The sequence below is a fragment of the Streptomyces sp. NPDC033180 genome (assembly GCF_055577645.1).
The window spans coordinates 324,619-380,690 of record NZ_JBVIPU010000005.1; the positions used below are offsets into that span (position 1 = coordinate 324,619).

Consider the following 56,072-nt stretch of genomic DNA (forward strand, 5'->3'; position numbering starts at 1 on the left):
GCCCCGCCCATTGAATGATCCGCTCGGCTCGCTCTATGACCCCGAGCCCGCAGAACTCCACGAAGCCCTTGACCTTGCCGTCACGTGACACGGCACGGAACAGCAACAGCGGGGCCGCGCCGGCACGGTCCTCGGGCGTCGGGGCCTGATGCTCGGCGAAAGCATCGAGCAGAGCAGCGTTTCCGGTGGTCGTCCCAGGAGTCTTTGAGACCCCTACCTTGTGATCACCGAAGTACCGCACATGCCCGTTGTCCAAGTCGAACACGTCGTGCCACGGGGTCTGTTCGCTACCGGCCTTCCATGGGCTCGAGCGGATCAGGATCGCTGGCCGTCGCAACCGTCCACTCGCCGAGACCCTGGCCATCCCATTGATGCCTGCCTCGAGCATGCCTTCTTGTGACCGGGAGCATCGGTCACATAGTGGAAGTTCGGAAACCCGCCGAGCACAGGGTCAGTTGGGTCTTTGGCACTCGCATAGCGCAGCACCTGTCCGACACGCAGCTTCTCTCCCATGGAACCCCTCCCCGGGTCTTGCGAGGGAGTGATCCTTTCACGAGGAGGAGATGAGCGCTGAGAAGGCGCTCACGGGACCCAGTCAGACCCGGCGGCCGTTACTGGTCGTTGGCTCTCGCCTCGCAGAGCACTTCGTCCTCCACGGCAGCCGTTCTCTACGGGGGCTCCGGCCGCGTGCTCGGTATCTCGCTTGATGTTTGGACGTCGGCGTTTACCTGGCTACCCAAAGCCATCACCCGTCGTACCACTTCTGGTATCGAGACAGCCTGGTGTCAACATAGCCCTGAGCCGTGTTACCGGCTGGGAGATAGCGGGGGGGGGGGAGCCTCGATTGGCTGATCGTCGTCCGTCCCTGGCATGCGTGGAAGCACATCGGCGGCGGAGAGCGCGGTCAACCCCGCAGGCCAACTACCCCAGCCACGACGGGTTTCCCACAACTCGCGGTGGCATTTCCCGTGGCCGGGTTAACCGGGGTCGGCCTCGACTCCGAGGTCATGTCGCAGCGTGATACGCCGTCAGACAGGGGGCCACTGAACCATGTATCGGCCCGCTGGTATGCCCCGTCGAGGTCGGGGCTGCCGGACAGATGCTTGACGACCGCATACCCGATCCCAAGAGACCTGTTGAGTGCCGAGGCGACGTCCAGGACATCCTTGGCCAGTGCCATCTGTGCCTGGGAGTACTCGTCCGCCCAAGCCTCCTTCGCGCTTTCGAGCAGAGCCGGGTCGACGCTCTCGCCGCGCTTCGCCGCCAAGACGGCGTCCCGGGCGGCGACTCGGCAAGCGCGGGCGGTGGTGTTCAGACGGGCATAGAGATCTCGGCGGGCTTGTATCGCCTGCTCGTGGCGCTCCTGCTCTCGTTCTCGGTCGACCCGCTCGTTCTGCTCCCGGTTGGCGCGCGGGCTGAGCACCGCCCCACCGAGGGTTCCCCCCAACGTCCCTCCGACGGTGATGAGCGCGACGGCAAGCGTGGTCACATCCACGAGATCCTCCAACTCGTCCAGTCGTCTGACTTCAGCCGGCGGCTGATGGCCGTGGCGCCGGATCACCTCCGCCAGGCTCGCGCCCACCTGCAGGGTGGTCGTGGGGGAGCATGGCGTAACAAGGAGTGGAGGCTGCTCGACTCCGCCATGCGGCATCACCTGCGGGTCGCTCCAAGATCCCGTCCACGCCTCGTCCACAGGCCTCGACATGCGGCGCATCGGGCTGCATCTGCCTGCACATACGCGAAGACCCCGGCCTCAGTGTTTCCGCTGGTGACGGGGTCTTGGGCACCTTCTTCAAGGTGCCCCCGGCAGGATTCGAACCTGCGCACACGGCTCCGGAGCCCAGATGAGGCGCTGATCGCGTTGCGGCCCTGACCTGCGAGGGAGCGTCTGGGACGGGGCTCGCTGAGCAAGGTCATTACGCCCCCATTACGTGGGCGGTCTGTCGAGCCGTGGGTGTGCGCCGTAAGGTCGGAGACATGATCTCGGGCAGCGGTGAGGGCCAGGGCGGCGGTACGGAGTTCACGGCGGGGGGCGTCGAGATCGTTCTCCGCGAGGCGTGTGAGAAGGCCGAACTGGACCTGACAGGCGCTGAGTTGCTGCGCTTGGGCTCGAACGCTGTCTACCGCTTGGCGTCGTCGCCGCTCATCGTCCGCGTAGCCCGCGACCCGGCGGTTCTGGCGGAGATGGAACGGGTGGTAGAGGTGGCTCGATGGCTGGAGAGGGAGAACTTCCCGGCCACGCGAGTGCCAGCCCGGATTGAGCAGCCGCTGACCGTAGGCGGCCGGGTGGTGACCTTCTGGGAGAGTGCGCAGGAGCGGGAGGAGTACGCGACGGTTGGCGAGCTTGCTGATCTGCTGCGTCGCCTGCATTGGCTCGAGGAGCCTGAAACGCTGGGCCTGCCGTACTTCGATCCGCTGGCAAAGCTGCGGGCCTCGTTCGAGGGCCTGGACGGGGTCACGGCGGAAGACCACACGTTCCTCTGGGATCGGGCCGGGAAGCTCGCGAAAAAATACGACCGGCTGGACTTCGTCCTCCCCTTCGGGATGATCCACGGTGACGCGAACATCGGGAATGTACTCCGCCACCGTGACGGTCACGCCGTGTTGATCGACCTCGATGGCTTCGCGCTCGCCCCTCGTGAGTGGGATCTGGTCCTGACCGCGATGTACTACGAGCGGTATGGCTGGCACACGAAAGCGGAGTACGCCGAGTTCGTCCACCGCTACGGCTTCGACCTGATGAACTGGCCGGGATACGAGATCCTGGCAGACCTGCGCGAGTTGATGATGGTGGTCTGGGTCGGGCACCAGGCGGCTACGAACGAACGATCTGCCGAGGAGTTCGCCCGACGAGTGCAGTCACTGCGTACCGGCCGGGGCCGTGACCAGTGGCAGCCCTTCTGAACTCGCGGTCAGGGGCCAGCCTCTGCGCCGGCGGCAACCCACAGCCTGTGTTCGCGGGCTTGGTCATGGAGGTCGCGTACGGTCGCGCCGCCGTCGACTCGCGCAAGATCGCGTCGGAACTCTGCCAGGTAGCTCACGCACCGGGCTGACTTGAGCTGTTCGCCGAGGTAGAGCGCGTCCAGGGCTACGCGGCAGGCTTCCTCAACATCCCCGGCTCGTAAGTGGGCATCCGCGAGGACCATGGTCGCGAAGAAATCGCTGCGCACATGGCTGCCACTCATCGCGTTCTCGGCGTGCGCGACGGCCTGGCGGGCGCTGTTGACGTCGCGGAAGCAGTGAGCGGCCTCAGCGGCGAGCTCGGCTTCGTCGAAGTAGCTGATCCACTCTGGCTCGTCGTCGTGGTTTCGGCTCTCCAGCGCCTTCGTCGCGGCAGTGAGCGCGGCCTCGCAGGCGCGGACATCGCCGGTTCGTGCCAGCGCGCGAGCCTCCATGGCGTGGAACTGGGCGCGAAGCGTCGGCGTGGCGACGGGGGAGATGCCCATGAGGGCAGCGCGGGCAAGGGTCGCGGCCTGAGTGAAGCGACCAAGGAACGTGGCCTGGTGGCTCATGGCCGACAGGATGCTCCCGGCGAGCCGACGGTCATTGGCATCTTGCGCCAGACGCAGGGCCTGGAGGAAGTACCGCTGTGCGAGGCCGTGATGGCATGCGTCGTAAGACATCCAACCGGCGAGGAGTGTGGCCTCGGCGACGGTGGAGAACAAGGATCGGCCGACGGGTTCGGTGTACTGGCCGCGCAGGAGCGGAGCTACTTCATGGCTGAGGTACTGCACGACCGCATGTCTCGCGTGATCCCCACCAAAGCGGTCGTCAAGCTGAGCGAACATGTCTGCGGTGGTCTTGATGGCGGCAACGTCGCCCAGACCGACCCGCACACTGTCCCGTGGTTGCTGGGCAGTCGATGGCTCAGAGGCCACCAGCCACCGCAAGGACGCTTCACTCCACGCAGGCTCGGAAGGTTCGGCCTGGAGCAGAGGTTCGTAGCCGTTGAGATCGGCCCGCCATAACTGCCCGACGGCCGTGATCGCCGCATCGGGACTGGCTGGGTAGCTCGCGTCCAGGAGAGCCGCGTCGTGGCTAAGGCGTGTCCGTCAAATGCGAGCCCAGACCAGCACGGCGCCGAGGACCGCGGCCGAGCGGTAGACAATCGCGAGCTTGTCGAACCTCGTGGCCAGGCCCCGCCACTGCTTGAGCGGGGCGAAGGACCGCTCGACCACGTTGCGGTTCTTGTAAGCCACCGGATCGAACTTCGACGGACGCCCGCCTGCTGAACTGCGGCGGCGACGGTGCTCCTGTTGGTCACGCCGTTCAGGAATGACCGCAGTGATCCCGCGGGCCTTGAGCGCCGCTCGGATCGCGCGGGAGGAGTAGGCCTTGTCCCCGAGCAACATGGCCGGAGTTGTGCGCGGGCGACCTGCTCCGGTCCTGGGGACACGCAGGTCGGCCGGCAGCAACGGCAGGCACTGACCGTCGTGCGCCTGCCCGGGCGTCACGACGACGGCCAGCGGTCGGCCCTGACCGTCCACGGCGTGGTGGATCTTCGTGGTCAGCCCGCCGCGGGAACGGCCGATCGCGTGCCCGGCGGGCTCTCGGTGGGCGTCGAGGCCCTGCCCTCGGGCTGCGGCCCGGCACTTCTCGGGGCGGCGGATGTTGGTGGCGTGCTGGTGGGCCCGGGTGATGGTGGAGTCCACCGCCACCCGCCAGTCGATCAGCCCATCATCGTCTGCGCGGGCGAGCAGGACGCCGAGCACACGGTCCCAGGTCCCGTCGGCCGCCCAGCGGCGGTGGCGGGCCCACACGGTCTTCCAGGGTCCGAACCCGGCTGGGAGGTCTCGCCAAGGAACACCGGTGCGGTACCGGTAGACGATCGCCTCCACAATGCGGCGGTGCTCGGCCCACGGCCTGCCACGACGACCGGAACTGGAGGGCAGCAGAGGCCGGATGCGTTCCCACTGCCGGTCGGTCAAACGCGCGTGACGAGGCATCAGGACCAGACCGCAGAGGTGCCGCGCACCCGGGCCAGCAGCCCGGCCGGGCTCAGTCAATCGTCTTGATCACCTGGGCGGGCACTCCCGCGACCACGGTGCCTGCAGGAACATCACGAGTGACCACCGCACCGGCAGCGACCACCGCACCGGCACCGATGGTCACCCCCTGCGTGATCAAGGCAGCTGCCCCGATCCAGACGTCGTCCTCGATGACGATCGGGGCGAAAGAGAGGTACTCGCGGCGCTCGGCCAGGGGCAGTGGATGGCCTCCTGTGATGAGGCTGACCTTCGGGGCGATCATGACGCCATTGCCGATACGGATGCCTCCCTTGTCCATGAAGGTGCATCCCTGGTTGACGAAGACGTTCTCCCCGAACGTCGTGTTCAGCCCGCACTCGGTAAAGAACGGCGGGTAGATCACCACCAACTCCGACAGCGGGCCGCCGAACACAACGGAAAGTAGTTCCGAACGACGTTCGCCGTCGCTGAACGGAAGGACGTTCAGTCGAGACGTCGCATCGGTCACCTCGACGATTCGCTCAGCATGACGTGTGAACTCAGGCGTCTGGACATACATGACCTGCTCTGTGCGGGTAGACATGCGCTGATCCCACCACCGCGCAGAGCACTCGATCAAACAACCCTGCGCCACTCCGGGCACAACCAATGGTTGTGACGGTAAAGTGGAAGCGTGGATGTTGAAGCGCTGCGGACGTTCGTGATCGTCGCCGAGACCGGCCAGTTCCAGGCTGCGGCCGACGAGTTGGGGGTCAGCCAGCAGGCGGCCTCCAAGCGAATCGCGGCCCTGGAGAGGCACCTCGCGGTCATGCTCTTGGTGCGGACCTCCCGAGGCTCCCGGCTGAGCCCGGACGGGCAGGTCTTCCTTCCGCACGCCAAGAAGGTAGTGGCGGCCATCGAGCAGGCCGAGCAGGCCGTGCGCCCCGGAAGCCGTCCTTTGCGCGTCGATGTCCTCAACCGGCGCATCTTCCCGGCCCAGGCCGTCTACCGGTTTTACCGCTCCCACCCCGAGACGGACCTGGACGCGGTCACGCTGAGCGCGGAGAACGCCCCCCAGGCCGCCCGGGCGGTGCTCGAAGGGACCGTCGACGCCTCCTTCCGTGCCCTGCCGGCAGACCAGGTCCCGACCGGGATCAGCGTCGAACGACTCCTGGACGCACCCCTGGAGCTCCTGGTCGGACCCGGCCACCCGCTGGCTGACGCGCCCTGGGTTAGTCCTGCGGACCTGGCCGGCCACCGCATCTGGATCCCCGGGATCATGCCGGGCACGGAGTGGGCGGCGTTCTACCAGGCGCTGTCCGAGGAATTCGGCCTGAGCATCGACGCGCTCGGCCCCAACTTCGGTGACGAGGCCCTGATGGACACGCTGGCGGACTCGGCCTCGCTGGCCACCCTTGTCGGCAGCGGAGACCGGTACCTGTGGCCCCAGACCCACGACCTACGGCGCATCCCATTGCACGACCCGACCCCGGTCTACCCGCACGTGCTGCTGTTCCGCAGCGGAGACCAACACCCCGTGCTGACCGCGCTACGCGACTATCTGCGCACCGCAGGCCCGCGAACCCCCCACGACGTGTGGGTGCCGGACTGGGTAGACCGCTGACCACACGACCGAATTAGCGGACACACCCTAGTTCCGTGGTTGAGCCCGAGCTCCGCAGCGCTCATACCGTAGGCGTCGCACAGCAGAGGCCCATAAAACTCGTCCGGCGAGCTGTGCCCGTTCTCCCCGCTGGCGATGCGCCGCTTCACGCTGGCGTCAGAGGGGAGTTGGTGGCCTCGGCGCGTGGCTGCCTGGCGTATCTCGCGCACCAGCCGCGGCTGACTCCAACCCAGTTTGGCCCGTGCCTCACCCAGGCGGATGCCGGTCGACTGCATCGATGACGTGGCCGTTCCCTCCCCGCGCGTGCGCCGGTACGACAACTTAGGCTCACCACCGAATTTACGCGCAGGTAGTCCCCTCGCGCTGGAAGTGGCAGGAGATCCTTTCCGCTTTGGGGACGACAGGGGGTGACGGTCCGGCGCATCCCTCGTCATCCCCCGTCCCCTCTCGTCATCTGTCCTGGTCAGGGCCCTGGCCAGGAGTCTGGACGCACGGCAGCACCGAAGCTGCTGATCCAGTCAGACCGAGGTGAGATGACGTGCAGAGGATGACCAGGAGGGGCGTCGAGTGGCTCTCCGCCGCTGCCGACGATCCGGTGATGTGCCGGGCGGTCTGGGAGGACGACCCGCGCACCCCGTGCCTGCTGCCGACCGGTCGTCTCTTCGACGTGGTGACGATAGAGCAGAACACGGGCCTGGAGACTTTCGACCAACTCTTGCGCCGGGGGATGCCGTTCGGCCCTGTCATCGCCGACCACAAGGCCCGACGCGTAGGCTTTCTGCTCAACTCCCGTAGCGAAGATGCCTTCGCACAATTTCCTAGCACGGGAGACCCAGACGCCGCCCAACTACCGCTACTTGAGCCTCGGTTCCGGAGTCGTGGTCCCCGGTCCTATGCCCCTGTCGGGTGATCGCTACCAGTGGCTTCGCGCACCGGTACGCCGCCCTGAGGCCAATCCGCTACGTCCGGTCGCTCTGGCAATCATGCTCGTCGCCGCATCCGAACTGCTGGCACGGGTCGACCGGTACGGCGAGAAGTACCCCTCGCCGGCTGCCGTGCACATGGCCACTCCCGAGAGGTCGGCGACCGATGCGGGATGAACCACGCGACCACCAGGACGCTGCCCAGCGGTCGCCCTTGGACAGCGACGGCTGGTACGCAGCCCGAAACGCGACGAGTGCTCTGCGGGACATCCTGACGGCTGCGGGCATGGAAAAGGACTTCCCGTACCTTCAACCTGACCTCAACGCCTTCGGCCACGGCCTGATCGAACTCGGGAGAGTGTCACCGGCAACGGCTGAACGCCTGGCTGAACTCCTCCGACTTGCACTGGCGAGCGGGAGGAGCAGCAACAGCGAAGTCGACGAAAGCACCGAACAGCGGATGCGAGAGGACTGACGCTATGACCGACCGGCGAGGAGTCGTTGCTAGGCGTGCCGAGGACTTGATGCCAGGTATTCCCTACGTCCGCGGCTGGACGCAGGCCAGGCACAGCGCCGACCTGCTGGCTTCACAACTCACGGCCCTGGGACTCGAGTCCGACTTCCCTGGTCTCACGGCCGACGTGAACATCTTCGGCGACGGCCTGGTACGCCTGGGCCGGATACGGCCGGAGGCTGCGCTACTTCTGGGTGAGCTGATCGCGACAGGCCTTGCCGCGGAGATGGCCAACTCGGCGTCTACGGCCTGTTCAACCGACCCCCACCAACGGGCCGAAGCCGCGTGACGAAACCGCGCTCCGCGTGTTGCGGTCGGAGAGTGCTCCCGTGACTGGTCGCTCTTGGCCCCGTACAGCACCGCTTCTCGGCGGACTGCCGTACGGGGCCACTGTTCTGCATAGCGCTTACGCAGCGGTTGGCTCTGCCGCCCGGCCGGGACCGGCGCCCCAGCGCCGCAGCCCGGACGGTGGGCAGAACCAACCGGGTAGGCTGGATGAGCTGCATGTCAGAAGACAGGTGACCGCCGCTTTAGGAATTCGATCCGCGCTCGGTCTGGCCGCAGGGTCCTGCGGTGACGTTGTCCACCCCGGGGCGTGCAAGTGCGCTGGCGTCCGGCGCCGTTGATGTCACACGGGGATGTCAGCCTGGGCTAGCGCTTCTTGCGTATCTTGCGTTTTTTCGCCTTGGCTTCCTTCTCTTTGCGCTGGGCCACGCCGTACGCCGACCAAGGCCCCTGATGCACTGCGCAGCGGGAGGTGCCTGACACCACCTGCCGCTGACACCGACCGCCTGTTTTGTTGGGCGCACCACACCTCGCCATTCGGTCTCCCCCTAGCTTGATGCTCAGTCCCAAGCTCTAGGCACGGTGGCGCGGTTCCTTCCATCCGTGAAGGCGCGAAGCTGGTAGGGCAGGAGTGCGCGGGCGCACGCTTCCGAACCTCAGCTTGGGAAGCTTGGCTCTTCCTCGCGCGATTGTTGGGCTGAACTGTGGCGGAGTGATGTTGGAGTCCTGGTTGTACCTGTGGTCAGTCTCCACTGTTCCCCGTGGTCTCCCGCAGGATGTGGCACGCGAGTGGCACGATCCCTCCTCCGAGCTGCCGGGGATGAGGCTCGACCTTGGAACGTGCTGGCACTGTCCATGTGTATTCCGCAGTCCGGCAAGAGTTGCAGGCCTCGGATACCACAGAGAGCGGAGCATTTGAGCCCCGCGAGGCAGTGAAGCGTGATGGTCAGGGTCGGGTGATGAGGCGCCGGGCTCAGGCTCGGGAAAGGCCGTCGCACGACGGCTGACGATCGGGACAGCACGGTTATTGGATCTCCTCGAAGGGCAGACTAGGCGTAAAGCAGGGGGTGGGGAAGATCGCGAATCAGAGGCAGGGACAGGATTGGGCACGGCCAGGGAATCTTGGCTATGGAGGGGCATCGGACGCCGCTACTTTTGTCGCTGCTCCTCTTCTCGCCGGAGCGGCAATAGCTCTTATTGGTCTAGTCTCTTCTGATCGTGAAAAATTCCGGTGGCCGGATCAGTCTGCATTTGTGTTAACGATAGCGTCACTCGTTCTCGTGCTGTGCATACAACAGAGTTTCTCGGCCCGGCAGTTCCTCTATTCGGCTGCCGATGCAAGGGACTGGTGGGACAGCGACTTGGATGGTGTAGAAGCCCACATTCAGAGGCAGCAGCGCGAGGCCTTGCGAGTCTGGAATCGGAGATCTTGGCGAATTGGGATCTCTTACAACTTTGGTGTTGCATTTCTGTCTTTAGGTCTATCCCTGGTCTTGGCTCCACCCGAAATCCTTACCACTGGTGCACCCGTTCAAGAGGGTTGGCGCTGGGCTGCTTCATGTATTGCTTTTCTCGGTTCCGTCATTGATGTCATTTGGACAACTGTACAACGAGTGCCGGAATTTATGATCTATAGAGCCCGGCGGCAGTTGCTTCGACGGGCCCGGTCAGAAGGGGGATCGTAATGCCACCAGGACAGCCGCCAGATTCTCTCACCTGCCCTGCGTGCGGTGCATCACGATGGTCATACGTCACAGGTCGAACAGACGACGATGAGCACTATGGTGCGTGCCAATTTCAGGACATTCGATTGGAATATGTCGCCGGATGCTCACTCGGCGAGGCTGAGGCGATCGCGCGAGTAGTGCGCAGGGATCGAGAGCGCACCACAGGCGAGCCGTAAGGGGCAATTGCTGTCATGACGGTGAGTGCACCCTGGATCTCGGGCTTGCCATGCCGTGGACGGCTTTAAACGGGGGATGGAAGACGAGGCGACCCACCATTAGTCGGGCCGCCTCGTCGAGCGCAACCTTCTGATCCGTAGCTCTATGTGGATAGGTCACTAGCGGTCATACCGGCTGCATCAGGTTCTAGATGGACAGTGCGGTCCTTTGATGATTGCTGTCGTTGCTGTACTTCGCTGCTGTACACCACCCAACAGAAATCATCACGGCCATGGCTGATGCGTCTACATAGGCGCTCACAGCCTGTGCGGTCGGGGACCAGATCATCAGCACGAAGACGATCACGACGATCCATGATCCTCGACGATGGTTTGACAGATGCGTTGGTGGCAGGGCCACACTCATTCTTGAGCCTCCGGGTTCGCGGCCCATCCCTTCTCGCGCTTGCAGCATGAGAACGATCTGCAACGCCGAAACGATCACCAGGAGCGTCAAGCGGCGAGGGAAGCGAAAGCAGCTCAAGCAGACAAGCGTCGGCAACGCGTAAAGGCGCTGCGCGAGGAGCTCAACACCGTTATTCGCATGAGCGACCCCCAGCGACGCGGAACTGCCTTGGAAGCCCTGCTAAACAAGATCTTCGCTGCTGAGGGGCTGTCTATACGTGAGGCATTTGCACTGCGGGATGAGGGCGGGCAAGTAACCGAGCAGATCGACGGTGTTGTCGAGCTGGACAGGGCTCCATACCTCGTTGAAGTCAAGTACTGGGCGGACGTGCTCGGAAAGGGGCCTGTTGCTGAGCACCTCGTGCGGGTCTACAGCAGAGCCGAGGTGCGGGGCCTGATGATCTCAGCCTCGGGCTCACGCAGCCTGCCGTTGATGAGTGCCGCCGAGCTCTGGCCCATCGCGTCGTCGTTCTTGGGGAGCTCCGCGAACTCGTGTTGGTGATGGAACAAGAGCAGCCTCTGGATGAGTGGCTCCGGGAGAAGGTGCGGAGAGCCATGGTGCCATGGTCGATCGCGAACCACTCGCTATCTACGGTGTCCACTTCTGACGCGGCGGCCACCCAGTGGGCTACGCCGCTGGGCGGGCTCCAAAGCCTGCCTGAGCTGGGGTGTAGTCCACCAAGATCATTACGTCGCCATTACGTGATCACTGGCAAATAGCTGCTCTCGGCGACATCTGCCTGCACATACGCGAAGACCCCGGCCTCAGCGTTTCCGCTGGTGACGGGGTCTTGGGCACCTTCTTCAAGGTGCCCCCGGCAGGATTCGAACCTGCGCACACGGCTCCGGAGGCCGTTGCTCTATCCCCTGAGCTACGGGGGCGTGTCGGCGCGGTTTGCGCGGCGACGTGTAGAACCCTACCAGCTCCGAACGGCTCCCTATGAACAGGTATTTCCGCACTCCGTGGGCGTGGGGGCGGGCGCATGTGCACCTCGCGTCCCAGAGGTTGCCCTTGGCTTCCCGCACGATCCCCCGCACGGGGTGGAAGTGGGGAAAACCCGGACGCGGTGGCGGGCGCGGACCTACTCTCGAGTTGTGTCAGGCGTGTCAGGCCGCGTGCTTGTTGTCGACGACAACAAGGTCATCCGGCAGCTGATCAGGGTCAATCTCGAGCTGGAGGGCTTCGAGGTCGTGACCGCGGCCGACGGTGCCGAATGCCTGGATGTGGTGGACCAGGTCAGACCCGATGTGGTCACACTCGACGTGGTGATGCCCCGCCTCGACGGGCTGCGTACCGCCGCTCGGCTGCGTTCCGATCCGCGGACCCGGAATCTGCCCATCGTCATTGTCAGTGCCTGCACCCAGTACGAGGTGGCGAGCGGGCTTGAGGTCGGGGTGGACGCCTTCCTGGCCAAGCCCTTCGAGCCTGCCGAACTGCTCGGGGTCGTACGGCAGTTGATGGAACACGGTAGTGGCAGTGACGGTGGCAGCGGTGGTGGTGATGGTGACGGCGAGCATGGCGCCCTCAGTGGTGAGTGCGGGGCCGCCGGAGAAACCGAGCGCGCCGGCCGCCCCAGCGGCTGACCCCGGCCCCGGCCCCGGACCTTGCCCTCGTTCCAGCGGCTGACCCCGGCCCCGGACCTTGCCCTCGTTCCAGCGGCTGACCCCGGCCCCGGACCTTGCCCTCGTTCCAGCGGCTGACCTCAGCCCCGGACCTTGCCCTCGACCCAGCGGCTGACCCCACCCCCGGGTCCTCGCCTCCGTGCAGCGGCGACCCCGGCCCCCGCCCGCCGCCCCCGGGTCCTCGCCTCCGTCCAGCGGCGACCCCGGCTCCCGGCCCCCACCCCCGGGCCCTGGCCTCCATCCAGCGGCTGACGCCGGCCCCGATCCCGCCCCCCCCGGGTCCCGGCCCCGATCCCGCCCCCGGGTCCCGCCCCCGTCATCCCGGCAGCCCACCCAGCACCCGCCGAAGCCGCCGCCTCAGCCGCCGAAGCCGCCGCCCCACCGGCCGAAGCCGCCGCCCCAGCCGCCGCCCCACCGGCCGAAGCCGCCGCCAAAGCCGCCGCCGACCCACCCGCCGAAGCCGCCGCCGCCGAAGCCCCCGCCGCCCCAGCCCCTGACCCACCCGCCGAAGCCGCCGCCCCCGTCCGCACCCCGCCGTCCACATCCCGGACCATCGGGGAAACCAGGTCGCGTCCCCACCCCCTTCCTCCCATACGCTTGTCCCGTGACCCCCGTCGAGCTCTCCCGCACCGTGCTGCGCGCCATGCGTCGTGCCGTCGATGACGGGGAGCTCAGTGGCCTTGGGGATGTGGGTGTGGGTGTGGGCGCGGCAGGGCGGGTTGTCGTTGAGCGGCCTCGGCCCGGCGGGTGTGGGGACTACGCCACGAACGTCGCCCTGCAGGTCGCCCGCGCCGCCGGGCGCTCGCCGCGGCAGGTCGCCGAAGTGCTCTCCCCGCGGCTCGCCCGGGAGCCCGGCATCGCTGCCATCGACATCACCGGGCCCGGTTTTCTGAACATCACCCTCGAAGGGTGCGGCCCCCAGTACACAGGCAGCGCGTCCGCCGACCTCGTACGTGATGTCCTCGCCCGCGGCGCCTCGTACGGGCACATCCATCCCGGCCCGGAGGACGGCTCCGCCGAAACCCACCAGCTCCACTTCCCCCGCGAAGTCCGCGCCGCCGTCCTCGCCGACTCACTCCGCCGCATCCTCCTCTCCCGGGGTGCCCACGTGCGGAACATCTGCGAGGGGGCCGCAGACACCAACTGGGCGGCGGCCACCCTCGGCGTACACATCGACGCGTACGGGAACCCTCCTGCCGCCCCCACCCCCCTGCGGCCCGTCCCGGCCTCCGCCGACCCCGCCCCCCTCGGCCCCGACGCCGCCCGCTGGGCGCTCCTGTACCCCGCCGCCCGCGACCGGCCCCGCATCAGTGACGAGCACCTCGTCCAGCGTGCGAGCAATCCCCTCTTCCGTGTGCGGTACGCCTGCTCCCGCACCCGCGCCCTCACCAGGAACGCCGCCGCCCTCGGCTTCACCTCCGAGCCCGCGGACATAGCGGGAGCCGGAGCGCAGGGGCTCCTCGACGCCCTCGCCGACTACCCCCGCATCCTGGCCGCAGCCGCCCGGCACCGTGCGCCCGACCGGCTTGCCCGGCATCTTGTCGTCATCGCCGATGCCTTCCTCGCCTTTCAGCCCGGCGTGCTGCCGCTCGGTGACGAGAAACCCTCGGCCGCCCACCGTGCCCGGCTCGCGCTCGCCGAAGCCGCCGGGACGGTGCTCGCAGGCGGCCTGTCCCTGCTCGGCATCAGCGCCCCCGAGTACTTGTGACACGTGAAGACAGACGTGAATGAAGTGAGAGAGACGAACGCGACATGAGCCGTTCCGCACACCCCGCCGGGCCTCGCCACGCCGACGTACTGCCCGAAGGGCACTACACCGCCCCGGCCGATGACCTGAACTCCCTCGATCCGAAGGTCTGGTCGCAGACCGTCGGGCGTGACGCGGACGGTGTCGTCACCGTCGGCGGAATCCCGGTGACGCGGCTCGCCGAGGAGTTCGGTACCCCCGCCTACTTCCTCGACGAGGCCGACTTCCGCGCCCGCTGCCACGCCTGGCGCGGTGCCTTCGGGGCCGACGCCGACGTGTTCTACGCCGGCAAGGCCTTCCTCTCGCGGGCGATCGTCAGGTGGCTGCACGAGGAAGGGCTGAACCTCGACGTGTGCAGCGGTGGCGAGCTCGCCACCGCCCTCGCCGCCGGCATGCCCGCCGACCGCATCGCCTTCCACGGCAACAACAAGACCGAGGAGGAGATCGAGCGGGCGATCGAAACCGGTGTCGGGCGCATCGTGCTCGACTCCTTTCAGGAGATCGTGCGCGTCGCCCACATCGCCGACCGGCTCGGCACCCGCCAGCGCGTGCAGATCCGCGTGACCGTCGGCGTCGAGGCCCACACCCACGAGTTCATCGCCACCGCACACGAGGACCAGAAGTTCGGCATCGCGCTGGCCGGGGGCCAGGCCGCCGAGGCCGTGCGGCGGGCGCTCCAGCTCGATGGCCTCGAGCTCATCGGCGTGCACTCGCACATCGGGTCGCAGATCTTCGACATGGCCGGGTTCGAGGTCTCCGCCCGGCGCGTCGTCCAGTTGCTCGCCGAGGTGCGGGACGAGCACGGTGTCGAGCTTCCCGAGATCGACCTCGGCGGCGGGCTCGGCATCGCCTACACCTCCGAGGACGACCCCCGCGAGCCGCACGAGATCGCCAAGGCGCTCGGCGAGATCGTCACGCGCGAGTGCGAGGCCGCGAATCTGCGGACGCCGCGCATCTCCGTCGAGCCCGGGCGTGCCATCGTCGGGCCCACCGCCTTCACCCTCTACGAGGTCGGCACCGTCAAGCCGCTCGAAGGCCTGCGTACCTACGTCTCCGTCGACGGCGGCATGTCCGACAACATCCGTACGGCTCTCTACGACGCCGAGTACAGCGTCGCCCTCGTCTCGCGGGAGTCCGACGCGCAGCCCATGCTGGTCCGCGTGGTCGGCAAGCACTGCGAGAGCGGGGACATCGTGGTGAAGGACGCGTTCCTGCCCGCCGACATCGCACCCGGTGATCTGATCGCCGTGCCCGCGACCGGCGCGTACTGCCGTTCCATGGCGAGCAACTACAACCACGCTCTCCGTCCGCCGGTCGTCGCCGTGCGGGATGGTGATGCGCGGGTCATCGTCCGGCGCGAGACGGAGGAAGACCTCCTGCGACTTGACGTCGGCTGAGGAAGTACCGGCCCGGAGACAGCGATCGATGAAGTATCGGTCTGTGAAATAGTCGTCTCACCATCCGGACAGGGCATAGGAACTGCCAGCGGGTGGGTGAGACTGGTCCCATCGTAGATGTATGAGAAGTGAGGTCGGATGATGCGTACGCGTCCGCTGAAGGTGGCGCTGCTGGGCTGTGGGGTTGTCGGCTCAGAGGTGGCGCGCATCATGACGACGCACGCCGACGACCTCACGGCCCGGATCGGTGCCCCGGTGGAGCTCGCCGGGGTGGCCGTGCGCCGTCCGTCGAAGGTGCGGGACGGAATCGACCCCTCACTGGTCACCACGGACGCGACCGCGCTGGTCAAACGCGGTGACATTGATGTCGTCGTCGAGGTCATCGGGGGCATCGAGCCCGCCAGGACCCTCATCACCACCGCCTTCGCGCATGGTGCGTCCGTCGTCTCCGCCAACAAGGCGCTCATCGCGCAGGACGGCGCCGCGCTGCACGCCGCCGCCGAGGAGCACGGGCGGGATCTCTACTACGAGGCTGCCGTCGCCGGTGCGATTCCGCTGATCCGGCCGCTGCGCGAGTCCCTCGTCGGCGACAAGGTCAACCGGGTTCTCGGAATCGTGAACGGTACGACCAACTTCATCCTCGATGCCATGGACACCACCGGCGCCGGTTATCAGGAAGCCCTCGACGAGGCCACCGCCCTCGGATACGCGGAAGCCGACCCGACCGCCGACGTCGAAGGCTTCGACGCCGCCGCCAAGGCCGCGATCCTCGCCGGTATCGCGTTCCACACGCGCGTGCGTCTCGACGACGTCTACCGCGAGGGCATGACCGAGGTGACCGCCGCCGACTTCGCGTCCGCGAAGCGCATGGGCTGCACCATCAAGCTGCTCGCCATCTGTGAGCGGGCCGCCCACGGCGGGTCCGTCACCGCGCGCGTGCACCCCGCGATGATTCCGCTCAGTCATCCGCTGGCGTCGGTCCGCGAGGCGTACAACGCCGTCTTCGTGGAGGCCGAGGCCGCCGGCCAGCTCATGTTCTACGGTCCCGGCGCCGGTGGTTCTCCCACCGCGTCGGCCGTGCTCGGCGACCTCGTCGCCGTCTGCCGCAACAAGCTCGGCGAAGCCACCGGGCCCGGCGAATCCGCGTACACCCAGCTGCCCGTGAGTTCCATGGGCGAGGTCGTCACGCGCTACCACATCAGCCTCGACGTAGCCGACAAGCCGGGTGTTCTCGCCCAGGTCGCGACGGTCTTCGCCGAGCACGGCGTATCGATCGATACGGTCCGTCAGACGGGCAAGGACGGCGAGGCCTCTCTCGTCGTCGTCACCCACCGCGCGCCCGACGCCGCCCTCACCGGCACCGTCGAGGCACTGCGGAATCTCGACACCGTGCGTGGTGTCGCCAGCATCATGCGGGTTGAAGGGGAGTAGTCAGTAATGAGCCACCAATGGCGCGGAATCATCGAGGAGTACCGGGACCGTCTTCCCGTCTCCGCCACGACGCCCGTCGTGACGCTCCGCGAGGGCGGCACGCCGCTCGTGCCCGCGCAGGTGCTCACCGAGCGCACGGGCTGCGAGGTCCATCTCAAGGTCGAGGGCGCCAACCCGACCGGGTCCTTCAAGGACCGCGGCATGACGATGGCGATCACGAAGGCCAAGGAGGAGGGCGCCAAGGCCGTCATCTGCGCCTCCACCGGCAACACCTCGGCCTCGGCCGCCGCCTATGCCGTACGCGCCGGGATGGTCTGCGCGGTCCTCGTGCCGCAGGGCAAGATCGCGCTCGGCAAGATGGGCCAGGCGCTCGTCTACGGCTCGAAGATCCTGCAGGTCGACGGCAACTTCGACGACTGCCTGAACCTCGCACGCGCCCTCTCCGAGAACTACCCGGTGGCGCTGGTCAATTCGGTCAACCCGTTCCGCATCGAGGGCCAGAAGACCGCATCGTTCGAGATCGTCGACGCGCTCGGCGACGCCCCCGACATCCACGTCCTGCCGGTGGGCAACGCGGGCAACATCACGGCCTATTGGAAGGGCTACAAGGAGTACGCCGCCGACTCGGTCTCGTCGCGCACTCCCCGCATGTGGGGCTTCCAGGCTTCCGGTTCCGCGCCCATCGTGCGCGGCGAGATCGTCAAGGACCCGTCGACCATCGCCACCGCGATTCGCATCGGCAACCCCGCGTCGTGGCAGTACGCACTCGACGCCCGCGACGAGTCGGACGGCTTCATCGACGAGGTGACGGACCGTGAGATCCTGCGCGCCTACAAGCTGTTGGCGTCCCAGGAGGGTGTATTCGTCGAGCCGGCGTCGGCCGCTTCCGTCGCGGGGCTGCTGAAGGCGGCCGAGCAGGGCAAGGTCGACAAGGGGCAGCGCATCGTCTGCACCGTCACCGGAAACGGCCTCAAGGACCCGGACTGGGCCGTCGCGGGCGCACCGCAGCCGGTCACGGTTCCGGTCGACTCGGCCGCCGCGGCCGAGCGTCTGGGCCTGGCATAACCGTTTCCGGCATGGCATAGCCATGCCGGTCCGGGATACAGGCAGCAGTACGGCGGGCATAACCGCCTGGAAAACCCGCAACTCCGCATAGGGGGTGCACAGGGGGCTTACGACACGCATCGTGCGCCTCCTGTGCGCCCTATGTCGCCACAGAACCTTCCTTCGATAGGCTGTACCGAACCCGCCCCGCCGCATATGCCGCGGTGCTGCCGCAGAGCGGCCTTCGGGTAGTGCCTCATCACGTGGCAAGTCCTCAAAAGATCGCAGCTCAAGGAGAGTCATCGAGCGATGGCCGGTCCCGCGTTCCGCGCCGCCGCCGTCCGGGTGCGCGTCCCCGCCACCAGCGCCAACCTCGGCCCGGGCTTCGACGCCCTCGGCCTGTCGCTGGGTCTGTACGACGACGTCGTCGTGCGGGTGGCCGACACCGGACTGAACATCGACATCGCAGGTGAGGGCGGCGAGACGCTCCCACGCGACGAGTCGCATCTGCTCGTACGTTCCCTGCGCACCGCCTTCGACCTGCTCGGCGGACAGCCGCGCGGGCTCGAAATCGTCTGTGCCAACCGCATTCCGCACGGCAGGGGCCTCGGCTCCTCGTCCGCCGCCATCTGCGCGGGCATCGTCGCCGCGCGCGCCGTGACGATAGGCGGGGACGCCCGTCTGGACGACAACGCCCTGCTCGAGCTCGCCACCGAGATCGAGGGGCACCCGGACAACGTCGCCGCCTGTCTGCTCGGCGGCTTCACGCTCTCCTGGATGGACGGGGGAGCGGCGCGGGCGATCAGGATGGAACCCGCCGATTCCATCGTTCCGGTGGTCTTCGTACCGGCCAGGCCCGTGCTCACCGAGACCGCGCGCGGACTGCTCCCGCGCACCGTCCCGCACGTCGACGCGGCCGCCAACGCGGGCCGGGCCGCGCTGCTCGTCGAGGCCCTGACCAGGCGCCCCGAGCTGCTGCTCCCCGCAACCGAGGACCGGCTCCACCAGGAGTACCGCGCGCCCGCCATGCCCGAGAGCGCCGCCTTGGTGGAGCGCCTGCGCGCGGACGGTGTCCCGGCGATGATCTCCGGCGCGGGGCCCACGGTCCTCGCGCTGGCCGATGAGAGTGCGGCGGACAAGGTCGCACGCCTTGCGGGAGAGGGCTGGGCGGCCAATCGCCTGGCGCTCGACGCGACCGGCGCGAGCGTGTTGCCGCTTGCTCCTTGACACCTGTTAGCCGGATTGGAGAGGGGGAATGTTTGTTGGATCCGGTAGTGTTAACCTCAAGTCTGCACCCGACCCCACCATGGCGAGGTGCTTCGTGTCCCCGTCCGGGACATCCATCCTTCCGGGAGCCTCCCAAACTGCTCTGTGCCCCGCACTGAGCGGTGCCGAGCACGCTCCGGAACCGGCGTGACCGAGCCGAGTGACACCGCACATCAGTGGCACCTCACCGGGACTCGCCATCACCAGTGAATTCTTCCGCCGCGCGTTGGCGGACCACCGCCCCGGCACGGTCCACACACCAAAGGACCTCCGGACAGCACAACCGGTCGCCGAGCCAGACAGGCCGACGTCCGCTCCAGGGAAGGACCCTTCGTGAGCGACACCACCGATCTGATGGGCGTGACTGCCGACACGCCCGCCACGGACGCCTCTGCGGCGCCTGCCACCGGTGCTTCGGCCGGGTCCCGGCGGCGCCGCGGCACCGGCCTCGATGGCATGGTGCTGGCGGAACTGCAGCAGGTCGCATCCGGCCTCGGTATCAAGGGCACTGCGCGGATGCGCAAGAGCCAGCTGATCGAGGTCATCAAGGAGGCGCAGGCCGGGGGCGGTGCCCCCGCGAAGAGCGCCGCGCCGGCCTCGGACGCCGAGACCAAGCCCAAGCGCCGCGCGACCTCGAAGGCCCGGACGGGCGAGGACACCGCGGCGAGCTCGACGGGCGCCGACAAGGCCGCCAAGGCGAGCAAGGCCGACAAGGCCGAGCAGCCGGCCGGCGCCAAGGCCGATGACGCCGCCCAGCAGCAGATCGACATCCCGGGCCAGCCCGCGGGTGCCGACAAGGGCGAGCGCCGCCGTCGCCGTGCCACCGCCGACGCGGGCAGCCCCGAGACGGTCACCGCCGAGGCGAAGAGCGAGCCGAAGAGCGACGCCAAGAACGACAAGAACGACAAGAGCGACGCCAAGACGGACGCGCAGCCCGAGGCCAAGGGTGACGGCTCCGGTGACAACAACGCCGACGGCCGCCGCGAGCGCCGTGACCGCCAGGGCCGTGGCCGCGACCGCGACCGCCGTGGCAACAAGGGCGACGAGCAGCAGGGCGGCAACCGCCAGCAGGGCGGCGGCCGTCAGGACCGCGGCGACCGCCAGGACCGTCAGCAGCGGGACCAGCGCGACCAGCGTGACAACGGACCGCAGGACGACTTCGACGACGAGGCGGGTGGCCGTCGCGGCCGCCGCGGCCGTTACCGCGACCGCCGTGGCCGTCGTGGGCGCGACGAGTTCGGCGGCGCGAGCGAGCCGCAGGTCGCCGACGACGACGTACTGATCCCCGTCGCGGGCATCCTGGACATCCTCGACAACTACGCGTTCATCCGGACCTCGGGTTACCTCCCGGGCCCGAACGACGTGTACGTGTCGCTCGCCCAGGTCCGTAAGAACGGTCTGCGCAAGGGTGACCACATCACCGGCGCCGTCCGCCAGCCCAAGGACGGCGAGCGCCGCGAGAAGTTCAACGCGCTCGTCCGCCTCGACTCGGCGAACGGCATGGCGGCCGAATCCGGGCGCGGGCGACCGGAGTTCAACAAGCTGACGCCCCTCTACCCGCAGGACCGGCTCCGTCTGGAGACCGACCCGGGCGTGCTCACCACCCGCATCATCGACCTCGTGTCGCCGATCGGTAAGGGCCAGCGCGGTCTGATCGTGGCTCCGCCGAAGACCGGCAAGACCATGATCATGCAGGCGGTCGCGAACGCGATCACCACGAACAGCCCCGAGTGCCACCTGATGGTCGTCCTGGTCGACGAGCGTCCGGAAGAGGTCACCGACATGCAGCGGTCGGTGAAGGGCGAGGTCATCTCCTCGACCTTCGACCGTCCGGCCGAGGACCACACCACGGTCGCCGAGCTGGCCATCGAGCGCGCCAAGCGTCTCGTGGAGCTGGGTCACGACGTGGTCGTGCTTCTCGACTCGATCACCCGCCTGGGCCGTGCGTACAACCTGGCGGCCCCGGCCTCCGGCCGCATCCTGTCCGGTGGTGTCGACTCGACGGCGCTCTACCCGCCGAAGCGCTTCTTCGGTGCGGCGCGCAACATCGAGGACGGCGGCTCGCTGACCATCCTCGCCACCGCGCTCGTCGACACCGGTTCGCGCATGGACGAGGTGATCTTCGAGGAGTTCAAGGGCACCGGCAACATGGAGCTCAAGCTCGACCGGAAGCTCTCCGACAAGCGCATCTTCCCGGCGGTGGACGTCGACGCGTCCTCCACCCGCAAGGAAGAGATCCTGCTCAACAGCGAAGAGCTCGCGATCGTCTGGAAGCTGCGCCGGGTGCTGCACGCGCTCGACTCGCAGCAGGCCATCGAGCTGCTCCTCGACAAGATGAAGCAGACGAAGTCGAACGCCGAGTTCCTCATGCAGATCGCGAAGACGACCCCGACGCCGGGCAACGGCAACGACTAGTCCTCGCGGGCAGTACGTACACAAAAGGGCCGCCCCCGTCATCCGACGGGGGCGGCCCTTTGCGTCCAGGGGGCGCGCGCAAGGGGTGCCGAATGACCTTGACCACACCCCTAAGAGATTCTTACGGTCACGGGCAGTAGCCCCGTGGCGGGGTAAATCGCAGGTGAGGAGCCCGAAGGACGGGGAAGGAGTGCACGATGCGTCACGAGCGTGCGCCGGGGCGCTCACATAGCGCTGTGCAACCCTTCTTTCGGTTTCCACGTCTGACAAGTGACGACAAACCGCGCCTGACCCTGAAAGCAGGGGGTACCCGACCCGGACGAGGACTGAGGAGCACATGACCGACGAGAGCGCATCCGCGGAAACGGCACCGAAGCGCCCCCGAGGTGGTGGCGGCCGGCGCCGTAAGCCGCGTGAGAAGCGCAGCAAGGTCCTCGTCATCACCGCCTGGACCGCGGCATCGGTGATCGTCCTCGGCGGTACGGGCCTCGGCTTCGTGTACTTCAAGCTCAACGGCAACATCAAGGGCGTCGACATCAACCAGGCGCTCGGCACCGACCGCCCCGAGAACATCGACAACGGCTCGCAGGACATCCTCGTCCTCGGCTCCGACTCCCGCTCCGGCGACAACGCCAAGTACGGCAAGGACGAGGGCGCCGCCCGCTCGGACACGGCGATGGTCGTGCACGTGAACAAGGGCCACAAGACGGCCAGCGTCGTCTCCATACCCCGCGACACCCTCATATCCCGCCCCGAGTGCAAGACGGACGACGGCAAGACGGATCCGGGCGGACAGCGGCAGATGTTCAACACGGCGTACGAGGTCGGCGGCCCCGCCTGCGCCGTCAAGACGGTGGAGAAGATGTCCGGCATCCGGATGGACCACTACGTGGAAGTGGACTTCTCCGGCTTCAAGAAGCTCATCAACACCCTCGGCGGCGTCGAGATCACCACCAAGAAGGCGATCAACGACAAGGACAGCCACCTCAACCTCAAGGCCGGCACGCACCAGCTCACCGGCGAGCAGGCCCTCGGTCTGGTCCGCACCCGGCACGGCGTCGGCGACGGCAGCGACCTCGGCCGCATCCAGCTGCAGCAGGCCTTCATCAAGGCCCTGATCAACCAGGTCAAGGACGTCGGCGTCTTCAGCAACCCGAAGAAGCTCTACGACCTCGCGAACGACGCGACCAGCGCCATCACCACCGACTCCGACCTGAACGACGTCAAGAGCCTCGCGGGCTTCGCGAGCGGGCTCAAGGGCATCGGCGCGGGCGACATGAAGATGGTCACGATGCCCATCCAGTACGACCCGGCGGACCCCAACCGCGTCCTGCCCCTGGAGAAGGCCGACCAGCAGGTCTGGGACGCGCTCAAGGCCGACAAGCCCATCCCCAAGTCCGCCACCGAGAAGTCCGCGGGCGACAAGGGCGACGCGCGCGACGTCGTGACCAGCGACTAGCGCGGTTCTGAGCCCGCCGGGAATAGAACGGCACCCACCCCGGTTTGGGCAGATGCGACCCGTCCTGGCAGACTGGTACGTCGGCCCCGGTTCACGTACGAGCAATCCGCGCGTACGACCCGGCGCCCTCCCGAAACTAGGAGACACCTTGAAGCGCGACATCCACCCCGAGTACTTCGAGACCCAGGTCAGCTGCACCTGTGGCGCGGAGTTCACCACCCGCAGCACGATCTCCAGCGGCCGCGTCCGTGCCGAGGTCTGCTCCGAGTGCCACCCGTTCTACACGGGCAAGCAGAAGATCCTCGACACCGGTGGCCGCGTGGCCCGCTTCGAGGCCCGCTTCGGCAAGGCTGCCGCCAACAAGTAGCGAGCCACTGCGCCGGTCTTCGGCCGCCCTCGGGAGGGGGCGGTTGGGACCGGCGCTTTGCCGTCTGATCGCAGCAGCCACCTTCGCGTAGAACCCTTGCGCGGTACCTTCGCGTAGAAGACTCAGGAGACCCCGATGTTCGAGGCGGTCGAGGAACTGATCGGCGAGCACGCCGATCTGGAGACGAAGCTCGCGGACCCCTCGGTCCACGCCGACCAGGCCAACGCGCGCAAGCTCAACAAGCGCTACGCCGAGCTGACGCCGATCGTCTCGACGTACAGCGCCTGGAAGCAGACCGGCGACGACATCGCGACGGCCCGTGAAATGGCCGCGGAGGAACCGGAGTTCGCCGCGGAGGTCAAGGACCTGGAGAAGCAGCGCGAGGAGATCACCGAGAAGCTGCGGCTTCTCCTGGTGCCCCGCGACCCCAGCGACGACAAGGACGTCATCCTCGAGGTCAAGGCGGGCGCGGGCGGCGACGAGTCGGCGCTCTTCGCCGGCGACCTCCTGCGCATGTACCTGCGGTACGCGGAGCGCGTGGGCTGGAAGACCGAGATCATCGACGCCACCGAGTCCGAGCTCGGCGGCTACAAGGACGTCCAGGTCGCCGTGAAGACCAAGGGCGGCAACGGCGCGACCGAGCCCGGCCAGGGCGTCTGGGCACGGCTGAAGTACGAGGGCGGCGTGCACCGCGTGCAGCGCGTGCCCTCCACCGAGTCGCAGGGCCGGATCCACACCTCCGCGGCCGGCGTCCTGGTGACGCCCGAGGCCGAGGAGGTCGATGTCGAGATCCTCGCCAACGACCTGCGCATCGACGTCTACCGCTCGTCGGGTCCCGGCGGCCAGTCGGTCAACACCACCGACTCCGCGGTGCGCATCACGCACCTGCCCACCGGCGTCGTGGCCTCCTGCCAGAACGAGAAGAGCCAGCTGCAGAACAAGGAGCAGGCGATGCGTATTCTGCGCTCCAGGCTCCTTGCCGCGGCTCAGGAGGAAGCGGAGAGCAAGGCCGCGGACGCCCGTCGCAGCCAGGTCCGCACCGTCGACCGCTCCGAGAAGATCCGGACGTACAACTTCCCGGAAAACCGGATCTCGGACCACCGTGTCGGCTTCAAGGCGTACAACTTGGACCAGGTGCTCGACGGAGACCTCGACGCGGTCATCCAGGCCTGCGTCGACGCGGACTCCGCGGCCAAGCTCGCGGCAGCCTGAGCACCCGACAACCGCACTGCCCCCCGGAGGACCAGCGTGAACCTGCTGCTCGCGGAAGTGGCCCAGGCCACCCAGCGGCTGGCCGACGCCGGCGTGCCCTCGCCGCGCAACGACGCGGAGGAGCTCGCGGCCTTCGTGCACGGCGTGAAGCGGGGCGAGCTGCACTCCGTCAAGGACTCCGACTTCGACGCCCGCTACTGGGAGACGATCGCGCGCCGCGAGGCACGCGAGCCGCTCCAGCACATCACCGGGCGTGCCTTCTTCCGCTACCTCGAACTGCAGGTCGGGCCCGGGGTCTTCGTGCCGCGGCCGGAGACCGAGTCGGTGGTCGGCTGGGCCATAGACGCCGTGCGCGCGATGGATGTCGTCGAGCCGCTCATCGTCGATCTGTGCACGGGCTCCGGGGCCATCGCCCTCGCCATGGCGCAGGAGGTCCCACGCTCGCGCGTGCACGCCGTGGAGCTGTCCGAGGACGCCCTGAAGTGGACGCGGAAGAACGTCGAGGGGTCCAGGGTCAAGCTGTCCCAGGGCGACGCGCGTGACGCCCTTCCGGAGCTCGAAGGACAGGTCGACCTCCTCATCTCGAACCCGCCGTACATCCCGCTCACCGAGTGGGAGTACGTCGCTCCGGAAGCCCGTGACTACGACCCCGACCTCTCGCTCTTCTCCGGCGAGGACGGCCTCGACCTGATCCGCGGCATCGAGCGCACCGCCCACCGGCTCCTGCGGCCGGGCGGCGTCGTCGTCATCGAGCACGCCGACACCCAGGGCGGCCAGGTGCCGTGGATCTTCACCGAGGAGCGGGGCTGGGCCGACGCGGCCGACCACCCCGACCTCAACAACAGGCCGAGGTTCGCGACCGCCCGCAAGGCGATGCCGTGACCACCACCACTTCAAGCCAGCAGCACGTGTACGAGGAGGCCAGTTAGATGGCACGGCGATACGACACCAACGACGCGACCGACCGTACGACCGGTCTGCGCGAGGCCGCGTCGGCCGTCCGCCGTGGCGAGCTGGTCGTGCTGCCCACCGACACCGTCTACGGGATCGGTGCCGACGCCTTCACGCCGGAGGCGTGCGCCGACCTGCTCGACGCCAAGGGCCGTGGCCGCAACATGCCGACGCCGGTCCTCATCGGCTCCCCGAACACGCTGCACGGCCTGGTCACCGACTTCTCCGAGTCGGCCTGGGAGCTCGTCGACGCGTTCTGGCCCGGGGCCCTGACTCTGGTCGCCAAGCAGCAGCCGTCGCTCCAGTGGGACCTCGGGGACACCCGGGGAACCGTCGCGATCCGGATGCCGCTGCACCCCGTCGCCATCGAGCTGCTCACCGAGGTCGGCCCCATGGCGGTCTCCTCGGCGAACCTCACCGGGCACCCCGCGCCGGAGGACTGCGACGCCGCGCAGGAGATGCTCGGCGACTCCGTCTCCGTGTACCTGGACGGCGGGCCGACGCCCGGCATCGTCCCGTCGTCGATCGTGGACGTCACCGGGAAGGTGCCGGTACTGCTGCGCGCGGGCGCCCTGGACGCGGAGGAGCTCCGCAAGGTGGTACCCGACCTCGAGGTGGCGAATTGACAGCCCCTGAGACGGGGCGTGGCATAGCGGCTTATCCCGATTCGTTCCGCATCCTCCACGTCAGCACCGGCAATGTGTGCCGCTCGCCGATCACTGAGCGGCTGACCAGGCATGCCCTCGCCGACCGCCTGGGTGATCCCTTCACCGGCGGCCTGATCGTGGAGAGCGCGGGCACGTGGGGGCACGAAGGCGCCCCCATGGAGACCAACGCCGAGGCGGTGCTCGCGGACTTCGGCGCGGACGCCTCGGGCTTCAAGGGGCGCGAGCTCCTCGACGAGCACGTCATCCGCGCCGACCTCGTCCTGACGGCGACCCGGGACCACCGGGCGCAGGTCATCTCGATGGGTCACTCGGCGGGGCTCCGCACGTTCACGCTCAAGGAGTTCACGCGCCTTGTGCGGGCCATAGACCCCGCGACGCTGCCCGACCCCGATGGTGGAGTGGTCGAGCGGGCCAGGGCCCTCGTGCGGGCCGCCGCCGCGCTGCGGGGCTGGCTCCTCGCGCCCACGGCCGAGGCGGACGAGGTGTACGACCCCTACGGGGCGCCGCTGCCCTTCTTCCGCTCGGTGGGCGACGAGATCAACGAAGCGCTGGATCCGGTGGTGACGGCGCTGACCGGCGTGCGGGCCAAGGCTTAAACCTTTCTCTTCGGCGCGGGCGGCAGATCCGCCCCGACACCGCGCGGGCACCGTGTGGCGGGCCTACATTGGAGGGACCCGCACACCTCGCGAGGCCCGGAGCCCAAGATGCCGGTCAGCACCGCACCCACCGCCGCCCCGACGGCGCCCGCTGACTTCGCCGCGCTCCGCCGCGCGGACCCCCAGATGGCGGAGATCCTCCTGGCAGAGCAGGACCGGCAGGCGTCCTGTCTCCAGCTCATCGCAGCGGAGAACTTCACCTCACCGGCGGTGCTCGCGGCCCTGGGCTCCCCCCTCGCCAACAAGTACGCGGAGGGCTACCCCGGCGCCCGCCACCACGGCGGCTGCGAACTGGTCGACGTCGCCGAGCGCATCGCCATCGACCGCGCCAAGGCGCTCTTCGGCGCCGAGCACGCCAATGTGCAGCCGCACTCCGGCTCCTCCGCGGTCCTCGCCGCGTACGCCGCCCTGCTGCGCCCCGGCGACACCGTCCTGGCCATGGGCCTGCCGTACGGCGGCCACCTCACGCACGGCTCGCCGTCGAACTTCTCGGGGCGCTGGTTCGACTTCGTGGGCTACGGCGTCGACCCGGACAGCGGCCTCATCGACTACGACCAGGTCCGCGCCCTGGCCCGCTCGCACAAGCCGAAGGCCATCGTCTGCGGCTCCATCGCCTACCCCCGGCACATCGACTACGCGGCCTTCCGCGACATCGCCGACGACGTCGGCGCGTACCTCATCGCCGACGCCGCCCACCCGATCGGCCTGATCGCCGGGGGAGCGGCCCCGAGCCCCGTCCCGTACGCCGACGTCGTCTGCGCCACGACCCACAAGGTGCTGCGTGGCCCGCGCGGCGGTCTGATCCTGTGCGGGCCCGCGCTCGCGTCCCGCATCGACCGTGCCGTGTTCCCCTTCACCCAGGGCGGCGCGCAGATGCACACGATCGCCGCCAAGGCCGTCGCGTTCGGCGAGGCGGCGACCCCGGCCTTCACCGCGTACGCCCATCAGGTCGTCGCCAACGCGCGCGTCCTGGCCCAGGCTCTCGCCGCCGCGGGCTGCACGATCATCACCGGCGGTACCGACACGCACCTGATCCTCGCCGACCCCGCGCCCCTGGGCGTCGACGCGCACACAGCCCGCGGCAGACTCGCCGCCTGCGGCCTGGTCCTGGACACCTGCGCCCTGCCGCACGCCGAGGGACGTGGACTGCGGCTCGGCACCGCCGCCGTCAGCACACAGGGCATGGGGGACGCGGAGATGGTGCGGATCGCCGGGCTCCTCGCCGCCGCGGTAGGCGACGAATCCAGGGAGGCGAACGACTCGAAAGTACGAGAGGAAGTGCGTGAACTGGTGGGCAGATTTCCGCCGTATACGGCCTAGGTCGGGGTGGACGCGTCGGGGGAAGGCGCGTACTCGTGCAACCATCGTCGCTACCCGGAAGTCCCTACCCGTATGCGCGCAGAGCTAGGGTGTGGGGCTGAGATGGCCAGCGATACCTGTGGGGAAGCCCGTGCGTGAATACTTGCTGACGCTCTGCATCACGGCCGCGGTGACTTACCTGCTGACCGGCCCGGTGCGGAAGTTCGCGATCGTGGCCGGCGCCATGCCGGAGATCCGCGCCCGCGACGTGCACCGGGAGCCCACGCCCCGGCTCGGCGGTATCGCGATGTTCTTCGGATTGTGCGCCGGTCTGCTCGTCGCCGATCACCTGCCGAATCTGAACGACGTCTTCGAGCGGTCCAACGAACCGCGCGCGCTGCTCTCCGGTGCCGCGCTGATCTGGCTGATCGGCGTCCTGGACGACAAGTTCGAGATCGACGCCCTGATCAAGCTGGGCGGCCAGATGATCGCCGCGGGCGTGATGGTCCTCCAGGGCCTGACGATCCTGTGGATCCCGGTGCCCGGCTACGGCATGGTCCTCCTGGACCAGGGCCAGGGCACGCTCCTGACGGTCGCGCTCGTCGTGATCACCATCAACGCGGTGAACTTCGTGGACGGCCTCGACGGCCTCGCGGCGGGCATGGTGTGCATCGCGGCGGCGGCGTTCTTCCTCTACGCCTACCGCATCTGGTACGGCTACGGCATCGAGGCCGCGGCCCCCGCCACGCTCTTCGCCGCGATCCTGATGGGCATGTGCCTGGGCTTCCTGCCGCACAACCTCCACCCCGCCCGGATCTTCATGGGGGACTCGGGGTCGATGCTGATCGGCCTGGTCCTCGCGGCGGGTGCGATCTCCGCCACAGGACAGATCGACGGCGATGCCCTGAGCCTGAACTTCGGCGGCACCCGCGATGCCACGCACGCGATGCTTCCGGTCTTCATCCCGCTCCTGATGCCGCTGACGATCATCGCCATCCCGTTCGCCGACCTGGTCCTCGCGATCGTGCGGCGTACGTGGAACGGAAAGTCGCCGTTCGCCGCCGACCGCGGCCACCTCCACCACCGGCTCCTGGAGATCGGCCACTCCCACAGCCGCGCGGTGCTGATCATGTACTTCTGGTCGGCGCTGATCGGCTTCGGCACGGTGGCCTACTCGGTCCACTCGGCCAGTATGTGGATCCTGCTGGCGATCGTCGCCCTGAGCGCGGTGGGCCTCGTGCTGCTCATGCTGCCGCGGTTCAGCCCGCACATCCCGGGCTGGGCCGAGTCCTTCGTGCCGCCGCGTTACCGCAGGCGCGGGAGGGCCGGCGCGGATGTGTCCGTGGCCGGTGCGACGGACGAGGCGGATGCGGACGACCGTCCTCCGGTCGAGTCAGGCGTCAACGGGGCGACGGCCGTTGGCCCCCACTCGCGCGTCGAGGATCGCCGCAAGGCCGGGTCGTCGAGCTGACGACGACCGTCAAACTCGCCCAATACCAGACAAGTTGCCGCGTCGCGTGCACATACGCGCGGATTAACTCTCATGTGTGACGGCGAGCACACCTAGCAGGTAAAGACCTCATCAAATAGTTTGTGATACCGTTCACGAAACCAGGGGATAGAGCCGAAGGACCGTAGTGCGACGGTCCATTGGCCCGAGGGACACTCTCGACCCCGGACTACGCTCGTCCATGACGACACCCTGCCCCCATCAGTAAGCGGAGCGCCGCCATGCCGTCTCAAGACACCCGAAATCTCCTTCAGTCCGCTGTGCCTACTGCTGCCGTCGGCGCGATCGTCGCTGTCGTCAGTGGTGTGGTCGCGGGTGGCAAGGGAGCTCTCGGCGCTGTCATCGGCACCGTGGTGGTCATCGCTTTCATGGGGCTCGGACTGTTCGTCCTGCAGCGGACGGCGAAATCGCTTCCGCAGTTGTTCCAGGCGATGGGCATGATGCTCTACGTCGCCCAGCTGCTGCTGCTCCTCATCTTCATGGGCCTGTTCAAGGACACCACGCTGTTCAACCCCAAGGCTTTCGCGGTCGCGCTCGTAGTGGCGACGGTTACGTGGATGGCCGCACAGGCCCGTGCGCACATGAAGGCCAAGATCCTTTACGTTGAACCCGACTCCGAGCAGAGCGACAAGCCGGAGAAGTCGGGGTCCTCGACGTGAAGGGTAGGGCCGGGATAAATGCGCGTTCGAGATGCTGCTATCGTCCGGTGCCAACTGCGGCACTGCCGGCGCGGGCATCTGAGCTGACGCCTGCACGATCGCGAGGCTCGATGCCTGAACGCCGCGCCCACATCCGAAACACCAGTCTGGTGCCGAATCGCGGCTGCGCGCCGCGCCGACACGACAACGAGGTTGCCGTACCTATGCGTCACGCCGAAGGAGCCCGCGGTGAGTGCTGACCAAACTGAGCTCGCCTTCGATTGGAGCTGTCGGATCATGTCCGACAACGGGTGCGGCTTCCCGGCTCCGGGCCTGCACTCGTTCCTCTTCAAGCCGATCGCCACCGTCGGTGGGTTCGAGTTCAACAAGGTGATGCTGCTTGCCTTGATCACGACGCTTGTCGTCATCACCTTCTTCTACGCGGCGTTCGGCAGGGCCAAGGTCGTTCCGGGCAAGCTGCAGATGATGGGCGAGGCCGGCTACGACTTCGTTCGCCGCGGCATCGTCTACGAGACGATGGGCAAGAAGGACGGCGAGAAGTACGTCCCGCTCATGGTCTCGCTGTTCTTCTTCATCTGGATCATGAACATCTGGTCGGTGATCCCGCTGACCCAGTTCCCGGTCGCGTCGATCTTCGCGTACCCGGTGGTCCTCGCGCTCATCGTGTACCTGATCTGGGTGCCGCTCACCTTCAAGAAGCACGGCTTCGTCGGTGGCTGGAAGAACATCACGGGTTACGACAACTCGCTCGGGCCGATCAAGTGGCTCGTGTCGTTCATCGAGTTCTTCTCGAACCTGCTCGTGCGCCCGTTCACGCACGCTGTGCGACTCTTCGCCAACATGTTCGCCGGTCACCTGATGCTGGTGATGTTCACCGTCGCCTCCTGGTACCTGCTGAACAGTTTCCTGATCCCGGCCGCCGGCGTCTCGTTCGTGATGACCATGGCCATGATCCTCTTCGAGCTCTTCGTGCAGGCTGTTCAGGCGTACGTATTCGTGCTCCTGGCCTGCTCGTACATTCAGGGCGCTCTCGCCGAGCACCACTGAGCCCCTCCGCAAAACCCCCTAAGCGCCCGGTGGCCAACCCCCACCGGTCCATGAAAGAGAAGGAAGTAACGGCATGTCCGCGACTCTCGAACTCGCCGCCGTCACCGGTGACCTCAAGGCCCTCGGCTCCATTGGTTACGGTCTCGCCGCGATCGGCCCCGGCATCGGTGTTGGCATCGTCTTCGGTAAGGGCACCGAGGCTCTGGCCCGTCAGCCCGAAGCCGCCGGTCTGATCCGTGCCAACCAGATCCTCGGCTTCGCCTTCTGTGAGGCGCTCGCCCTCATCGGCATCGTCATGCCGTTCGTCTACAGCTCCTGATCGCCAGAGACGATTAGTACCGTTCGACGAAAGGCACTGATGTGATCGCCAACCTGGTACAGCTGGCGGCCGAGGAAGAGCAGAACCCGCTCATTCCGCCGGGCCCCGAGCTGCTCGTCGGCGCCATCGCCTTCGCCATCGTCTTCTTCTTCTTCTGGAAGAAGCTCCTCCCGAACATCAACAAGGTTCTGGAAGAGCGCCGGGAGGCGATCGAAGGCGGTATCGAGAAGGCCGAGGCCGCTCAGACCGAGGCCCAGAGCGTGCTCGAGCAGTACAAGGCTCAGCTCGCCGAGGCACGGCACGAGGCCGCGCGTCTGCGCCAGGAGGCGCAGGAGCAGGGCGCCACGCTCATCGCTGAGATGCGTGCCGAAGGCCAGCGGCAGCGCGAGGAGATCGTCGCCGCCGGTCACGCGCAGCTCGCCGCCGACCGCAAGGCCGCCGCGCAGTCGCTGCGTCAGGACGTGGGCCAGCTGGCCACCGACCTGGCCGGCAAGCTCGTCGGTGAGTCCCTCGAGGACTCCGCACGGCAGAGCCGCACCATCGACCGATTCCTCGACGAGCTCGAGGAGAAGGCCGAGGCGGCTCGATGACAGCGCACGGAGCTAGCCGCGAGGCCCTGGCCGCCGCACGCGAGCGTCTTGACGCGCTGACCGACAACACGTCGGTCGACGCCAAGCAGCTCGCGGACGAGCTGGCCTCGGTCACGGCGCTGCTGCACCGCGAGGTCTCGCTGCGCCGGGTCCTGACCGACCCGTCGCAGTCCGGTGAGGCCAAGGCGGAGCTCGCCGGGCGGCTGCTCGGCGGGCAGGTGAGCGGCGAGACCGCTGACCTGGTGGCCGGCCTGGTCCGCTCGCGCTGGTCGCAGTCGCGTGACCTGGTGGACGCCCTCGAGGAGCTCACCAACCTCGCCGACCTGACCGGTGCGCAGAAGGCCGGCGCGCTGGACGACGTCGAGGACGAGCTGTTCCGGTTCGGCCGGATCGTCTCCTCGAGCACCGAGCTCCGGTCCGCGCTGACCGACCGCGCCGCCACAGGCGGGGCCAAGAGCGAGCTGCTGCGCAGCCTGCTCGGGGGCAGGGCCAACGAGGTCACGGAGCGGCTCGTCGAGCGCCTCGTGACCGCGCCCCGTGGACGTAGCCTGGAAGCGGGACTCGAGTCCCTGTCCAAGCTGGCCGCGGACCGCCGGAACCGGATGGTCGCCGTCGTCACTTCGGCTGTGCCGCTCTCGGACCAGCAGAAGCAGCGCCTCGGTGCCGCCCTCGCGAAGGTCTACGGCCGCCAGATGCACCTGAACCTCGACGTGGACCCCGAGGTCCTCGGCGGGATCACGGTGCAGGTCGGCGACGAGATCATCAACGGCAGCATCGCGGACCGCCTCGAGGACGCGCACCGCCGCATGGCGAGCTAGTAGTAACGCAAGACGTTGTAATTACGGCCCTAGTTGGGCCGTGCAGAGGATTCACCTCTTACTTGGGGGGAGTCCCCAGACCCCCAAAGTGAAACTTCGGGCCCAACAAGGAGAGCAGGGAACCCAGATGGCGGAGCTCACGATCCGGCCGGAGGAGATCCGGGACGCACTGGAGAACTTTGTCCAGGCGTACAAGCCGGACGCGGCCTCGCGCGAGGAGGTCGGTTCGGTCACCGTTGCCGGTGACGGCATCGCGAAGGTCGAGGGCCTCCCCTCGGCCATGGCCAACGAGCTGCTGAAGTTCGAGGACGGCACCCTCGGTCTCGCCCTCAACCTTGAGGAGCGCGAGATCGGCGCCGTCGTCCTCGGCGAGTTCAGCGGCATCGAAGAGGGCCAGCCGGTCACCCGTACCGGCGAGGTCCTGTCCGTCGCGGTGGGCGAGGGCTACCTCGGCCGCGTCGTCGACCCGCTCGGCGCCCCGATCGACGGCCTCGGCGAGATCGAGACGTCCGGACGCCGCGCCCTCGAGCTGCAGGCCCCGACGGTCATGGACCGCAAGTCGGTGCACGAGCCGATGGAGACCGGCTACAAGGCCGTCGACGCGATGACCCCGATCGGCCGTGGCCAGCGTCAGCTGATCATCGGCGACCGCCAGACGGGCAAGACCGCCCTGGCCGTCGACACGATCATCAACCAGCGCGACAACTGGCGCTCGGGCGACGTGAACAAGCAGGTGCGCTGCATCTACGTCGCCGTCGGTCAGAAGGGCTCCACCATCGCCTCCGTGCGCGGTGCCCTCGAAGAGGCCGGCGCGCTCGAGTACACGACCATCGTCGCCGCCCCGGCGTCCGACCCGGCGGGCTTCAAGTACCTGGCGCCCTACACCGGTTCGGCCATCGGCCAGCAGTGGATGTACGAGGGCAAGCACGTCCTCATCATCTTTGACGACCTCTCGAAGCAGGCCGACGCCTACCGCGCCGTGTCCCTGCTGCTCCGCCGCCCGCCGGGGCGCGAGGCCTACCCGGGTGACGTCTTCTACCTGCACTCGCGTCTGCTCGAGCGCTGCGCGAAGCTCTCGGACGAGATGGGCAAGGGCTCGATGACGGGTCTGCCGATCGTCGAGACCAAGGCGAACGACGTGTCGGCGTTCATTCCGACCAACGTCATCTCCATCACCGACGGTCAGTGCTTCCTGGAGTCCGACCTGTTCAACGCCGGTCAGCGTCCGGCCCTGAACGTCGGTATCTCGGTCTCCCGTGTCGGTGGCTCCGCCCAGCACAAGGCGATCCGCCAGGTCTCCGGACGTCTGCGCGTGGACCTCGCCCAGTACCGCGAGCTGGAGGCGTTCGCCGCCTTCGGTTCCGACCTGGACGCCGCGTCGAAGGCCTCCCTCGAGCGCGGTCAGCGCATGGTCGAGCTGCTCAAGCAGGCTCAGTACCAGCCGATGGCCACCGAGGACCAGGTCATCTCGATCTGGGCCGGCACCACCGGCCGCATGGACGAGGTACCGGTTGTCGACATCCGGCGTTTCGAGCGCGAGCTGCTCGACTACCTGCACCGCAAGGAGCAGGGCCTGATGACCTCCATCAAGGAGGGCGGCAAGATGTCCGACGACACGATCACGGCCATCACCGACGCCGTCGCCGAGTTCAAGAAGCAGTTCGAGACCTCGGACGGCAAGCTGCTCGGCGAGGACGCTCCGGCTGCCGTCGACGCGTCCAAGTGACGACGGAAGGGACCTGACTCATGGGAGCCCAGCTCCGGGTCTACAAGCGTCGCATCAAATCCGTCACCGCGACCAAGAAGATCACCAAGGCGATGGAGATGATCGCCGCCTCGCGTGTCGTCAAGGCACAGCGCAAGGTGACCGCCTCCACTCCGTACGCGACCGAGCTGACCCGCGCGGTCACCGCGGTGGCCACGGGTGCGAACGACAAGCACCCGCTGACCACCGAGGCCGAGGCTCCGACCCGGGCCGCTGTGCTGCTCCTCTCGAGCGACCGCGGCCTGGCCGGCGCCTTCAACTCCAACGCCATCAAGGGTGCGGAGAAGCTCACCAAGAAGTTGCAGGACGAGGGCAAGGAGGTCGACACGTACATCGTCGGCCGCCGTGGCATCGCGCACTACAACTTCCGTGAGCGGAAGATCTCCGGGCAGTGGACGGGCTTCACCGATGCTCCTTCCTACGCGGACGCCAAGGAGATCGCCGCACCCCTGATCGAGGCCATCGAGACGGACACGGCCGAGGGCGGCGTGGATGAACTCCACATCGTCTACACCGAGTTCATCTCGATGATGACGCAGGAAGCGACCGGTTCCCGGCTGCTTCCGCTGAGCCTCGACAAGGTCGCGGAAGAGGCGGGCCAGAGTGACGAGGCCCGTCCGCTGTACGACTTCGAGCCGTCGGCGGAGGACGTCCTCGACGCCCTTCTGCCGCGCTACGTCGAGAGCCGTATCTACAACGCGCTGCTCCAGTCGGCTGCTTCCAAGCACGCCGCCACGCGCCGCGCGATGAAGTCGGCGACCGACAACGCGGGTGACCTGATCAACGCTCTCACCCGTTCTGCCAACGCGGCCCGCCAGGCCGAAATCACCCAGGAAATCAGCGAGATCGTCGGTGGCTCCAGTGCCCTGGCCGACGCTTCTGCGGGGAGTGACAAGTAATGACGACCACTGTTGATACGGCCGTTGCCACGGGCCGCGTCGCCCGGGTGATCGGCCCGGTCGTCGACGTGGAGTTCCCCGTCGACGCGATGCCGGAGATCTACAACGCGCTTCACGTCGAGGTGGCCGACCCGGCCAAGGACGGCGAGAGGAAGACGCTGACGCTCGAGGTTGCCCAGCACCTCGGCGACGGCATTATCCGCGCCATCTCGATGCAGCCCACCGACGGTCTGGTCCGCCAGGCCGCGGTGACCAACACGGGCGCGGGCATCACCGTCCCCGTCGGTGACATCACCAAGGGCAAGGTGTTCAACACCCTCGGTGCGATCCTGAACCACCCCGAGGCCGAGGCCGACGTCACCGAGCGCTGGCCGATCCACCGCAAGGCCCCGGCCTTCGACCAGCTCGAGTCCAAGACCGAGATGTTCGAGACCGGCCTGAAGGTCGTCGACCTTCTCACCCCGTACGTCAAGGGTGGAAAGATCGGTCTGTTCGGTGGAGCGGGCGTCGGCAAGACCGTCCTCATCCAGGAAATGATCATGCGTGTGGCCAAGCTGCACGAGGGCGTTTCCGTGTTCGCCGGTGTCGGCGAGCGCACCCGTGAGGGCAACGACCTCATCGACGAGATGGAAGAGTCGGGCGTTCTGGACAAGACCGCCCTGGTCTTCGGCCAGATGGACGAGCCGCCGGGCACGCGTCTGCGCGTCGCCCTCGCCGGTCTGACCATGGCGGAGTACTTCCGCGATGTGCAGAAGCAGGACGTGCTGTTCTTCATCGACAACATCTTCCGCTTCACGCAGGCCGGTTCCGAGGTCTCGACCCTGCTCGGCCGTATGCCCTCCGCGGTGGGCTACCAGCCGAACCTGGCCGACGAGATGGGCCTCCTCCAGGAGCGCATCACCTCGACGCGTGGTCACTCGATCACCTCGATGCAGGCGATCTACGTCCCCGCGGACGACCTCACCGACCCGGCCCCGGCCACGACCTTCGCGCACCTCGACGCGACGACCGTGCTGTCGCGTCCGATCTCGGAGAAGGGCATCTACCCGGCGGTCGACCCGCTGGACTCGACGTCCCGCATCCTGGACCCGCGCTACATCGCGCAGGACCACTACGACGCCGCCATGCGCGTCAAGGGAATCCTGCAGAAGTACAAGGACCTCCAGGACATCATCGCGATCCTCGGCATCGACGAGCTCAGCGAAGAGGACAAGCTGGTCGTTCAGCGCGCCCGCCGCGTCGAGCGCTTCCTGTCGCAGAACACCCACGCCGCCAAGCAGTTCACCGGCCTGGACGGTTCGGACGTGCCGCTCGACGAGTCGATCGCCGCGTTCAACTCGATCATCGACGGTGAGTACGACCACTTCCCCGAGCAGGCGTTCTTCATGTGCGGTGGCATCGAGGACCTGAAGGCGAAGGCCAAGGAGCTCGGCGTCTCCTGAGTCCGTGACTCACGGGAGGGGTGGGCGAGTCCCGCCCCTCCCGGTACGCCCACTAGAATTTGACCCAACACCCGGCGAAGCCGCCGGGTGGTGACCCGAGGAGCCACCCTTGGCTGCTGAGCTGCATGTCGAGCTGGTCGCCGCGGACCGCAGTGTCTGGTCCGGCGAGGCCACCCTGGTCGTCGCGCGCACCACGTCCGGCGACATCGGCGTCATGCCCGGTCACCAGCCGCTTCTGGGTGTGCTGGAGTCGGGCCCGGTGACCATTCGTACGAGTGACGGCAACACTGTCGTCGCCGCCGTCCACGGAGGATTCATCTCCTTCGCGGACAACAAGCTGTCACTGCTTGCTGAGATCGTCGAGCTGTCGGACGAGATCGATGTCCAGCGTGCGGAGCGGGCGCTCGAGCGCGCGAAGTCGGAGGCTGACGCCTCCGCCGAGCGTCGCGCGGACGTCCGACTGCGGGCGGTGTCGTCGCGCTGAAACCGGCGCGACGGCGTTTGACGTGACTCAGCCGCGGCCAGGTCCGGAGCAATCCGGACCGGGTCGCGGCTGAGGCGATGCGGGTGCAATTCTGTTGGTCCGTTACGAAGAGGCGAGGAGGTCGGTGCCGATGATCCTCACTCTGCTCGTGTGCGGACTCGTGTTGGTCGCGCTGGTGTTGGTGGGGCTCTTCGTCTTCGGGCTGCGGCGCCGGCTCATCCAGCGCTCCGGCGGCACCTTCGACTGCAGCCTGCGCTGGAACGCCCCGGCGAAGGGCGACACCTCCGGCAAAGGCTGGGGGTATGGCGTCGCCCGCTACAACGGCGACCGGATCGAGTGGTACCGCGTCTTCTCGTACGCGCCCCGGCCGCGCCGGACCCTGGAGCGCTCGGCCATCGAGGTCGTCGACCGGCGTGCCCCGGACGGCGAGGAGGAGCTCGCACTGCTCTCCGACGCGATCGTCCTCGGCTGTCTGCACCGCGGCGTACGCCTTGAGCTGGCGATGGGCGAGGACGCGCTGACGGGTTTCCTCGCGTGGCTGGAGGCGGCGCCTCCGGGGCAACGGGTCAACGTGGCGTAGCTGGGCGCCCCTTTAGGGGCGCGGGAACTGCGCGCTCAGCCATATGCGACCCGCGGACCAAGACAACGAGAAGCCGGGAAGACAAGGGGCGTACTTGTCTTCCCGGCTTCGTCCATGGTGGGACGGCCCCGCTACTTCAGACCGTCATTGATGGCGGACACCAACTCACCGTTCGCGGTGTCCCCGCTGAACTCCCAGAAGAAGGCGCCTCCCAGGCCCTGCTGCTTCGACCAGGCCATCTTGCTCCTGACCGTGGCCGGGGTGTCGTACGACCACCAGTTGCTGCCGCAGTGGGCGTAGGCCGTACCGGCGATCGTGCCGTTCGCGGGACAGCTGTTCTTGAGGACCTTGTAGTCCTCGATGCCCGCTTCGTACGTGCCCTGCGCCGCGCCCGTAGCCGTGCCGCCCGGCTCCTTCTGTGTGACGCCCGTCCAGCCGCGGCCGTAGAAGCCGATGCCGAGCAGGAGCTTGGCTGCGGGAACGCCCTTCGCCTTCAGCTTCGAGATCGCGTCGGCGGAGTTGAAGCCGTCCTGCGGAATGCCGGGGTAGGAGGTGAGCGGGGAGTGCGGGGCCGTGGGGCCCTTGGCCGCCCAGGCGCCGAAGAAGTCGTACGTCATCACGTTGTACCAGTCGGCGTACTGCGACGCGCCGCCGTAGTCGGCCGCGTCGATCTTGCCGCCGCTCGAGCCGTCGGCGGTGATCGCGGCGGTGACCAGGGCGTCCTTGCCGAACTCGGTGCGGAAGGCCTGCATCATGTTCTTCATCGAGGCAGGGCCGCTGGTGTCGCAGGTCAGGCCGCAGGCGTTGGGGTACTCCCAGTCCAGGTCGATGCCGTCGAAGACGTCGGCCCAGCGCGGGTCCTCCACCAGGTCGTGGCAGGACTTGGCGAAGGCGGCCGGGTTCTTCATCGCGTCGGTGAAGCCGCCGGACCAGGTCCAGCCGCCGAAGGACCACAGGACCTTGATGTCGGGGTGTTTGGCCTTGAGCTTGCGCAGCTGGTTGAAGTTGCCGCGCAGGGGCTGGTCCCAGGTGTCGGCCTTGCCGTCGACGGACTGCTCGGCGGTGTACGCCTTGTCGTAGTCGGCGTAGGCGTCACCGATGGTGCACTTGCCGCCCTGGACGTTGCCGAAGGCGTAGTTGATGTGGGTGATCTTGGCGGCGGAGGCCGAGGAGTCGATGTTCTTCACGTGGTAGTTGCGGCCGTAGACGCCCCACTGGGTGAAGTAGCCGAGCTTGACCTTGTCGCCGGGGCCCGGCCCCGGGTCGCCGGCGCCCGTGGTGTGCACCTTGACGGCGCCGGAGGCCGGGCCCGTCTGGTCCGCGGTGTCGCGGGCCTGGACCGTGTACGAGTAGTCGGTGCCCGCGGTGAGTCCGCTGTCGGCGTACGAAGTCCCGGTCACTGTCGCGACCTTGGAGCCGTCGCGCAGGACGTCGTAGTTCTTGACGCCCTTGTCGTCGGTGGCCGCCGTCCAGGCGAGCTTCACCGAGGTGTTGGTGATGTCGGACGCGGTGGGGGTGCCGGGCGCCGAGGGAGCATTGTCGCCGGGGACGCTGCCGCCGTCACAACTGGCGCCGTTGAGCGTGCAGTTGGAGGGGGAGCCGGGGCCCGAGCCGTTGAACCCGAAGGAGACCGAGGCGCCGGGGGCGAGCGTCCCGTTCCAGCCGACGTTCTTGGCGGTCCAGCGGTTGCCGGAGTTGGTGACGGTGGCGTCCCAGGCGGAGGACACCTTCGTGCCGGTGGGGAAGTCCCACGCCACGGCCCAGGAGCTGATGGAGGTGGTTCCGGTGTTCTTGACGGTCCACTTGCCCTCGAAGCCGCTGCCCCAGTCCTGGGTCTTGGCGTAGGTGGCGGTGGCCGCGGGGGCGGCTTCCGGCGCGGCTTCGGCGGGGCCGCCGAGCGCGACCAGGGTGGCGAGCGGGAGCAGCAGGGTGGTGAGGCCTGCCACGGCTCTGTGTCTGAAGCGCACTGTGTGCTCCTCGGGTGAGTTCCGGGGGGTCATAGGGGTGGAACCCTGCGCCGCCCGTGAGCACGTGGAACACGTGGGGGAGTGCTCACCGCAGTGCCGGTGAGAATAGAAAGGTCTGGACCAGCGGTCAAGAGGTCTGAACCATTGGCCGGATAGCGCCGGTCGGACGCACTGGATCCGGGTCTATACCCCCAACTCCTGCGCCAGTACGGCCGCTTGGACCCTGCTGCGCAGTTCCAGCTTGCCGAGCAGACGGCTGACGTGGGTCTTCACCGTCGCCTCCGCCATGTCGAGACGGCCCGCGATCTCCGCGTTCGAGAGGCCTTCGCCGAGGCAGGCGAGCACCTCGCGTTCGCGGCGGGTGAGGGTGTCGAGGATGGTGGGATCGGGCCCGTTCTCGCGGCGTGCGGGTCTCGCGGTCCGCGGGGCGGCGAACTCGGCGATCAGCCGCCGGGTGACGGCCGGGGCGATCAGACCCTCGCCTCGGCCGACCGTACGGACCGCCTCCAGGAGGTCCTTGGCCTCGGTGTTCTTCAGGAGGAATCCGGAGGCGCCCGCGCGCAGCGCCCCGAAGACGTACTCGTCGAGGTCGAAGGTGGTCAGGACGAGCACGTCGGAGAGCCCGTCGGAGACGACCTGACGGGTCGCGGAGACGCCGTCCAGGCGCGGCATCTGGATGTCCATGAGCACCAGGTCGGGCCGGAGTTCACGGGCGAGCGCCACCGCCTCCTCCCCGTCCGACGCCTCGCCGACCACCTCGATGTCCGGCGCGCTGCGCAGGATCAGGACGAGCCCCGCCCGTACGGCGGACTGGTCCTCGGCGACGAGCACTCGGATCATGCGGAAGCTCCTTGGTCTGCTGGATCGACGGGCAGAGTGGCACGGACGTTCCAGACCTTGCCGTCAGAGGTGCTCTCGGGGCCCGACTCGAAGGTGCCGCCGAGGAGTTCGGTGCGCTCCCGCATGCCTACGAGACCGGCTCCCGAACCCGGGGCGCGGGGGCCGGCGGAGGAGCCGTACGGGCTGGTCACGTGGACGTCGAGAGCGCGGGGGTGCTGGATGAGGGCCACCGTGACCAGGCCGGGCGACGCGTGCTTGAGGGCGTTGGTCAGGGACTCCTGGACGATGCGGTAGGCCGCCATCTCGACGGGGGCGGGGAGCCCTGGACCTTCCGCATCGCGGGTGTCGTCGAGGGTGACGTCCAGACCATTGGTACGGGCGCCCTCGATCAGGGTGCCGAGGCCGTCGAGGGTGGGCGCGGCCGCCGGTTCCCGGTCGTCGCTGGAGTCACGCAGGATCCCGATGAGGCGGCGCATCTCGGCCAGGCCGTCGACGCTGTTCTCGCGGATGACGGCAAGGGCGTCGCGGGTGGTCTGGGGGTCGTCGAGGGAGAGCGCGGCCGTGGAGTGGATGGCGATCGCCGAGAGGTGGTTGGCGACCATGTCGTGCAGCTCACGGGCCATCCGGGCGCGCTCGGCCGTGATGGCCTGCACGCGGTCCATCTCGGCGAGCAGCGCGGTCTGTTCGGCGCGTAGTCTGGCCGCGGCGGCGGCCTCGCGGTGGTTGCGCACCAGGACGCCGGTGGCCGCGGGACCGAACGACACGATGCCGGTCACCACGCCGAGGAGCACCGCTTCCGGCTCCCGCCACCACGCGAGCAGGCCGATCGTCAACGCCACCGTGATCACACCGGTGGTGAGCGGGATACGGCGGGCCGAGGCCGGTGTTCCGTACACGACGGACGCGTAAACGATGTCCGTGAACATCAGGACCGACGCCAGGTTGCCCGCCGTGCACTGGTCGAAGGCCAGCGCGAGCGTGGCGAGGATCAGGGCGGTCCGGGGCATGCTCCGGCGCAGCAGCTCGAGTCCGCCCAGGACGAAGAGCGGGATCAGCGACCAGTTGAGGCCGAGCAGCCGGTCCGTCTGCACGGGCAGCCCGAGCCCCCACAGCGCGAGCCCGGCGAGCACGCTCGCCACGGAGATCTGTACGTCGACGCGGTCCGGGCGGGGGAAGGACAGGGCCATGCCTCCATCCAACACGGCGTACCGGGGCCATGCCTGATCCTGAGGGAGGAACCGCGCGCTACATCGAAGGGTGCAGTCCCACTTCGTCACTGGCGACGACGATCCGCGGCCGGTCCGCAGGGAGCCTTGAAGGGTGACCGAGAGGAGCGAACCGTGATCGTCACGCTGATCATCATCTGCGAGGTCGGCTTCTGGGTGCTGCTGGCCGGCGGCCTGGCCCTGCGCTATGCGGCGAAGATGCCGCGAGCCGGTGTCGCGGTGCTGCTGTGCGAGCCGATCCTGGAGGTCGTCCTCTTCGTCGTCACCGCGATCGACCTGAAGAACGGCGCGGAGCCGGACTGGAAGCACGGCCTCGCCGCGGTCTACATCGGCTACTCCATCGCGCTCGGCCACTACACGATCAAGTGGGTGGACGTCCGCGTCGCCCACCGCTTCGCGGGCGGCCCCCCGCCGTCGATCCCCGAGTACGGCATGGCCCGCGCCCTGCACGAGTGGAAGCTCGCCGCCCGCTGGATCCTGGCGGGCCTGATCGCCATGGCACTGCTGCAGGGCGCGGTCTGGTACGTCGGCGGCGAAGGCGACATCGGTTCGCTGCGTGGCTGGCAGCAGCGGATGCTCTGGCTGATCGGCATCAACGTGGTCATCGCGGCGAGCTACACGCTCTTCCCGAAGAAGGCACCGGCGGTAGCGCCCGCCAAGGACGACCGCCCGAGCTTCCTGAGCAAGCTCTAACGCTCGCCGCCCGGCACCCACAGCACGTCGCCGACGTCCTTGTTGGCGATCCGCGCGAGGATGAACAGCAGGTCGGAGAGCCGGTTCAGATACGTGGCAGTCAAGGGGTTCATGACCTCGCCATGGACCTCGAAGGCTGCCCACGTCGACCGCTCGGCCCGCCGCACCACGGTGCAGGCCTGGTGCAGCAGCGCGGCACCCGCCGTGCCCCCCGGCAGGATGAAGCTGCGCAGCTTCTCCAGCTGATCATTGAAGCGGTCGCAGTCCGCTTCCAGCTTGTCGATGTAGAACTGCTCGACGCGCAGCGGCGGGTACTCCGGGTTCTCGGCGACCGGCGTCGACAGGTCGGCGCCCACGTCGAAGAGGTCGTTCTGGACCCGGACCAGGACCTTCGCGACCTCTTCGTCGAGCTGACCGAGGGCGATGGCCGCGCCGATCGCGGCATTGGCCTCGTTCGTGTCGGCGTATGCCGAGATCCGCGGATCGGTCTTGGCGGTCCGGCTCATGTCGCCGAGGGCCGTCGTGCCCTTGTCGCCGGTCCTGGTGTAGATGCGCGTCAGATTGACCATGGGGTCAGCCTAGTTACGCGCCCGCCTTCCTGAAGACACGTGTGCCGACCGTCACGGACCCGGCCGCGAGCGCGGCCGCCATCAGGACGCCGTACAGCATCGCCGTACTCGCGTACTCGCCCACATAGGCGGCCCGCACCGCGTCCACGAGATAGCGGAACGGCATGAAGTGCGAGAGCACGTCCAGCCAGCCCGGCGCGAGCGCCATCGGCAGCATCAGGCCGGAGAGCAGCATCGAGGGCATGCTGACCGCGTTGATGACGGGCCCGAACTCGTGCGGCTTGGAGACGAGCAGCGCGAGCGCGTACGAGAGCGACGCGAGGACGACCGTCAAGGCGCCCACGAAGGCGAAGCCGATGAGGATGCCGGCGAGCGGCGCCCGCAGCCCCATCACCACGGCCGCGAGGACGAGAAGGACCGCCTGGAAGACGAAGAGCGCGGCATCGCGGAGCACCCGCCCGAGAAGGAGCGCGAGCCGGCTGACCGGTGTCACCCGCATCCGCTCCACCACACCGAACTGCTTCTCGATGATGATCGCGAATCCGCTGTACGAGGCGCCGAACAGGCCGAGTTGGAGAAGCAGCCCCGGCACGAGCACCTGCCAGGAGTCGCCGCGCGAGCCGAGTGGCAGGTCGGTCAGGAGCGGGCCGAAGAAGAGCAGGTAGAGCAGCGGCATCAGGACGCCGAAGAGGATCTGGAACTTGGAGCGCAGGGTCTGGCGGGCGTACCGCCCGAAGATCAGCGCGGTGTCGGGGAGCAGTGCGGACGCAGGCATGTGAGGTCCTGGGGGTTCAGACGGCGACGGGCGCCGTGTCCTTGGGGGTGAGGTCGCGCCCGGTGATCGCCAGGAACGTGTCCTGGAGCGAGGCGTCGATGGAGCCGCCGTAGCGGAGCTTGAGCGCGCTCGGGGCGCCTTCGGCGACCACGACGCCCTTGTCGATGACGACGAGGCGGTCGCAGAGCGCGTCGGCCTCGTCGAGGTAGTGCGTGGTCAGGACGACGGTGGTGCCGTGGTCGTCGCGCAGCCCCCGCACAAGGGCCCACAGGTCCGCCCTGCTGCCCGGATCGAGCCCGGTGGTCGGCTCGTCGAGGAAGAGGACCTCGGGCCGGTGCACGAGCCCCATGGCGATGTCGAGGCGACGCCGCTGGCCGCCGGAGAGGGTCGCGCACTTGCGGTCGAGGAGGTCGGTGAGGTCCAGGTCGGCGGCCAACTCCGCGGCCCGAGCGGCAGCTTGCGTTTTCGTCAGGCGATAGAGCCGCCCCTGGGTGACCAGTTCCTCGCGTACGGAGATGTTGAGGTCGACGCCGCCGGACTGGGCCACGTACCCGATCCTGCGCCGTACGGCGGCCGGGTCGCGGGCCAGGTCGCAGCCCGCGACGGTGGCGGCGCCGCCGGTGGGTGCCAGGAGCGTGGTGAGCATGCGCAGCGTCGTCGTCTTGCCCGCCCCGTTCGGACCGAGGAAGCCGAGGATCTCGCCGGGGGCGACGGTCAGGTCGATGCCGCGCACGGCTTCGACGGTGCCGCGTTTGGTCCGGAAGGTCCGGGTGAGTCCGGCCGTGCTGATGATTGCCATGGCGACTACAAAAACAGAGTCCCTTAAATTTTGCAATCGCCCCAACTTTTCAGTTGCTCTAGCCAGTGCCCGTAGGGTGGGGGGCATGGCTGAAGGACTCAGGGAGCGCAAGAAGCGGCAGACCAAGCAGCGGATCTCGGACATCGCGACGGGGCTCTTCCTGGAGCACGGCTTCGTCACGGTGACCGTCGCGGACGTCGCGGAGGCCGCCGACGTCTCCGTGAACACCGTCTACAACTACTTCCCGGTCAAGGAGGACCTCTTCCTCGACCGCGGCGAGGCCGTCGTCGAGCGGCTCTCCGGCTACGTGCGGGGCCGGCGCGCGGGGGAGTCGGCCGTAGCCGCCGTCCTGCGCGAACTGCGCTCGGACGTGGAGGGCGTCTCGCCGCATGTCGGCCTCTTCCCGGGCTGGGCCGACTTCATGAGGGTCATCACCGACGCCCACGGCCTGCGCTCCCGGCTCTGGGAGATCCAGCAGGAGGCGCTCGACCACCTCGCGAAGACCCTCGCCGACGAGACGAGGGCCGCCGAAGGCGATCCGATGCCCGGCCTGATCGCGGGTCAGCTCTCCTGGGTCCACAGCACCCTCATGGCCTGGATCGGCGACGAGATGACCAAGTGCCGCAAGCCCGCCGAAGTGTCCCGCGAGGCTCTCGTCCTGCTCGACGAGATGGAGGACCTGCTCGGCGAAAAGGTCCTCAACTACGCGGTGCGCGACGCCGAATGACGCGCACGACCCGTACCGGTGTGATGTCCGTCATCTGAGACGTGACGCGTGTCTCTTCGCCGCCACCTCGGCCCTCACGACCGCTAATGTCCGCTCAAAGGGCAAACGTAAACAGCGTGTAAGCCAGGCGTGATAAGCGGTAGGGGAGTCGGAACAGTGGCACGGAAGCTCGCCGTCATCGGAGCCGGACTCATGGGGTCCGGCATCGCACAGGTCTCCGCCCAGGCGGGCTGGGACGTCGTCCTGCGCGACGTCACCGATGAGGCCCTGACCCGTGGCACCGACGGGATCAAGGCGTCGTACGACAAGTTCGTGAGCAAGGGCAAGCTCGCCGCCGATGACGCCGAGGCGGCGCTCGGGCGCATCACGACGAGCACCGACATGGACGCCGTCGCCGACGCGGACATCGTCGTCGAGGCCGTCTTCGAGAAGCTCGAGGTCAAGCACGAGATCTTCCGTACGCTCGACAAGATCGTGCGCGAGGACGCCGTGCTCGCGTCGAACACCTCCGCCATCCCGATCACGAAGATCGCGGCTGTGACGGAGCGTCCTGAGCGGGTCGTGGGCGCGCACTTCTTCTCGCCGGTGCCGATGATGCAGCTGTGCGAGCTGGTGCGCGGCTACAAGACCAGCGACGAAACCCTCGCCCGCACGCGCGAGTTCGCCGAGTCCGTGGGCAAGACCTGCATCGTGGTGAACCGCGATGTCGCCGGCTTCGTGACGACCCGTCTGATCTCCGCGCTCGTCGTCGAGGCCGCGAAGCTCTACGAGTCGGGCGTCGCCACCGCCGAGGACATCGACATCGCCTGCAAGCTCGGCTTCGGGCACGCCATGGGGCCGCTCGCGACCGCCGACCTGACGGGCGTCGACATCCTGCTGCACGCCACGAGCAACATCTACACGGAGTCCCAGGACGAGAAGTTCGCACCGCCCGAGCTGATGCGCCGGATGGTTGACGCCGGTGACATCGGCCGCAAGAGCGGGCAGGGCTTCTACAAGCACTGAAGTCTGCTTCCTCCCCCGCGGGGTCACTCCTCGGGGTGAATTCGGTATCGGTTCGCTTACAGACGGCAACTTCCTCGCCCACGCGGCAGTCAGTTGCAGTGACATACGCAGACGCCGTACGGAACAGACGTCACAGGAAACTCAGCACTCTCGGGGAGCGCATATGCACATCAGGGGCGACCAGGCCCAGCTGGTCGTCGGGGGACGCCTCGACGTACGCAGCGCGGCGGACGCCCGAACGGTCCTGCACTCGGCCGTCGACGACGGAGCCGGAGACCTGGTGCTCGACCTGTCCGAACTCGACTCGTGGGACGCCACGGGACTCGGCGTCATCATGGGCGCGCACCGGCGCGCGGGACGGTGCGGACGCCGGCTCGTGCTGCGCAGTGTGCCGCCCCAGATGCAGCGCCTGCTCGTGGCCACCCGGCTGCACCGGATCCTTGCCATCGAGGGCGGCATCGGGGTCGAATCGCTGCCTCGTGTGTGAGACACCTCTCGCGCACAATCCTCACGAGACTGTGACGTCTCGGGCGGAGCGGTACCCCGCCCGTTCGGAGATACTGAGCGAAGGTCTAGGGTTCGGTCGCCCACCGTCATGACGAAGACAGACGCCCGAGCGGGGGCACCGGACCAGAAGCGACAGCGCAGTGTGCACAAGGCCGGAGGGGGCTGTGCACACGACGCATCTGGGGGGCTTTGACCATGGACCCGATGAACCGGGGACCGGAAGAGTACGGCCATGACGGCATCAACGACGACGATTCGGCGCGACCCGTGCGTCCACCGCGTGACCCTCTGACACCAGACTTCGGGCAGCCCGCGCCCGCGCTCGCCCGCACCGTCCAGCTCGTCTCGGGCGACTTCCTGCTCACCGTGAACCCCGTCGACGGCAGCGAGATCGAACCCTGCCCGCCGGGAGAGCGGCCCGCACGGCCCGTCAAGCGCACCGCCGCCGAACGCGCCGAACTGCGCCGCGCATCGGCCCCGCCACTGCCGCCGGGGCCCGTGCTGCCCCGGTTGCCGCTCCTGGAGCGGCAGGAGGAGCGCGAGCGGCTCGTGCGCCTGCTCGCGCGCGGGCGCTCGGTGCGGCTCACGGGCCCCGCGGGCTCGGGGCGCACCTCGCTCCTGAACGCTGTCGCGGAGGACTGCGCGGACCTCGCACCGGACGGCGTCGTACGGCTCTCCGGGTACCACAAGACGCCCGGCGACCTGCTCCAGGACCTCTTCGCCGCGGTCTACAACGCCCCGCTGCACCGCCCCGACCGCGCCCTGCTGCTCGAACTCGTCCACGACATCGGCGCGGTCGTCGTCCTCGACGACCTGGAGTTCGGCGCGGCAGCTCTGGAGGAGCTGCTCGAGGCCACGCCCGAGTGCGCCTTCCTCATCTCCGCGACCCCCGACGTCGCGGCGCCGTCCCCCGAATCGCACCTCGAAGAGGTCTTCCTCGGCGGCCTCGGCCGCAGCGGCGGCCTCGAACTCCTGGAGCGCGCCGTCGGCCGCGTCCTGACCGACGACGAGGCCGGCTGGGCGGGCGACCTGTGGTTCGAGTCGGAGGGGCTGCCCCTGCGCTTCGTCCAGGCCGGCGCCCTGCTGCGCCAGCGCGACCAGCTGCGCGCCGACCCGAACGCCTTCGACGAGTACGGCTACTACACCGACGCCCCGGTCGACGCGCCCTTCGGCGCCGAGGGCCACGACGTTCCGCTGCCCTCGCTCGCCGACGGCGCGGCGCCCGCGGTGCTGCTCGCCTCCCGCCTGAGCCCGTCGGCGCGCACCACGCTGCGGTTCGCCGTCGCGCTCGGCGGCGAACTGCCGCACCAGGCCCATCTGCCCGCCCTCGTGGGGGACACCCACGCGGACGCGGCCCTCGCCGAGCTGGTCTCCACCGCGCTCGTCACGGCGGTCGGCTCGCACTACCGGCTCGCCGCCGGAGTGCGTACGCAGCTGGAGGCTTCCGGGTACGCGGACGACTCCGCCGAGCGAGCCCAGGGCGCCGCCCAGCACTACGCCTGGTGGGCGGGGCACCCCTCGGTCGGCCCGGAGCGGGTCGTGGCCGAGGCCGACGCCGTGCTCGCGGCGCTGGGCGTCCTGGTCGCCGGACAGTCCGCTTCGGGGGCGGCCAGCAGCGAGGAGAGCGCCGCCGTGCTGCTTGCCCGCACCGTCGCGCCGGCCTTCGCGGGAGGCCTCGACTGGGGTGCCTGGGAGCGTGCCCTGCGGTCGGGCCAGGAGGCGGCGCGGACCGCGGGCGAGGTCGCCGAAGAGGCGTACTTCCACCATGAGCTCGGCATTCTCGCGCTCTGCGGCGGCTCGCTCGACCGGGCCCGCGTCGAACTGGAGGCCTCCATCGGCCTGCGCGGCGCGCTCGCCGACAAGCGGGGCATGATCGCGGGACGCAGGGCCCTCGCCCTGGTCGCCGACCGCTCGGGCGGGGTGCTGCCCGGCGCGAGCCAGGCAGCGGGCGAGGAAATGCCCGACGCCCGCTACGAGGAATCGGCATCGCCACCCGGCGGCGTACCGGCGGCGTTCGCGCTGCCCGCGCCGCCCCCGGAGCCAGAGACCCTGGTCACCCGCAAGGCCGCGCCCGCAGCGGGCGCGGGCGGCCCGGCACCGACCCGCCGCTCCATCGTCAACGGCACCCGGCGCAACCTCGTGGCGGCGGGCGCCGGAGCTCTCCTTGCCGCCGTGCTCGGCACCGTGGTGACCCTCGGCGCGACGTCGGACAACAAGGACAACCCGCCCGACAAGGTCAAGACGGAGCAGTCGGCGAGCGAGGACCAGGACGACGACGGCCTGACCGCCGACAAGCCGGCCGAGGACTCGACGAGCCGCCCGGACGACGGCGGCCCGGACACCGTCCCCGGCACCGAGGACGACGGCACGCCGAGCGAGAGCGGCGAACCGTCGGACGAACCCAGCGACAGCGGCAAGCCGTCCGACGACACCTCGGACAAGCCGACGACGAAGCCGCCGACGACGAAACCGCCCACGACCAAGCCGCCGACCACGAAGCCGCCCACGACCAAGCCGCCCACGACGAAGCCGCCGACGACCAAGCCGCCGACCACCCCGCCGCCGAGCACGGACCCGACGCCGGACCCGCCGTCGTCCCCGGACACCTCGGACTCCGCGAGCGGCCCGGCGACGAGCGACAGCGCGTCGAGTTCCAGCTCCGCGTCGACGATCTGACGCACGTACGCACAAGAGGGGGCCGGGTCCTTCAGGACCCGGCCCCCTCTCACGTACAAGAACTCCTAGAACAGCCGCAGCTTGTCGTCCTCGATGCCGCGCATCGCGTTGTAGTCCAGGACGGCGCAGCCGATGCCGCGGTCCGTGGCGAGCACGCGGGCCTGCGGCTTGATCTCCTGGGCGGCGAAGACACCCTTGACGGGCGCCAGGTGCGGGTCGCGGTTCAACAGCTCGAGATAGCGGGTGAGTTGCTCGACGCCGTCGATCTCGCCGCGCCGCTTGATCTCGACGGCGACGGTCTGCCCGTCGGCGTCGCGGCAGAGGATGTCCACCGGGCCGATCGCCGTCATGTACTCGCGCCGGATCAGTGAATAGCCCTCGCCGAGCGTCTCGATCCGGTCGGCGAGCAGCTCCTGGAGATGTGCTTCCACGCCGTCCTTGATGAGGCCGGGATCGACGCCCAGTTCGTGCGAGGAGTCGTGCAGGATCTCCTCCATCGTGATGATGAGTTTCTCGCCGCCCTTGTTCACGACGGTCCAGACGCCCGCGTCGTCCCCCGTCCCCTCCTTCAAGGTGCAGGGCGGGGACATCCAGTTGAGAGGTTTGTAGGCCCGGTCGTCCGCGTGGATCGAGACACTGCCGTCCGCCTTCACAAGGATCAGGCGGGGGGCCGACGGGAGATGGGCTGTGAGCCTGCCCGCGTAATCCACGGAGCATCGGGCAATGACGAGACGCATGGGGCGCAACGCTACTCGACCCCAGGTGGTCCGCGCGATTCCTCCGGCGATGGCCCTGTTCGATCCTGGCCGGTTATGTTCCCAATCTCCTGGTGCAGCGCGGGTCCGGTGCTTACCGTATAAGCAGGAGGTCGCCGTGCGTGCACGCTGCGTGTGCGGGCTCCTGCCCTGTCCGGAAGCCCCCGCTCCCCGGGGGTGCGAGAGGAGAACCCATGTCGCTCGACGTCTCACCGGCACTGTTGGAACAGGCCGAGCGAGGCGAGGTCGATGAAGCGGAATTCGTCGACTGCGTCCGGACCTCCCTGCCTTACGCATGGGAGATGATCAGCTCCCTGGTGGCCCAGCTGAAGGTTGACGGCGGCGAGTTCGCCGACAACCAGACGCCGCCACCGAACGAGCAGGCACGCGGCCAGCTCCTGCGGGCGCTGGCGAGTGACGCGATTCGCGGCGCTCTGCAGCGGCACTTCGGAGTGCGGCTCGCATTCCAGAACTGCCATCGTGTGGCGGTGTTCCCGCTGGATGCATCCGTGGACGACAGGCTCGCCCGTTTCACCTCGATCCGGGGCCAGCTGCTCAACCAGTCGCCCGAACTGCGGGACTGCTGACGCCTTTTGCTGCCGCTCCGTACGCGGGAGGTGTTCTAGTACCGGAGCGGCAGCTCCCCGCCTCAGCGGCTCAGCCGAGCTGTGGCAGCACTTCGGCGCCAAGCCTTCGGACGTTCTCCTCCGTCGTCGCCAGATCGCCCGAGCCCTCGACAAGCAGCGCGAAGCGTGTGATCCCCGTGCGCTCCGAGGTCGCCGCGATCCGGTCGGCGCACAGCCGCGGGGTGCCCACCGGATGCAGACCGCAGAGCAGTTCCGTGTACGCGAGCGGGTCCCGCATCGCCCGTGCGCGGCCGTCGACCGTGACATGCGCGGCAAGCCCCTGCTTGAGCCACCCCGGCATCGCCTTCTGCAGCGTCTCCGCCGCGTCCAGGCGCCGGTCCGCGATCTGCGCGACCCCGGCCGAGACGTGCGAGGCCCGCAGGACCTCCTCCGGCGTGCGCCCCGCGGCGCGCGCGTGCCTGCGCCACAACGCCACCATTTCGGCCTTCTCCTCGTCGCCGACGTGCATGCCGAGCAGCATCGGCAGACCGCGTTCCGCCGCGAGCCGCACGCTGGACGGCGAGGTGCAGGCGACGATCACCTCGGGGCCCGCAGCGCTCTCCCCGGTGTCCTCGCCCGCGCCGGTCAGTGCCTCCTGCGGCCGTGGCACCACGGCGACCTCGCGGAAGGGAAAGCGTTCCGCGTCGCTCGCGACCCGGGGCTCGCTCAGCCACCGGAGCAGCAGGTCGAGCGATTCCGGGAAGCCGTTCTCGTACGCGTCGAGGCCGGACCCGAAGACTTCCAGGTCCACCCACGGCCCGCCGCGCCCCACGCCCAGCGAGAACCGCCCGCCGGACGTCAGATGCAGCAGCGCCGCCTGCTCGCCCAGGGCGACGGGATGAACGGTCGGCAGGACGCTCACGGCGGTGCCGACGCGGATGTGCCGCGTACGCCCGAGAAGGAGCGCGGCAAGGGTCACGGCGGACGGACATGTGCCGTACGGCACGAAGTGGTGCTCGGCGAGCCAGACCGAGTCCAGACCCGCCTCCTCGGCCACCTCGGCGGACCGCACCGCACGGTGCAGCGCCTCTCCCTGCCCCTGTCCAGGGAACTGGGCGGCCAGAACAAAACTACCTACACGCATCGCACTCCTGCCTCCTTGGCGCCGACGCAGGCACTCCCCCTACGGGCAACAACGCATGACACGTGCCAAAGGCACGGCTTGGCATGAAGATTGACGGATTTTCTGCGAAATGCAGGGGGGATCTGTGGGGGTTGGTGCAGGGCGCCTACCCGCGTCCGCGCCGCGTAGGCTGGACTCACCCTGGCCCCCGTACATCCCGTGAGGTGTCCCGTGTCCCCGCGTCGCAACCGCCCGAAGGGCGCCGGAGAAGACAGCCCGCGCTCGGACGCGGATACGACGGGCCGCTACGGCGGCTTCCAGTCCACCGAGAGCTGGCAGGGCGAGCAGTGGAGCCTGCGCCATGTCGTGGGCGCCGGTGCGGCCGGCAAGACCTACCGCTGTCCCGGCTGCGACCAGGAGATCCCCTCCGGGGTCGCGCACGTGGTGGCCTGGCCCGAGCACTCGGGCGTGGAGATGCGCAGGCACTGGCACAAGGCCTGCTGGAACGCGAAGGACCGCCGCACCACGCGGGTGCAGCGGTCCCGTAACGCGCCGAGGTACTGAGACCCCCGAAGGCGGCTACACGTCGCGCTTCTCCAGGAGGGCGAAGGCGCCGACGATCGCGGCCACCGTCACGCCGACGAGCAGCAGCAGCTGCGAGGTGCCGCCGCCCGTGCCGTCCATGTCGAAGATCTTGGCGAGGGAATTGATGGCGTTGTAGTCCATCATCTTCTCTCCGAGGGGACGCGTGCCCTCGGAGATCATCAGGAACACAGGCAGGATCGCGGGCACCAGGACCACGCCGAGCATCGCGGTGATCGCACCCGCCGAGTGGCGCAGCATCGATCCGGCGGCGAGCGCGAGGACGCCCAGGAGCGATACGTAGAGCCCGCCCTTGAGGACCGTGCCCGACCAGTCGACGTCGCCGGCCTCGGGGCCACTGTGCATCCCCGACGTCATCAGGCCCACCAGCAGGATGGAGCCCGCCGAGACGACGAAGGCGATCACGAAGAAGATCAGGATCTTGGCGGCGAGCACGCGGTAACGCTGCGGCGACGCCGTGAACGTCGTACGGATCATGCCCGTGCCGTACTCGGACGACGTCACCAGGACGCCGAGCGTGATCAGGCAGATCTGGCCGAGCACGAGACCGAAGAACGCCGGGATCGTGAACGGCACGTCCGCGTAGTCACGGTCCTCCGTGTTCGCGGCCACGAGCAGTCCGATGCCGACGACCAGGAGGAAGAAGACGCCGAGGGTCCACATCGTCGAGCGGACCGACTTGATCTTCGTCCACTCGGACGCCAGGGCGTTGCCGAGGTGGGTCTTCCTGACCGGGATCGGCGAGGTGTAGGCGTTGTTCATCGCCTGCTGCCAGGCGGAGGGCGGCGCGGGGGCGGCCGGCGGGGGAGCCATCGGGGCGCCCTGCGGCATCGGGGCGCCCTGCGGCATCGGGGCGCCCTGCGGGGGAGCGCCTGCCTGTGCGTACGCCTGCTGGGGCTGCGCCTGCGGCTGCGGAGTCGGAGGCGTGGTCATCGGGCATCCTCGTTGTCGTTGGCGCTCTTGGTCATCTCAGGTGCGGGGGCGGCCGCGTACGGGTTGGGGGTCCCCTGAGGAGGACCCTGAGGGGCGCCCTGCGGCATCGCGAACGGCTGGCCGCCCTGCTGGGGCGGCGGCGGCGCGTACCACCCGGGCTGGCCCTGCCCGGCCACCGGCATCGGCTGCTGCGGCATCGCGCCCGGCGGCAGCTGCTGCTGGAGTCCCGCGCGCTGGTCGACCGTCGAGCGGTAGTCGACGGCGCCCTGCGTCATCCGCATGTACGCCTCTTCCAGTGAGGCCTGGTGCGGGGAGAGCTCCCACACGCGGACGTCCGCGCCGTGCGCGAGGTCGCTGATGCGGGGGAGCGGGAGCCCGGTCACGCGCAGCGCGCCGTCCTGCTCGGGCATGACCTGGCCGCCGGCCTCGCTCAGCGCGGCCGACAGCTTCTCGCGCTGCTGCACATCGCCTTCCGGCGTCCGTACGCGGGCGAAGTCCGCGGAGTTGTGCGAGATGAAGTCCTTGACGCTCATGTCCGCGAGGAGCTGCCCGCGGCCGATGACGATCAGGTGCTCGGCGGTGAGGGCCATCTCGCTCATGAGGTGCGAGGAGACGAAGACCGTGCGGCCCTCGGCGGCGAGGGACTTCATCAGGTTCCTGACCCAGAGGATGCCCTCGGGGTCGAGGCCGTTGACCGGCTCGTCGAAGAGCAGCACCTGCGGGTCGCCGAGCAGGGCGGCGGCGATGCCGAGGCGCTGGCCCATGCCGAGCGAGAAGCCCTTGGAGCGCTTCTTCGCCACTTCCTGGAGGCCCACGACGCCGAGCACCTCGTCGACCCGGCGGGCCGGGATGCCGGAGAGCTGCGCGAGGCACAGGAGGTGGTTGCGGGCGTGCCTGCCGCCGTGTACCGCCTTGGCGTCGAGCAGCGCGCCGACCTGGCGGGGGGCGTTGGGGAGCTTGCGGTACGGGTAGCCGCCGATCGTCACCTGGCCCGTGGTGGGTTGGTCGAGCCCGAGGATCATGCGCATGGTCGTCGACTTGCCGGAGCCGTTCGGGCCCAGGAAGCCGGTGACCGTGCCGGGTCGCACCTGAAAGGAAAGGTTGTACACGGCTGTCTTGGCGCCATAGCGCTTCGTCAGGCCGACTGCCTCGATCATTCTCCGCACCCATCGAATGGTTCAGGACGTCGGGGCACACGCCCCCGTAAGGGTTAGGAGGATAACGGGGAGCTGACGGTTCCAGCCAAGAGCGCGCAAAAACTCCCCGTGGTCTCAGGCGTCCCGCTTCTTCAGCAGCACATAGCCGCCGATCAGCGCGACCACGACCCACACCACCATGATCGCGAGCCCGCCCCAGGGCCCGTACGGGGTGTCGTCGTCCAGAGGTGACTTCACCTGCATGATCTTGCTTCCGGCCTGGTCGGGGAGGAAGCGGCCGATCTTCTTCGTCGCCGACACGTTGCCCAGGATGCTGGAGATGAGGAAGAAGAACGGCATCAGGATGCCGAGGGACAGCATCGGACTGCGCAGCATCGTCGCGACGCCCATCGAGAACATCGCGATGAGCGTCATGTAGAGCCCGCCGCCGATCACCGCGCGCAGCACGCCGGGATCGCCGATCAGCGCCTTGTGCTCACCGAGCATCGCCTGACCCACGAAGAACGCGATGAAGCTCGTGACCAGACCGACCACCAGACAGAGCAGGGTGGCGATCGCGACCTTGCTCGCCATGAAGGTGGCGCGCTGCGGTACCGCGGAGAGCGAGGTGCGGATCATGCCGGTGCTGTACTCGTTCGAGACGACGAGCACCCCGAAGACGATCATCGCGAGCTGGCCGAGGCTCATCCCGGCGAAGCTGGTGAAGGTCGGGTCGAAGACCCTGCGGTCCTGGGCGTTGAGACTGTCGTAGTCGTTCTTCGCCAGAATGCTGATCAGCAGGCCGAGCCCGACCGTGACGACCACGGCGAGGCCCAGCGTCCACACGGTCGACGAGACCGACCGGATCTTGGTCCACTCCGACTT

The 56,072-nt window shown here is 68.5% G+C and carries 55 protein-coding genes, 1 tRNA gene and 1 pseudogene (2 of these 57 only partly in view); 38 read left to right on the forward strand and 19 right to left on the reverse strand.

Annotation, left to right across the window (positions count from 1 at the left end; translation table 11 throughout):
- Both ACZ5WE_RS18025 and ACZ5WE_RS18030 read right to left on the reverse strand, forming a co-directional pair.
- On the reverse strand, positions 1-388 hold the 5' end (the start) of the coding sequence (locus ACZ5WE_RS18025; RefSeq protein WP_467689039.1) for a restriction endonuclease. 788 nt of this gene lie to the left of the window's left edge; 388 of the gene's 1,176 nt are visible here — the first part of the coding sequence; it begins with the start codon at positions 386-388; its stop codon lies beyond the left edge, outside the window.
- Positions 389-904: 516 nt separating this feature from the next.
- A complete protein-coding gene (locus ACZ5WE_RS18030; RefSeq protein ID WP_467689040.1) occupies positions 905-1,495 on the reverse strand; it encodes a hypothetical protein in 591 nt (196 codons plus the stop codon).
- 482 nt (positions 1,496-1,977) lie between these two features.
- Here ACZ5WE_RS18030 and ACZ5WE_RS18035 point away from each other — a divergent pair, with 482 nt between their 5' ends.
- Entirely contained in the window at positions 1,978-2,904 is a 927-nt protein-coding gene (locus tag ACZ5WE_RS18035; RefSeq protein ID WP_467689042.1) for a phosphotransferase family protein, read from the forward strand.
- Between the two features lie 8 nt (positions 2,905-2,912).
- On the opposite strand, the pseudogene ACZ5WE_RS18040 reads toward ACZ5WE_RS18035, so the two are convergent.
- From ACZ5WE_RS18040 to ACZ5WE_RS18050, 3 genes and pseudogenes are all read right to left on the reverse strand, one after another.
- Positions 2,913-4,034, reverse strand: a pseudogene (locus tag ACZ5WE_RS18040) (hypothetical protein); the annotation flags it as partial.
- 18 nt (positions 4,035-4,052) lie between these two features.
- Positions 4,053-4,946, reverse strand: a complete 894-nt coding sequence (locus ACZ5WE_RS18045; protein WP_467689044.1) for an IS5 family transposase — start codon at positions 4,944-4,946, stop codon at positions 4,053-4,055.
- Positions 4,947-4,998: 52 nt separating this feature from the next.
- Entirely contained in the window at positions 4,999-5,526 is a 528-nt protein-coding gene (locus tag ACZ5WE_RS18050; protein ID WP_467689221.1) for a DapH/DapD/GlmU-related protein, read from the reverse strand.
- Positions 5,527-5,640: 114 nt separating this feature from the next.
- Here ACZ5WE_RS18050 and ACZ5WE_RS18055 point away from each other — a divergent pair, with 114 nt between their 5' ends.
- The 4 genes from ACZ5WE_RS18055 to ACZ5WE_RS18070 all read left to right on the forward strand — a co-directional run bounded on the left by ACZ5WE_RS18055 (position 5,641) and on the right by ACZ5WE_RS18070 (position 8,296).
- Entirely contained in the window at positions 5,641-6,570 is a 930-nt protein-coding gene (locus tag ACZ5WE_RS18055; protein ID WP_467689045.1) for a LysR family transcriptional regulator, read from the forward strand.
- Positions 6,571-7,370: 800 nt separating this feature from the next.
- A complete protein-coding gene (locus tag ACZ5WE_RS18060; RefSeq protein WP_467689047.1) occupies positions 7,371-7,670 on the forward strand; it encodes a hypothetical protein in 300 nt (99 codons plus the stop codon).
- Positions 7,660-7,968, forward strand: a complete 309-nt coding sequence (locus tag ACZ5WE_RS18065; protein ID WP_467689048.1) for a hypothetical protein — start codon at positions 7,660-7,662, stop codon at positions 7,966-7,968. The genes ACZ5WE_RS18060 and ACZ5WE_RS18065 overlap by 11 nt, the downstream gene beginning before the upstream one ends.
- Before the next feature lie 49 nt (positions 7,969-8,017).
- A complete protein-coding gene (locus ACZ5WE_RS18070) occupies positions 8,018-8,296 on the forward strand; it encodes a hypothetical protein (protein WP_467689049.1) in 279 nt (92 codons plus the stop codon).
- Between the two features lie 2,086 nt (positions 8,297-10,382).
- On the opposite strand, the gene ACZ5WE_RS18075 is transcribed toward ACZ5WE_RS18070, so the two are convergent.
- Positions 10,383-10,691 (reverse strand): hypothetical protein, encoded by a 309-nt coding sequence (locus ACZ5WE_RS18075; RefSeq protein WP_467689051.1) that lies wholly within the window; start codon positions 10,689-10,691, stop codon positions 10,383-10,385.
- A gap of 87 nt (positions 10,692-10,778) precedes the next feature.
- On the opposite strand from ACZ5WE_RS18075, the gene ACZ5WE_RS18080 reads away from it, so the two are divergent.
- The gene (locus tag ACZ5WE_RS18080) at positions 10,779-11,141 is read left to right on the forward strand and encodes a hypothetical protein (protein WP_467689053.1); all 363 of its coding nucleotides are present in this window, start codon (positions 10,779-10,781) and stop codon (positions 11,139-11,141) included.
- 308 nt (positions 11,142-11,449) lie between these two features.
- Here ACZ5WE_RS18080 and ACZ5WE_RS18085 read toward each other — a convergent pair.
- Positions 11,450-11,521 (reverse strand) — tRNA-Arg (locus tag ACZ5WE_RS18085).
- Positions 11,522-11,680: 159 nt separating this feature from the next.
- On the opposite strand from ACZ5WE_RS18085, the gene ACZ5WE_RS18090 reads away from it, so the two are divergent.
- Positions 11,681-12,223, forward strand: coding sequence for a response regulator (locus tag ACZ5WE_RS18090; RefSeq protein WP_467689055.1), 543 nt, complete (start codon positions 11,681-11,683; stop codon positions 12,221-12,223).
- A 396-nt stretch (positions 12,224-12,619) separates the two neighbouring features.
- Here the strand turns inward: ACZ5WE_RS18090 and ACZ5WE_RS18095 are convergent, their stop codons facing one another.
- Complete coding sequence (locus tag ACZ5WE_RS18095; RefSeq protein WP_467689057.1) at positions 12,620-12,841, reverse strand: hypothetical protein; 222 nt, start codon at positions 12,839-12,841, stop codon at positions 12,620-12,622.
- A 25-nt stretch (positions 12,842-12,866) separates the two neighbouring features.
- Here ACZ5WE_RS18095 and nrtL point away from each other — a divergent pair, with 25 nt between their 5' ends.
- From nrtL to ACZ5WE_RS18215, 24 genes are all read left to right on the forward strand, one after another.
- Positions 12,867-13,970, forward strand: coding sequence for an ArgS-related anticodon-binding protein NrtL (nrtL, locus tag ACZ5WE_RS18100; protein ID WP_467689059.1), 1,104 nt, complete (start codon positions 12,867-12,869; stop codon positions 13,968-13,970).
- A gap of 44 nt (positions 13,971-14,014) precedes the next feature.
- Positions 14,015-15,406 carry a diaminopimelate decarboxylase gene (gene lysA / locus ACZ5WE_RS18105; protein ID WP_467689061.1) on the forward strand — a complete coding sequence of 464 codons (1,392 nt, stop codon included), beginning with the start codon at positions 14,015-14,017 and terminating at the stop codon, positions 15,404-15,406.
- A 138-nt stretch (positions 15,407-15,544) separates the two neighbouring features.
- Positions 15,545-16,837 carry a homoserine dehydrogenase gene (locus ACZ5WE_RS18110; RefSeq protein WP_367044970.1) on the forward strand — a complete coding sequence of 431 codons (1,293 nt, stop codon included), beginning with the start codon at positions 15,545-15,547 and terminating at the stop codon, positions 16,835-16,837.
- 6 nt (positions 16,838-16,843) lie between these two features.
- Positions 16,844-17,902 (forward strand): threonine synthase, encoded by a 1,059-nt coding sequence (thrC, locus tag ACZ5WE_RS18115; RefSeq protein WP_467689063.1) that lies wholly within the window; start codon positions 16,844-16,846, stop codon positions 17,900-17,902.
- A 288-nt stretch (positions 17,903-18,190) separates the two neighbouring features.
- Positions 18,191-19,108, forward strand: coding sequence for a homoserine kinase (gene thrB / locus ACZ5WE_RS18120; RefSeq protein ID WP_467689065.1), 918 nt, complete (start codon positions 18,191-18,193; stop codon positions 19,106-19,108).
- A 372-nt stretch (positions 19,109-19,480) separates the two neighbouring features.
- Positions 19,481-21,562, forward strand: a complete 2,082-nt coding sequence (gene rho / locus ACZ5WE_RS18125) for a transcription termination factor Rho (RefSeq protein ID WP_467689067.1) — start codon at positions 19,481-19,483, stop codon at positions 21,560-21,562.
- A 337-nt stretch (positions 21,563-21,899) separates the two neighbouring features.
- On the forward strand, positions 21,900-23,021 hold the full coding sequence (locus ACZ5WE_RS18130; protein ID WP_467689069.1) for an LCP family protein: 1,122 nt from the start codon (positions 21,900-21,902) through the stop codon (positions 23,019-23,021).
- Positions 23,022-23,169: 148 nt separating this feature from the next.
- Positions 23,170-23,388, forward strand: coding sequence for a 50S ribosomal protein L31 (rpmE, locus tag ACZ5WE_RS18135; RefSeq protein WP_367044975.1), 219 nt, complete (start codon positions 23,170-23,172; stop codon positions 23,386-23,388).
- A gap of 135 nt (positions 23,389-23,523) precedes the next feature.
- Positions 23,524-24,600, forward strand: a complete 1,077-nt coding sequence (prfA, locus tag ACZ5WE_RS18140) for a peptide chain release factor 1 (protein ID WP_467689071.1) — start codon at positions 23,524-23,526, stop codon at positions 24,598-24,600.
- Between the two features lie 36 nt (positions 24,601-24,636).
- Positions 24,637-25,482, forward strand: coding sequence for a peptide chain release factor N(5)-glutamine methyltransferase (prmC, locus tag ACZ5WE_RS18145; RefSeq protein WP_467689073.1), 846 nt, complete (start codon positions 24,637-24,639; stop codon positions 25,480-25,482).
- A gap of 47 nt (positions 25,483-25,529) precedes the next feature.
- Positions 25,530-26,177, forward strand: coding sequence for an L-threonylcarbamoyladenylate synthase (locus ACZ5WE_RS18150; RefSeq protein WP_249587745.1), 648 nt, complete (start codon positions 25,530-25,532; stop codon positions 26,175-26,177).
- Positions 26,174-26,815 carry an arsenate reductase/protein-tyrosine-phosphatase family protein gene (locus ACZ5WE_RS18155; RefSeq protein ID WP_160507229.1) on the forward strand — a complete coding sequence of 214 codons (642 nt, stop codon included), beginning with the start codon at positions 26,174-26,176 and terminating at the stop codon, positions 26,813-26,815. The genes ACZ5WE_RS18150 and ACZ5WE_RS18155 overlap by 4 nt, the downstream gene beginning before the upstream one ends.
- A gap of 108 nt (positions 26,816-26,923) precedes the next feature.
- Positions 26,924-28,195, forward strand: a complete 1,272-nt coding sequence (locus tag ACZ5WE_RS18160) for a serine hydroxymethyltransferase (RefSeq protein WP_467689076.1) — start codon at positions 26,924-26,926, stop codon at positions 28,193-28,195.
- A 130-nt stretch (positions 28,196-28,325) separates the two neighbouring features.
- Positions 28,326-29,645 carry an MraY family glycosyltransferase gene (locus ACZ5WE_RS18165; RefSeq protein ID WP_467689078.1) on the forward strand — a complete coding sequence of 440 codons (1,320 nt, stop codon included), beginning with the start codon at positions 28,326-28,328 and terminating at the stop codon, positions 29,643-29,645.
- Between the two features lie 260 nt (positions 29,646-29,905).
- A complete protein-coding gene (locus ACZ5WE_RS18170) occupies positions 29,906-30,343 on the forward strand; it encodes a hypothetical protein (RefSeq protein WP_467689080.1) in 438 nt (145 codons plus the stop codon).
- Positions 30,344-30,619: 276 nt separating this feature from the next.
- Positions 30,620-31,390, forward strand: a complete 771-nt coding sequence (gene atpB, locus ACZ5WE_RS18175) for a F0F1 ATP synthase subunit A (RefSeq protein ID WP_467689082.1) — start codon at positions 30,620-30,622, stop codon at positions 31,388-31,390.
- Between the two features lie 73 nt (positions 31,391-31,463).
- Complete coding sequence (gene atpE, locus ACZ5WE_RS18180) at positions 31,464-31,709, forward strand: ATP synthase F0 subunit C (RefSeq protein WP_268773475.1); 246 nt, start codon at positions 31,464-31,466, stop codon at positions 31,707-31,709.
- A gap of 41 nt (positions 31,710-31,750) precedes the next feature.
- The gene (locus ACZ5WE_RS18185; RefSeq protein ID WP_467689083.1) at positions 31,751-32,299 is read left to right on the forward strand and encodes a F0F1 ATP synthase subunit B; all 549 of its coding nucleotides are present in this window, start codon (positions 31,751-31,753) and stop codon (positions 32,297-32,299) included.
- Positions 32,296-33,117: a F0F1 ATP synthase subunit delta gene (locus tag ACZ5WE_RS18190; protein ID WP_467689084.1), complete on the forward strand. Its 822-nt coding sequence runs from the start codon at positions 32,296-32,298 to the stop codon at positions 33,115-33,117. Before ACZ5WE_RS18185 ends, ACZ5WE_RS18190 begins: the two co-directional genes overlap by 4 nt.
- A gap of 127 nt (positions 33,118-33,244) precedes the next feature.
- Positions 33,245-34,843 (forward strand): F0F1 ATP synthase subunit alpha, encoded by a 1,599-nt coding sequence (gene atpA, locus ACZ5WE_RS18195; RefSeq protein WP_249587737.1) that lies wholly within the window; start codon positions 33,245-33,247, stop codon positions 34,841-34,843.
- Between the two features lie 20 nt (positions 34,844-34,863).
- Complete coding sequence (locus ACZ5WE_RS18200; RefSeq protein WP_399394775.1) at positions 34,864-35,781, forward strand: F0F1 ATP synthase subunit gamma; 918 nt, start codon at positions 34,864-34,866, stop codon at positions 35,779-35,781.
- A complete protein-coding gene (gene atpD / locus ACZ5WE_RS18205) occupies positions 35,781-37,223 on the forward strand; it encodes a F0F1 ATP synthase subunit beta (protein ID WP_467689086.1) in 1,443 nt (480 codons plus the stop codon). Before ACZ5WE_RS18200 ends, atpD begins: the two co-directional genes overlap by 1 nt.
- 109 nt (positions 37,224-37,332) lie before the next feature.
- Positions 37,333-37,707 carry a F0F1 ATP synthase subunit epsilon gene (locus ACZ5WE_RS18210; RefSeq protein ID WP_160507238.1) on the forward strand — a complete coding sequence of 125 codons (375 nt, stop codon included), beginning with the start codon at positions 37,333-37,335 and terminating at the stop codon, positions 37,705-37,707.
- Between the two features lie 130 nt (positions 37,708-37,837).
- A complete protein-coding gene (locus ACZ5WE_RS18215) occupies positions 37,838-38,287 on the forward strand; it encodes a DUF2550 domain-containing protein (protein WP_467689089.1) in 450 nt (149 codons plus the stop codon).
- Positions 38,288-38,418: 131 nt separating this feature from the next.
- Here the strand turns inward: ACZ5WE_RS18215 and ACZ5WE_RS18220 are convergent, their stop codons facing one another.
- From ACZ5WE_RS18220 to ACZ5WE_RS18230, 3 genes are all read right to left on the reverse strand, one after another.
- Positions 38,419-40,254, reverse strand: a complete 1,836-nt coding sequence (locus ACZ5WE_RS18220; protein ID WP_467689091.1) for a glycosyl hydrolase family 18 protein — start codon at positions 40,252-40,254, stop codon at positions 38,419-38,421.
- A 183-nt stretch (positions 40,255-40,437) separates the two neighbouring features.
- Positions 40,438-41,094, reverse strand: coding sequence for a response regulator (locus tag ACZ5WE_RS18225; protein ID WP_467689093.1), 657 nt, complete (start codon positions 41,092-41,094; stop codon positions 40,438-40,440).
- A complete protein-coding gene (locus ACZ5WE_RS18230; RefSeq protein ID WP_467689095.1) occupies positions 41,091-42,281 on the reverse strand; it encodes a sensor histidine kinase in 1,191 nt (396 codons plus the stop codon). Before ACZ5WE_RS18230 ends, ACZ5WE_RS18225 begins: the two co-directional genes overlap by 4 nt.
- 153 nt (positions 42,282-42,434) lie before the next feature.
- On the opposite strand from ACZ5WE_RS18230, the gene ACZ5WE_RS18235 reads away from it, so the two are divergent.
- A complete protein-coding gene (locus ACZ5WE_RS18235; RefSeq protein ID WP_467689097.1) occupies positions 42,435-43,013 on the forward strand; it encodes a hypothetical protein in 579 nt (192 codons plus the stop codon).
- On the opposite strand, the gene ACZ5WE_RS18240 is transcribed toward ACZ5WE_RS18235, so the two are convergent.
- The 3 genes from ACZ5WE_RS18240 to ACZ5WE_RS18250 are packed head-to-tail and all read right to left on the reverse strand — an operon-like array spanning position 43,010 to position 45,156.
- A complete protein-coding gene (locus ACZ5WE_RS18240; RefSeq protein WP_467689099.1) occupies positions 43,010-43,582 on the reverse strand; it encodes a cob(I)yrinic acid a,c-diamide adenosyltransferase in 573 nt (190 codons plus the stop codon). The two genes, ACZ5WE_RS18235 and ACZ5WE_RS18240, sit on opposite strands and share 4 nt — an antisense overlap.
- A gap of 13 nt (positions 43,583-43,595) precedes the next feature.
- Complete coding sequence (locus tag ACZ5WE_RS18245) at positions 43,596-44,357, reverse strand: ABC transporter permease (protein ID WP_467689101.1); 762 nt, start codon at positions 44,355-44,357, stop codon at positions 43,596-43,598.
- Between the two features lie 16 nt (positions 44,358-44,373).
- Positions 44,374-45,156, reverse strand: coding sequence for an ABC transporter ATP-binding protein (locus ACZ5WE_RS18250; protein ID WP_467689103.1), 783 nt, complete (start codon positions 45,154-45,156; stop codon positions 44,374-44,376).
- Positions 45,157-45,241: 85 nt separating this feature from the next.
- Here ACZ5WE_RS18250 and ACZ5WE_RS18255 point away from each other — a divergent pair, with 85 nt between their 5' ends.
- The 4 genes from ACZ5WE_RS18255 to ACZ5WE_RS18270 all read left to right on the forward strand — a co-directional run bounded on the left by ACZ5WE_RS18255 (position 45,242) and on the right by ACZ5WE_RS18270 (position 50,071).
- Positions 45,242-45,883, forward strand: a complete 642-nt coding sequence (locus ACZ5WE_RS18255; protein ID WP_467689105.1) for a TetR/AcrR family transcriptional regulator — start codon at positions 45,242-45,244, stop codon at positions 45,881-45,883.
- 156 nt (positions 45,884-46,039) lie between these two features.
- Entirely contained in the window at positions 46,040-46,888 is an 849-nt protein-coding gene (locus ACZ5WE_RS18260; protein ID WP_344530689.1) for a 3-hydroxyacyl-CoA dehydrogenase family protein, read from the forward strand.
- Positions 46,889-47,051: 163 nt separating this feature from the next.
- Positions 47,052-47,375: an STAS domain-containing protein gene (locus ACZ5WE_RS18265; protein WP_160507247.1), complete on the forward strand. Its 324-nt coding sequence runs from the start codon at positions 47,052-47,054 to the stop codon at positions 47,373-47,375.
- Positions 47,376-47,590: 215 nt separating this feature from the next.
- Positions 47,591-50,071 carry a P-loop NTPase family protein gene (locus ACZ5WE_RS18270; RefSeq protein ID WP_467689106.1) on the forward strand — a complete coding sequence of 827 codons (2,481 nt, stop codon included), beginning with the start codon at positions 47,591-47,593 and terminating at the stop codon, positions 50,069-50,071.
- A 65-nt stretch (positions 50,072-50,136) separates the two neighbouring features.
- Here ACZ5WE_RS18270 and nucS read toward each other — a convergent pair whose 3' ends face one another.
- Positions 50,137-50,808: an endonuclease NucS gene (gene nucS / locus ACZ5WE_RS18275; protein WP_467689108.1), complete on the reverse strand. Its 672-nt coding sequence runs from the start codon at positions 50,806-50,808 to the stop codon at positions 50,137-50,139.
- A gap of 212 nt (positions 50,809-51,020) precedes the next feature.
- On the opposite strand from nucS, the gene ACZ5WE_RS18280 reads away from it, so the two are divergent.
- Complete coding sequence (locus ACZ5WE_RS18280; protein ID WP_160507250.1) at positions 51,021-51,413, forward strand: SCO5389 family protein; 393 nt, start codon at positions 51,021-51,023, stop codon at positions 51,411-51,413.
- A gap of 70 nt (positions 51,414-51,483) precedes the next feature.
- Here ACZ5WE_RS18280 and ACZ5WE_RS18285 read toward each other — a convergent pair whose 3' ends face one another.
- Positions 51,484-52,536: an LLM class flavin-dependent oxidoreductase gene (locus ACZ5WE_RS18285; RefSeq protein WP_467689110.1), complete on the reverse strand. Its 1,053-nt coding sequence runs from the start codon at positions 52,534-52,536 to the stop codon at positions 51,484-51,486.
- A 210-nt stretch (positions 52,537-52,746) separates the two neighbouring features.
- Between ACZ5WE_RS18285 and ACZ5WE_RS18290 the strand changes: the two genes are divergently transcribed.
- On the forward strand, positions 52,747-53,079 hold the full coding sequence (locus ACZ5WE_RS18290; RefSeq protein WP_467689112.1) for an ATP/GTP-binding protein: 333 nt from the start codon (positions 52,747-52,749) through the stop codon (positions 53,077-53,079).
- A gap of 15 nt (positions 53,080-53,094) precedes the next feature.
- On the opposite strand, the gene ACZ5WE_RS18295 is transcribed toward ACZ5WE_RS18290, so the two are convergent.
- The 3 genes from ACZ5WE_RS18295 to ACZ5WE_RS18305 all read right to left on the reverse strand — a co-directional run.
- Positions 53,095-53,931: an ABC transporter permease gene (locus ACZ5WE_RS18295; RefSeq protein ID WP_467689223.1), complete on the reverse strand. Its 837-nt coding sequence runs from the start codon at positions 53,929-53,931 to the stop codon at positions 53,095-53,097.
- A gap of 116 nt (positions 53,932-54,047) precedes the next feature.
- On the reverse strand, positions 54,048-55,208 hold the full coding sequence (locus ACZ5WE_RS18300) for an ABC transporter ATP-binding protein (RefSeq protein WP_467689114.1): 1,161 nt from the start codon (positions 55,206-55,208) through the stop codon (positions 54,048-54,050).
- A gap of 114 nt (positions 55,209-55,322) precedes the next feature.
- On the reverse strand, positions 55,323-56,072 hold the 3' portion of the coding sequence (locus ACZ5WE_RS18305; RefSeq protein WP_467689116.1) for an ABC transporter permease. It continues 21 nt past the right edge of the window; the window shows 750 of its 771 coding nt (coding positions 22-771); its start codon lies off the right edge, out of view; it ends in the stop codon at positions 55,323-55,325.

Bases quoted from the DNA above. Each gene is read 5' to 3' on its own strand.
- ACZ5WE_RS18035 (WP_467689042.1), top strand. From the start codon at position 1,978: ATGATCTCGGGCAGCGGTGAGGGCCAGGGCGGCGGTACGGAGTTCACG.
- ACZ5WE_RS18045 (WP_467689044.1), bottom strand. From the start codon at position 4,946: ATGCCTCGTCACGCGCGTTTGACCGACCGGCAGTGGGAACGCATCCGG.
- ACZ5WE_RS18050 (WP_467689221.1), bottom strand. From the start codon at position 5,526: ATGTATGTCCAGACGCCTGAGTTCACACGTCATGCTGAGCGAATCGTC.
- ACZ5WE_RS18060 (WP_467689047.1), top strand. From the start codon at position 7,371: ATGCCTTCGCACAATTTCCTAGCACGGGAGACCCAGACGCCGCCCAAC.
- ACZ5WE_RS18065 (WP_467689048.1), top strand. From the start codon at position 7,660: ATGCGGGATGAACCACGCGACCACCAGGACGCTGCCCAGCGGTCGCCC.
- ACZ5WE_RS18070 (WP_467689049.1), top strand. From the start codon at position 8,018: ATGCCAGGTATTCCCTACGTCCGCGGCTGGACGCAGGCCAGGCACAGC.
- ACZ5WE_RS18080 (WP_467689053.1), top strand. From the start codon at position 10,779: ATGAGCGACCCCCAGCGACGCGGAACTGCCTTGGAAGCCCTGCTAAAC.
- lysA (WP_467689061.1), top strand. From the start codon at position 14,015: ATGAGCCGTTCCGCACACCCCGCCGGGCCTCGCCACGCCGACGTACTG.
- ACZ5WE_RS18110 (WP_367044970.1), top strand. From the start codon at position 15,545: ATGATGCGTACGCGTCCGCTGAAGGTGGCGCTGCTGGGCTGTGGGGTT.
- thrC (WP_467689063.1), top strand. From the start codon at position 16,844: ATGAGCCACCAATGGCGCGGAATCATCGAGGAGTACCGGGACCGTCTT.
- thrB (WP_467689065.1), top strand. From the start codon at position 18,191: ATGGCCGGTCCCGCGTTCCGCGCCGCCGCCGTCCGGGTGCGCGTCCCC.
- ACZ5WE_RS18130 (WP_467689069.1), top strand. From the start codon at position 21,900: ATGACCGACGAGAGCGCATCCGCGGAAACGGCACCGAAGCGCCCCCGA.
- prfA (WP_467689071.1), top strand. From the start codon at position 23,524: ATGTTCGAGGCGGTCGAGGAACTGATCGGCGAGCACGCCGATCTGGAG.
- ACZ5WE_RS18150 (WP_249587745.1), top strand. From the start codon at position 25,530: ATGGCACGGCGATACGACACCAACGACGCGACCGACCGTACGACCGGT.
- ACZ5WE_RS18160 (WP_467689076.1), top strand. From the start codon at position 26,924: ATGCCGGTCAGCACCGCACCCACCGCCGCCCCGACGGCGCCCGCTGAC.
- ACZ5WE_RS18170 (WP_467689080.1), top strand. From the start codon at position 29,906: ATGCCGTCTCAAGACACCCGAAATCTCCTTCAGTCCGCTGTGCCTACT.
- atpB (WP_467689082.1), top strand. From the start codon at position 30,620: ATGTCCGACAACGGGTGCGGCTTCCCGGCTCCGGGCCTGCACTCGTTC.
- atpE (WP_268773475.1), top strand. From the start codon at position 31,464: ATGTCCGCGACTCTCGAACTCGCCGCCGTCACCGGTGACCTCAAGGCC.
- ACZ5WE_RS18190 (WP_467689084.1), top strand. From the start codon at position 32,296: ATGACAGCGCACGGAGCTAGCCGCGAGGCCCTGGCCGCCGCACGCGAG.
- atpA (WP_249587737.1), top strand. From the start codon at position 33,245: ATGGCGGAGCTCACGATCCGGCCGGAGGAGATCCGGGACGCACTGGAG.
- ACZ5WE_RS18200 (WP_399394775.1), top strand. From the start codon at position 34,864: ATGGGAGCCCAGCTCCGGGTCTACAAGCGTCGCATCAAATCCGTCACC.
- atpD (WP_467689086.1), top strand. From the start codon at position 35,781: ATGACGACCACTGTTGATACGGCCGTTGCCACGGGCCGCGTCGCCCGG.
- ACZ5WE_RS18215 (WP_467689089.1), top strand. From the start codon at position 37,838: ATGATCCTCACTCTGCTCGTGTGCGGACTCGTGTTGGTCGCGCTGGTG.
- ACZ5WE_RS18225 (WP_467689093.1), bottom strand. From the start codon at position 41,094: ATGATCCGAGTGCTCGTCGCCGAGGACCAGTCCGCCGTACGGGCGGGG.
- ACZ5WE_RS18230 (WP_467689095.1), bottom strand. From the start codon at position 42,281: ATGGCCCTGTCCTTCCCCCGCCCGGACCGCGTCGACGTACAGATCTCC.
- ACZ5WE_RS18240 (WP_467689099.1), bottom strand. From the start codon at position 43,582: ATGGTCAATCTGACGCGCATCTACACCAGGACCGGCGACAAGGGCACG.
- ACZ5WE_RS18245 (WP_467689101.1), bottom strand. From the start codon at position 44,357: ATGCCTGCGTCCGCACTGCTCCCCGACACCGCGCTGATCTTCGGGCGG.
- ACZ5WE_RS18250 (WP_467689103.1), bottom strand. From the start codon at position 45,156: ATGGCAATCATCAGCACGGCCGGACTCACCCGGACCTTCCGGACCAAA.
- ACZ5WE_RS18255 (WP_467689105.1), top strand. From the start codon at position 45,242: ATGGCTGAAGGACTCAGGGAGCGCAAGAAGCGGCAGACCAAGCAGCGG.
- ACZ5WE_RS18265 (WP_160507247.1), top strand. From the start codon at position 47,052: ATGCACATCAGGGGCGACCAGGCCCAGCTGGTCGTCGGGGGACGCCTC.
- ACZ5WE_RS18270 (WP_467689106.1), top strand. From the start codon at position 47,591: ATGGACCCGATGAACCGGGGACCGGAAGAGTACGGCCATGACGGCATC.
- nucS (WP_467689108.1), bottom strand. From the start codon at position 50,808: ATGCGTCTCGTCATTGCCCGATGCTCCGTGGATTACGCGGGCAGGCTC.
- ACZ5WE_RS18280 (WP_160507250.1), top strand. From the start codon at position 51,021: ATGTCGCTCGACGTCTCACCGGCACTGTTGGAACAGGCCGAGCGAGGC.
- ACZ5WE_RS18285 (WP_467689110.1), bottom strand. From the start codon at position 52,536: ATGCGTGTAGGTAGTTTTGTTCTGGCCGCCCAGTTCCCTGGACAGGGG.
- ACZ5WE_RS18295 (WP_467689223.1), bottom strand. From the start codon at position 53,931: ATGGCTCCCCCGCCGGCCGCCCCCGCGCCGCCCTCCGCCTGGCAGCAG.
- ACZ5WE_RS18300 (WP_467689114.1), bottom strand. From the start codon at position 55,208: ATGATCGAGGCAGTCGGCCTGACGAAGCGCTATGGCGCCAAGACAGCC.